The 54,592-nt window shown below is 70.2% G+C and carries 51 protein-coding genes and 1 pseudogene (1 of these 52 cut by a window edge); 23 read left to right on the top strand and 29 right to left on the bottom strand.

The window, feature by feature from the left end; genetic code table 11:
* Together AC1DTW_RS15705 and AC1DTW_RS15700 are read right to left on the bottom strand one after the other, a co-directional pair.
* Positions 1–108, bottom strand: the beginning of a protein-coding gene (locus tag AC1DTW_RS15705) for a guanyl-specific ribonuclease (protein ID WP_477982263.1). The gene continues 261 nt to the left of window position 1, outside the view; the window shows 108 of its 369 coding nt (coding positions 1–108); it begins with the start codon at positions 106–108; its stop codon lies beyond the left edge, outside the window.
* A gap of 272 nt (positions 109–380) precedes the next feature.
* Positions 381–2,678, bottom strand: a complete 2,298-nt coding sequence (locus tag AC1DTW_RS15700) for an NADP-dependent malic enzyme (protein ID WP_477982169.1) — start codon at positions 2,676–2,678, stop codon at positions 381–383.
* A gap of 202 nt (positions 2,679–2,880) precedes the next feature.
* Between AC1DTW_RS15700 and thiL the strand changes: the two genes are divergently transcribed.
* Genes thiL through AC1DTW_RS15680 form a run of 4 tightly spaced genes read left to right on the top strand, consistent with a single transcriptional unit; the run spans position 2,881 to position 5,820 of the window.
* Positions 2,881–3,840: a thiamine-phosphate kinase gene (gene thiL, locus AC1DTW_RS15695; protein ID WP_477982168.1), complete on the top strand. Its 960-nt coding sequence runs from the start codon at positions 2,881–2,883 to the stop codon at positions 3,838–3,840.
* On the top strand, positions 3,837–4,388 hold the full coding sequence (locus tag AC1DTW_RS15690) for a phosphatidylglycerophosphatase A family protein (RefSeq protein WP_477982167.1): 552 nt from the start codon (positions 3,837–3,839) through the stop codon (positions 4,386–4,388). Before thiL ends, AC1DTW_RS15690 begins: the two co-directional genes overlap by 4 nt.
* Entirely contained in the window at positions 4,385–4,876 is a 492-nt protein-coding gene (locus AC1DTW_RS15685) for a CinA family protein (protein ID WP_477982165.1), read from the top strand. Before AC1DTW_RS15690 ends, AC1DTW_RS15685 begins: the two co-directional genes overlap by 4 nt.
* Before the next feature lie 2 nt (positions 4,877–4,878).
* Positions 4,879–5,820, top strand: a complete 942-nt coding sequence (locus tag AC1DTW_RS15680; RefSeq protein ID WP_477982164.1) for a 2-hydroxyacid dehydrogenase — start codon at positions 4,879–4,881, stop codon at positions 5,818–5,820.
* Between the two features lie 85 nt (positions 5,821–5,905).
* On the opposite strand, the gene holA is transcribed toward AC1DTW_RS15680, so the two are convergent.
* Genes holA through leuS form a run of 3 tightly spaced genes read right to left on the bottom strand, consistent with a single transcriptional unit; the run spans position 5,906 to position 10,228 of the window.
* A complete protein-coding gene (gene holA, locus AC1DTW_RS15675) occupies positions 5,906–7,003 on the bottom strand; it encodes a DNA polymerase III subunit delta (RefSeq protein WP_477982162.1) in 1,098 nt (365 codons plus the stop codon).
* A 10-nt stretch (positions 7,004–7,013) separates the two neighbouring features.
* Positions 7,014–7,517 (bottom strand): LPS-assembly lipoprotein LptE, encoded by a 504-nt coding sequence (locus tag AC1DTW_RS15670; RefSeq protein WP_477982160.1) that lies wholly within the window; start codon positions 7,515–7,517, stop codon positions 7,014–7,016.
* Between the two features lie 11 nt (positions 7,518–7,528).
* Positions 7,529–10,228: a leucine--tRNA ligase gene (gene leuS / locus AC1DTW_RS15665; RefSeq protein WP_477982159.1), complete on the bottom strand. Its 2,700-nt coding sequence runs from the start codon at positions 10,226–10,228 to the stop codon at positions 7,529–7,531.
* Between the two features lie 203 nt (positions 10,229–10,431).
* On the opposite strand from leuS, the gene AC1DTW_RS15660 reads away from it, so the two are divergent.
* Complete coding sequence (locus tag AC1DTW_RS15660) at positions 10,432–11,280, top strand: DNA ligase (protein WP_477982158.1); 849 nt, start codon at positions 10,432–10,434, stop codon at positions 11,278–11,280.
* On the opposite strand, the gene AC1DTW_RS15655 is transcribed toward AC1DTW_RS15660, so the two are convergent.
* Positions 11,281–11,634, bottom strand: a complete 354-nt coding sequence (locus tag AC1DTW_RS15655; protein ID WP_477982157.1) for a darcynin family protein — start codon at positions 11,632–11,634, stop codon at positions 11,281–11,283.
* A gap of 115 nt (positions 11,635–11,749) precedes the next feature.
* On the opposite strand from AC1DTW_RS15655, the gene AC1DTW_RS15650 reads away from it, so the two are divergent.
* Both AC1DTW_RS15650 and AC1DTW_RS15645 read left to right on the top strand, forming a co-directional pair.
* On the top strand, positions 11,750–12,385 hold the full coding sequence (locus AC1DTW_RS15650; RefSeq protein WP_477982156.1) for a TetR/AcrR family transcriptional regulator: 636 nt from the start codon (positions 11,750–11,752) through the stop codon (positions 12,383–12,385).
* A complete protein-coding gene (locus tag AC1DTW_RS15645) occupies positions 12,382–12,978 on the top strand; it encodes a DUF1415 domain-containing protein (protein WP_477982155.1) in 597 nt (198 codons plus the stop codon). The genes AC1DTW_RS15650 and AC1DTW_RS15645 overlap by 4 nt, the downstream gene beginning before the upstream one ends.
* A 2-nt stretch (positions 12,979–12,980) precedes the next feature.
* Here the strand turns inward: AC1DTW_RS15645 and AC1DTW_RS15640 are convergent, their stop codons facing one another.
* Complete coding sequence (locus tag AC1DTW_RS15640) at positions 12,981–13,298, bottom strand: GYD domain-containing protein (RefSeq protein ID WP_477982154.1); 318 nt, start codon at positions 13,296–13,298, stop codon at positions 12,981–12,983.
* A gap of 106 nt (positions 13,299–13,404) precedes the next feature.
* On the bottom strand, positions 13,405–14,850 hold the full coding sequence (locus AC1DTW_RS15635; protein WP_477982153.1) for an aminotransferase-like domain-containing protein: 1,446 nt from the start codon (positions 14,848–14,850) through the stop codon (positions 13,405–13,407).
* A gap of 175 nt (positions 14,851–15,025) precedes the next feature.
* On the opposite strand from AC1DTW_RS15635, the gene AC1DTW_RS15630 reads away from it, so the two are divergent.
* Together AC1DTW_RS15630 and AC1DTW_RS15625 are read left to right on the top strand one after the other, a co-directional pair.
* The gene (locus AC1DTW_RS15630) at positions 15,026–15,364 is read left to right on the top strand and encodes a hypothetical protein (RefSeq protein WP_477982151.1); all 339 of its coding nucleotides are present in this window, start codon (positions 15,026–15,028) and stop codon (positions 15,362–15,364) included.
* Between the two features lie 22 nt (positions 15,365–15,386).
* Entirely contained in the window at positions 15,387–16,355 is a 969-nt protein-coding gene (locus AC1DTW_RS15625; protein WP_477982150.1) for a threo-3-hydroxy-L-aspartate ammonia-lyase, read from the top strand.
* Between the two features lie 12 nt (positions 16,356–16,367).
* Here AC1DTW_RS15625 and AC1DTW_RS15620 read toward each other — a convergent pair whose 3' ends face one another.
* The 5 genes from AC1DTW_RS15620 to AC1DTW_RS15600 all read right to left on the bottom strand — a co-directional run bounded on the left by AC1DTW_RS15620 (position 16,368) and on the right by AC1DTW_RS15600 (position 20,267).
* Positions 16,368–17,420: a histone deacetylase family protein gene (locus tag AC1DTW_RS15620; protein WP_477982149.1), complete on the bottom strand. Its 1,053-nt coding sequence runs from the start codon at positions 17,418–17,420 to the stop codon at positions 16,368–16,370.
* A 305-nt stretch (positions 17,421–17,725) separates the two neighbouring features.
* On the bottom strand, positions 17,726–18,154 hold the full coding sequence (locus AC1DTW_RS15615) for an ExbD/TolR family protein (RefSeq protein WP_477982148.1): 429 nt from the start codon (positions 18,152–18,154) through the stop codon (positions 17,726–17,728).
* A gap of 68 nt (positions 18,155–18,222) precedes the next feature.
* Entirely contained in the window at positions 18,223–18,882 is a 660-nt protein-coding gene (locus AC1DTW_RS15610) for a MotA/TolQ/ExbB proton channel family protein (protein WP_477982147.1), read from the bottom strand.
* 18 nt (positions 18,883–18,900) lie between these two features.
* Positions 18,901–19,710 (bottom strand): 4-hydroxy-tetrahydrodipicolinate reductase, encoded by an 810-nt coding sequence (gene dapB, locus AC1DTW_RS15605; RefSeq protein ID WP_477982146.1) that lies wholly within the window; start codon positions 19,708–19,710, stop codon positions 18,901–18,903.
* Complete coding sequence (locus AC1DTW_RS15600) at positions 19,707–20,267, bottom strand: outer membrane protein assembly factor BamE (RefSeq protein ID WP_477982145.1); 561 nt, start codon at positions 20,265–20,267, stop codon at positions 19,707–19,709. The genes dapB and AC1DTW_RS15600 overlap by 4 nt, the downstream gene beginning before the upstream one ends.
* A gap of 131 nt (positions 20,268–20,398) precedes the next feature.
* Between AC1DTW_RS15600 and fur the strand changes: the two genes are divergently transcribed.
* Positions 20,399–20,827, top strand: a complete 429-nt coding sequence (fur, locus tag AC1DTW_RS15595) for a ferric iron uptake transcriptional regulator (RefSeq protein WP_477982144.1) — start codon at positions 20,399–20,401, stop codon at positions 20,825–20,827.
* 94 nt (positions 20,828–20,921) lie between these two features.
* On the opposite strand, the gene hprK is transcribed toward fur, so the two are convergent.
* The 3 genes from hprK to hpf all read right to left on the bottom strand — a co-directional run bounded on the left by hprK (position 20,922) and on the right by hpf (position 22,948).
* Entirely contained in the window at positions 20,922–21,872 is a 951-nt protein-coding gene (hprK, locus tag AC1DTW_RS15590; protein ID WP_477982143.1) for an HPr(Ser) kinase/phosphatase, read from the bottom strand.
* Between the two features lie 19 nt (positions 21,873–21,891).
* Positions 21,892–22,362: a PTS sugar transporter subunit IIA gene (locus AC1DTW_RS15585; protein WP_477982142.1), complete on the bottom strand. Its 471-nt coding sequence runs from the start codon at positions 22,360–22,362 to the stop codon at positions 21,892–21,894.
* Positions 22,363–22,606: 244 nt separating this feature from the next.
* Positions 22,607–22,948, bottom strand: coding sequence for a ribosome hibernation-promoting factor, HPF/YfiA family (gene hpf, locus AC1DTW_RS15580; protein ID WP_477982141.1), 342 nt, complete (start codon positions 22,946–22,948; stop codon positions 22,607–22,609).
* Between the two features lie 261 nt (positions 22,949–23,209).
* Between hpf and corA the strand changes: the two genes are divergently transcribed.
* The 3 genes from corA to rfaE2 all read left to right on the top strand — a co-directional run bounded on the left by corA (position 23,210) and on the right by rfaE2 (position 25,890).
* A complete protein-coding gene (corA, locus tag AC1DTW_RS15575; RefSeq protein WP_477982140.1) occupies positions 23,210–24,193 on the top strand; it encodes a magnesium/cobalt transporter CorA in 984 nt (327 codons plus the stop codon).
* A 348-nt stretch (positions 24,194–24,541) separates the two neighbouring features.
* Complete coding sequence (locus AC1DTW_RS15570; protein WP_477982139.1) at positions 24,542–25,414, top strand: ferritin family protein; 873 nt, start codon at positions 24,542–24,544, stop codon at positions 25,412–25,414.
* On the top strand, positions 25,414–25,890 hold the full coding sequence (rfaE2, locus tag AC1DTW_RS15565; RefSeq protein ID WP_477982138.1) for a D-glycero-beta-D-manno-heptose 1-phosphate adenylyltransferase: 477 nt from the start codon (positions 25,414–25,416) through the stop codon (positions 25,888–25,890). Before AC1DTW_RS15570 ends, rfaE2 begins: the two co-directional genes overlap by 1 nt.
* Positions 25,891–25,902: 12 nt before the next feature.
* Here the strand turns inward: rfaE2 and AC1DTW_RS15560 are convergent, their stop codons facing one another.
* From AC1DTW_RS15560 to glnE, 3 genes are read right to left on the bottom strand one after another with little or no spacing between them, the layout of a single operon-like run.
* Positions 25,903–26,439, bottom strand: a complete 537-nt coding sequence (locus AC1DTW_RS15560) for a hypothetical protein (RefSeq protein ID WP_477982137.1) — start codon at positions 26,437–26,439, stop codon at positions 25,903–25,905.
* Positions 26,436–27,062, bottom strand: a complete 627-nt coding sequence (gene rrtA / locus AC1DTW_RS15555; protein ID WP_477982136.1) for a rhombosortase — start codon at positions 27,060–27,062, stop codon at positions 26,436–26,438. The genes AC1DTW_RS15560 and rrtA overlap by 4 nt, the downstream gene beginning before the upstream one ends.
* Complete coding sequence (glnE, locus tag AC1DTW_RS15550) at positions 27,043–29,832, bottom strand: bifunctional [glutamate--ammonia ligase]-adenylyl-L-tyrosine phosphorylase/[glutamate--ammonia-ligase] adenylyltransferase (protein ID WP_477982134.1); 2,790 nt, start codon at positions 29,830–29,832, stop codon at positions 27,043–27,045. Before glnE ends, rrtA begins: the two co-directional genes overlap by 20 nt.
* A gap of 132 nt (positions 29,833–29,964) precedes the next feature.
* Between glnE and AC1DTW_RS15545 the strand changes: the two genes are divergently transcribed.
* Complete coding sequence (locus tag AC1DTW_RS15545; RefSeq protein ID WP_477982132.1) at positions 29,965–34,125, top strand: YhdP family protein; 4,161 nt, start codon at positions 29,965–29,967, stop codon at positions 34,123–34,125.
* A gap of 31 nt (positions 34,126–34,156) precedes the next feature.
* Positions 34,157–34,957: a carbon-nitrogen hydrolase family protein gene (locus tag AC1DTW_RS15540; protein WP_477982131.1), complete on the top strand. Its 801-nt coding sequence runs from the start codon at positions 34,157–34,159 to the stop codon at positions 34,955–34,957.
* Positions 34,958–34,967: 10 nt separating this feature from the next.
* Here AC1DTW_RS15540 and AC1DTW_RS15535 read toward each other — a convergent pair whose 3' ends face one another.
* The 3 genes from AC1DTW_RS15535 to AC1DTW_RS15525 all read right to left on the bottom strand — a co-directional run bounded on the left by AC1DTW_RS15535 (position 34,968) and on the right by AC1DTW_RS15525 (position 40,304).
* A complete protein-coding gene (locus AC1DTW_RS15535) occupies positions 34,968–36,023 on the bottom strand; it encodes a 2-oxoacid:ferredoxin oxidoreductase subunit beta (protein WP_477982130.1) in 1,056 nt (351 codons plus the stop codon).
* Complete coding sequence (locus AC1DTW_RS15530; protein ID WP_477982128.1) at positions 36,020–37,873, bottom strand: 2-oxoacid:acceptor oxidoreductase subunit alpha; 1,854 nt, start codon at positions 37,871–37,873, stop codon at positions 36,020–36,022. The genes AC1DTW_RS15535 and AC1DTW_RS15530 overlap by 4 nt, the downstream gene beginning before the upstream one ends.
* Before the next feature lie 592 nt (positions 37,874–38,465).
* A complete protein-coding gene (locus tag AC1DTW_RS15525; protein ID WP_477982127.1) occupies positions 38,466–40,304 on the bottom strand; it encodes an FAD-dependent oxidoreductase in 1,839 nt (612 codons plus the stop codon).
* 247 nt (positions 40,305–40,551) lie between these two features.
* On the opposite strand from AC1DTW_RS15525, the gene AC1DTW_RS15520 reads away from it, so the two are divergent.
* The 6 genes from AC1DTW_RS15520 to AC1DTW_RS15495 all read left to right on the top strand — a co-directional run bounded on the left by AC1DTW_RS15520 (position 40,552) and on the right by AC1DTW_RS15495 (position 47,562).
* Positions 40,552–41,757 carry an ROK family protein gene (locus AC1DTW_RS15520; RefSeq protein ID WP_477982126.1) on the top strand — a complete coding sequence of 402 codons (1,206 nt, stop codon included), beginning with the start codon at positions 40,552–40,554 and terminating at the stop codon, positions 41,755–41,757.
* Positions 41,754–43,310, top strand: a complete 1,557-nt coding sequence (locus AC1DTW_RS15515) for a sugar ABC transporter ATP-binding protein (protein WP_477982125.1) — start codon at positions 41,754–41,756, stop codon at positions 43,308–43,310. The genes AC1DTW_RS15520 and AC1DTW_RS15515 overlap by 4 nt, the downstream gene beginning before the upstream one ends.
* Entirely contained in the window at positions 43,291–44,310 is a 1,020-nt protein-coding gene (locus AC1DTW_RS15510) for an ABC transporter permease (protein ID WP_477982124.1), read from the top strand. Before AC1DTW_RS15515 ends, AC1DTW_RS15510 begins: the two co-directional genes overlap by 20 nt.
* A 68-nt stretch (positions 44,311–44,378) precedes the next feature.
* Positions 44,379–45,335, top strand: coding sequence for a substrate-binding domain-containing protein (locus AC1DTW_RS15505; RefSeq protein ID WP_477982123.1), 957 nt, complete (start codon positions 44,379–44,381; stop codon positions 45,333–45,335).
* 23 nt (positions 45,336–45,358) lie between these two features.
* Entirely contained in the window at positions 45,359–46,378 is a 1,020-nt protein-coding gene (locus AC1DTW_RS15500) for a sugar phosphate isomerase/epimerase family protein (protein ID WP_477982121.1), read from the top strand.
* Positions 46,375–47,562, top strand: coding sequence for a Gfo/Idh/MocA family protein (locus tag AC1DTW_RS15495; protein WP_477982120.1), 1,188 nt, complete (start codon positions 46,375–46,377; stop codon positions 47,560–47,562). Before AC1DTW_RS15500 ends, AC1DTW_RS15495 begins: the two co-directional genes overlap by 4 nt.
* A gap of 13 nt (positions 47,563–47,575) precedes the next feature.
* Here the strand turns inward: AC1DTW_RS15495 and AC1DTW_RS15490 are convergent, their stop codons facing one another.
* From AC1DTW_RS15490 to AC1DTW_RS15475, 4 genes are read right to left on the bottom strand one after another with little or no spacing between them, the layout of a single operon-like run.
* Entirely contained in the window at positions 47,576–48,871 is a 1,296-nt protein-coding gene (locus AC1DTW_RS15490) for an FCSD flavin-binding domain-containing protein (RefSeq protein ID WP_477982119.1), read from the bottom strand.
* Positions 48,868–49,197, bottom strand: a complete 330-nt coding sequence (locus AC1DTW_RS15485) for a c-type cytochrome (RefSeq protein ID WP_477982118.1) — start codon at positions 49,195–49,197, stop codon at positions 48,868–48,870. The genes AC1DTW_RS15490 and AC1DTW_RS15485 overlap by 4 nt, the downstream gene beginning before the upstream one ends.
* Positions 49,194–50,024 carry a hypothetical protein gene (locus tag AC1DTW_RS15480; protein WP_477982117.1) on the bottom strand — a complete coding sequence of 277 codons (831 nt, stop codon included), beginning with the start codon at positions 50,022–50,024 and terminating at the stop codon, positions 49,194–49,196. Before AC1DTW_RS15480 ends, AC1DTW_RS15485 begins: the two co-directional genes overlap by 4 nt.
* Before the next feature lie 33 nt (positions 50,025–50,057).
* Positions 50,058–50,582 (bottom strand): LemA family protein, encoded by a 525-nt coding sequence (locus AC1DTW_RS15475; protein ID WP_477982115.1) that lies wholly within the window; start codon positions 50,580–50,582, stop codon positions 50,058–50,060.
* Positions 50,583–50,692: 110 nt separating this feature from the next.
* Between AC1DTW_RS15475 and AC1DTW_RS15470 the strand changes: the two genes are divergently transcribed.
* Together AC1DTW_RS15470 and AC1DTW_RS15465 are read left to right on the top strand one after the other, a co-directional pair.
* Positions 50,693–51,451 carry a sulfite exporter TauE/SafE family protein gene (locus AC1DTW_RS15470; RefSeq protein WP_477982114.1) on the top strand — a complete coding sequence of 253 codons (759 nt, stop codon included), beginning with the start codon at positions 50,693–50,695 and terminating at the stop codon, positions 51,449–51,451.
* 6 nt (positions 51,452–51,457) lie between these two features.
* Positions 51,458–52,141, top strand: a complete 684-nt coding sequence (locus AC1DTW_RS15465; RefSeq protein ID WP_477982112.1) for an ArsR/SmtB family transcription factor — start codon at positions 51,458–51,460, stop codon at positions 52,139–52,141.
* On the opposite strand, the gene queC is transcribed toward AC1DTW_RS15465, so the two are convergent.
* The 3 genes and pseudogenes from queC to AC1DTW_RS15450 all read right to left on the bottom strand — a co-directional run.
* Positions 52,131–52,835 (bottom strand): 7-cyano-7-deazaguanine synthase QueC, encoded by a 705-nt coding sequence (gene queC, locus AC1DTW_RS15460; protein WP_477982262.1) that lies wholly within the window; start codon positions 52,833–52,835, stop codon positions 52,131–52,133. The genes AC1DTW_RS15465 and queC overlap by 11 nt on opposite strands.
* Before the next feature lies 1 nt (position 52,836).
* On the bottom strand, positions 52,837–54,120 hold the full coding sequence (locus tag AC1DTW_RS15455; RefSeq protein WP_477982111.1) for a glutamate-5-semialdehyde dehydrogenase: 1,284 nt from the start codon (positions 54,118–54,120) through the stop codon (positions 52,837–52,839).
* Between the two features lie 50 nt (positions 54,121–54,170).
* Positions 54,171–54,592: pseudogene (locus AC1DTW_RS15450) on the bottom strand (hypothetical protein); the annotation flags it as partial.

Below are 54,592 nucleotides of genomic sequence, written 5' to 3'. Positions count from 1 at the left end.
CGGCAACTGCGCCAATGGCACCGATCCGCCCGCTTCCGGGGGGAGGCCTCTGGCCTGGGCGGTACCGGCCGTCAAGACCGCACCCGCCACTGTGACAACCAGCCCCATCTTGCGCAGGGCTTGCCACCACGGTGGCCGACCGGAGAAAAACACGGGGAAATCCCTGAATTCGGAAGCCGCGATGTTACCGAATCGCGCCAAAAACCTCAAGCCTTTGCCTCAAAATGGGGCAATCCGAAGGCCGAATCAGTGAGCGCATACTCCCGCAGCGCCCGTTTCTCCGCAAGGGAGGCCGAGCCTATTCGGGCGCGTGATGCGAAGACTTCCCGGGCGGGAACGGGCTTTGCCCATGCCCTTCGGGTTTCCTTGGGATTGGCGCGTCAGCGCGCCGCGTTGGCGTCGGCCACTGTCAGCGCGGTCATGTTGACGATGCGGCGCACCGTCGCCGACGGCGTCAGGATGTGCACCGGTTGCGCCGCGCCGAGCAGCACCGGGCCGATCGCGATGCCGCCGCCGGCGGCGGTCTTCAGCAGGTTGTAGCTGATGTTCGCGGCGTCGATGTTCGGCAGCACCAGCAGGTTGGCCTCGCCGGTCAGCGCGCTGTGCGGCATCAGTGTCTGGCGATACGTGGCGTCGAGCGCGGTGTCGCCGTGCATCTCGCCGTCGACCTCGAGCCACGGCGCCTGCTGCTGCAACAGCGCCAGCGTGTCGCGCATCTTGACCGCCGAGGGCTGGTTGCTCGAGCCGAAATTGCTGTGCGACAGCAACGCCGCCTTCGGTTGCAGCCCGAAGCGCATCATTTCCTCGGCCGCCATGATGGTGATCTCGGCGAGCTGCTCGGCACTCGGGTCGTAGTTGACGTGGGTGTCGACGAGCATCACCTGGCGTCCGGGCAGCACCAGCCCGTTCATGCAGGCGTAGGTCTTGGTGCCCTCGCGCTTGCCGATCACCTGGTCGATGTAGTGCAGGTGCAGCGCGGTCGTGCCCCAGGTACCGCAGAGCATGCCGTCGACCTCGCCGGTCTTCAGCAGCATCGAGCCGATCAAGGTCAGGCGACGGCGCATCTCGATCTTCGCGAGCTGGGCGGTCACGCCCTTGCGCTCGGTCATGCGGTGGTAGGTCTGCCAGTAGTCGCGGAAGCGGTGATCGTTCTCGGTGTTGACGAGGTCGTAGTCGGTGCCGGCGGCCAGGCGCAGGCCGAACTTCTCGACCCGCTGCGCGATGACCTCGGGCCGCCCGATCAGCGTCGGCCGCGCCAGGCCCTCGTCGACGATGACCTGCACCGCGCGCAGCACGCGCTCCTCTTCGCCCTCGGCGAACGCGACGCGCTTGTTCACGGCGCGCTTGGCCATCGTGAAGATCGGCTTCATCGTCGTGCCCGACGCGTAGACGAAGGTCTGCAGCTTCTCGCGGTAGGCGTCCATGTCGGCGATCGGCCGCGCCGCGACGCCCGAGTCGGCCGCCGCCTTCGCGACGGCCGGCGCGATGCGCATCATCAACCGCGGGTCGAACGGCTTCGGGATCAGGTTGTCGGGGCCGAAGCTCAGCGACTCGCCGGCGTACGCGGCCGCGACGACCTCGTTCTGCTCGGCCTGCGCGAGTTCCGCGATCGCGTGCACCGCAGCGATCTCCATCTCGATCGTGATCGTCGTGGCGCCGGAATCGAGCGCGCCGCGAAAGATGTAGGGGAAGCACAGGACGTTGTTGACCTGATTCGGATAGTCGCTCCGGCCGGTCGCGATGAGCGCGTCGCTGCGCACCTCGAGCACCTCTTCGGGCAGGATCTCCGGGGTCGGGTTCGCGAGCGCGAAGATCATCGGGTTCGGCGCCATCGTCGCGACCATCTGCGGCTTCAGCACGCCGCCGGCCGAGAGTCCGAGGAAGATGTCGGCGCCCTTGATCACGTCGCTCAGCGTGCGGTGTTCGGTCTTCTGCGCGAAGCCGATCTTGTCTTCGTCCATCAGTTCGGTGCGGCCCTCGTAGACGACGCCGGCCAGGTCGGTGACCCAGATGTTCTCGCGCGGCAGGCCGAGCTTCATCAGCAGGCCCAGGCACGCGAGCGCGGCGGCGCCGGCGCCCGAGGTCACGAGCTTGACCTCCTTGATGTGCTTGCCCGAGACCTTCAGGCCGTTCAGCAGCCCGGCGCCGACGACGATCGCGGTGCCGTGCTGGTCATCGTGGAACACCGGGATCTTCATGCGCGCGCGCAGCGCGCGTTCGACATAGAAGCAATCGGGTGCCTTGATGTCCTCGAGGTTGATGCCGCCGAAGGTCGGCTCCAGCGCGGCGATATGGTCGACCAGCTTGTCGAGGTCGTTCTCGGCGATCTCGATGTCGAACACGTCGATGCCGGCGAACTTCTTGAACAGCACGCCCTTGCCTTCCATCACCGGCTTCGACGCGAGCGGGCCGATGTTGCCGAGGCCGAGCACCGCGGTGCCGTTCGTGATCACCGCGACCAGGTTGCCGCGCGCGGTGTAGCGGAACGCATTCGCCGGGTCGGCGACGATCTCTTCGCAGGCATGCGCGACACCGGGCGAATACGCCAGCGCCAGATCGCGCTGGTTCACCATCTGCTTGGTCGCATGGATCGCGATCTTGCCGGGCGTCGGGAACTCGTGATAGTCGAGCGCGTCGCGGCGGAGTTCGGAGGCCTTCTGGTCGGCAGCGGTGGACATGCGGCAGTCTCTGTGTTGGTTGTCGGGGCCGCCCGATCCGCGCGATGGGCGCGCGGCGGTGGGCGCACGATTGTAGAAGTCGGCTGCGCCCAACGACCAGCCGGCGCGAACCCGATAATGCCGATGCCGCATCGCCGCAGGTTCGCGTCGCATGTGCCCCGGCGGTTCACGCCTTCACAACCCCTTCATCGGCCACGACGCCATGCCCCTCGGCGAGTTCGACCTGATCGCGAAGTACTTCACCCGCGCCGTGACCCGTGCGGCACTGGGTGTCGGCGACGACTGCGCGCTGTTCGCGCCGGCGCCGGGCATGCAGCTCGCCGTGTCGAGCGACATGCTGGTCGAGGGCCGGCACTTCCTGCCGACGGTCGCGCCGGATCGGCTCGGGCACAAGGCGCTCGCGGTCAACCTGAGCGATCTCGCGGCCTGCGGCGCGAAGCCGGTCGCGTTCACGCTCGCGCTGGCAATGCCGCGGGTCGACGAGGGCTTTCTCGAAGGCTTCGCGCGCGGCCTGCTCGCGCTCGCCGACGCCCATGCGTGCGAGCTGATCGGCGGCGATACGACCCAGGGGCCGCTGAACCTGTGCATCACGGTGTTCGGCGAGGTGCCGCAGGGCCAGGCGCTGCTGCGCTCGGGTGCGCGGGCCGGCGACGACCTGTATGTCAGCGGCGCGCTCGGCGATGCGCGGCTTGCGCTCGAAGCGTTCCGCGGCACGGTCGTGCTGGCCGGCGACGCGTTCGAGCGCGTGCGCCTCGCGATGGAGCAGCCGCAGCCGCGGGTCGCGCTGGGCCTCGCGCTGCGCGGCATTGCGACGAGCGCGATCGACGTCTCCGACGGCTTGCTCGGCGACCTCGCGCATGTGCTGCGGCGCTCGAATGTCGGCGCCGAGGTGCAGGTCGATGCGCTGCCGCGCAGCGCGGCGCTGCGCGCGTTGCCCGAGGCGCTGCAGCGCACCTGCACGCTGGCCGGCGGCGACGACTACGAACTGGTGTTCACCGCGCCGCCGCGGCATGCGGCGCAGGTCGCGGCGGCCGCGCAGGCGGCGCAGGTGCCCGTCACGCGCATCGGCCGCGTCGACGCCGAGGCCGGCCTGCGGCTCGTCGATCGCGATGGCCGGGCCGTGGCGAACACCTTCGGTGCGTTCGATCACTTCAAGCCATGAGCCCGCCGCCTTCGCTGAACCCGCCCGTCGCGACGGCCGCGCGCAAGCCGGGCTGGCGCTTTCTGCTGTCGCACCCGGCGCACCTGATCGCGCTCGGCTTCGGCAGCGGGCTGTCGCCGGTCGCGCCGGGCACCGTCGGCACGCTGTGGGCCTGGGTCGCGTTCGCGGTGTTGCGGCCGTACCTGAGCGATCCGCAGTGGGCGCTGCTGCTGGCCGGCAGTGCGCTGGTCGGCTGGTGGGCGTGCACGGTCTCGGCACGGGATCTGGCGATCGCCGATCCCGGCGCGATCGTCTGGGACGAGATCCTCGCGTTCTGGCTCGTGCTGTGGCTGGTCACGCCGGCGAGCTTCTGGGCGCAGGCCTGGGCCTTCGGGCTGTTCCGCCTCTTCGACGCCGCCAAGCCCGGCCCGGTCGCCTGGGCCGACCAGTTGTTCAAGCTGCGGCGCGGCATGCCGATCGGTTGGGCGCAGGGTTTCGGCATCCTGTTCGACGATCTCGTCGCGGCGCTGTGCGCGCTGCTCGTGATCGCGTTGTGGAGGTTCTTGTGACGCAGTTCGAATCCCTGGTTCTGGCGCTCGCGCAGGCCTTGCGCGATGCCGACCTGAAGATCGCGACGGCCGAGTCCTGCACCGGCGGCCTGATCGCCGCCGCCTGCACCGCGGTGGCGGGGTCGAGCGACTGGTTCGAGCGCGGCTTCGTGACCTACTCGAACGACGCGAAGACCGAGTCGCTCGGCGTCGATGCACGGCTGCTCGCGGCGCATGGCGCGGTCAGCCGCGAGGCCGCGCTCGCGATGGCGGACGGCGCGCTCGCGCACTCGCGGGCGCAGCTCGTCGTCGCGGTCACCGGCATCGCCGGGCCGGGCGGCGGATCGAGAGACAAGCCGGTCGGCACGGTCTGGCTGGCGCTGGCACGCCGCGGCGGCAGCGCGCAGGCCGAGCTGCTGCAGCTGAGCGGCGACCGCGCGTCGATCCGCGAGCAGACAGTGCGGCACGCGCTCCAGCGCCTGATCGAACGCGTGACGAAGGGACCCTGACGGTGGCGATCCTCGTCGCGGCCGATTTCAGTGCCGAGGATTGGGCCCTCTGGTGGCCGCTGCTGCAGGCGGCGCTGCCGCGAGAACGACTCGTGCGCGAGCGCGATGCCGTGCCGCCCCACGAAATCGAGTTCGCGCTCGTCGCGAACCCACCGGCCGGCAGCCTGCGCGACCTGCCGAAGCTGCGGCTGATCCAGTCGCTGTGGGCCGGCGTCGATCGCCTGCTCGCCGATCCGACGCTGCCGACGCACGTGCCGCTGGCGCGCATGGTCGACCCCGCGATGAACGAGACGATGGCGCAGACCGCGCTGTGGGCCGTGCTGAGCCTGCAGCGCGGCTTCTTCGGCTACGCGGCGCAGCAGCGCGCCGGCCTGTGGCGGCAGCAGCCGCTGCGCCGCGCCGACGAGACGACGGTCGCGGTGCTCGGCCTGGGCCAGATGGGCCGCGCCGTCGCGCAGCGCCTGGCGCAGCAGCGCTATCCGGTGTGCGGTTGGAGCCGCGGCGCGGCTGCGGCGATCGGCAACGGCATCGAGGTTCTGGCCGGCATCACGGCGCTGCCTCGGGCGCTGGCGCAGGCGCACATCGTCGTGAACCTGCTGCCGTTGACGCCCGAGACGCAAGGCCTGTTCGACGCCGCGCGTTTCGCGCACATGCCGCGCGGCGCGTGCCTCGTGAACCTGGCGCGCGGCGCGCATGTCGTCGAAGCGGATCTGCTCGCGGCGCTGGCCAGCGGCCAGCTGCGGCACGCGGTGCTCGATGTGTTCGCGACCGAACCGCTGCCGAGCGCGCACCCGTTCTGGTCGCATCCCGCGGTCACCGTGCTGCCGCATGTCGCGGCGCCGACCGACCCGCGCAGCGCAGCGCCGATCGCGGCGCGCAACCTCATCGCGTGCCGCGCGGGACGGCCGATCGAGCACCTCGTCGATCGGGCGCGCGGCTACTGAGCGCCCCCAGGAAATGTCTTCGACATTCCCGCCCCCAGGGGTCAAGCAAAGTGGCGAAGCCACATTTGCTTGAGAACCGGCCCGATCAGGCCTCCAGCGCGAGCCGCTGCACCACGACCCGCCCGCGCCCGGCTGCCGGCGCCGCCGACGTGTGCTGAACCAGCATCAGCACCAGGCGCCGCAGGCCGTCCCACGGGTCGGTCGGCCAATCCGGGTGCTTCAGGCCCTTGACCAGCCCATCGCAGACCTGCGCGGCCTCGAGCAGGTGCGCGACCGTGTGCTCGGTCAGCAGCGGCACGACGCGCTCGAACAGCCGCTCCTTCGCGCCCCAGACACGGCCCTCGCGCAGCGCCACCGGCATCGGCTTGCCCCCCGCCACCGCGTCCTTCACGCGTTTCAGCGCGCGGATGTCTTCGGTCAGCGTCCAGTGCACCAGCACCGCCGCCTCGCCTTCGGCCTGCAGCCCGTCGAGCATGCGCAGCGCGCGCGCAACCTGGCCGGCGAGCACTGCCTCGCCGAGCTTGAAGACGTCGTAGCGTGCAACGTTCAGCACCGCCGCCTCGATCTGCTCGAAGCCGAGCTCGCCGGCCGGGTAGAGGAGCCCGAGCTTCTGGATCTCCTGGTGCGCGGCGAGCAGGTTGCCCTCGATGCGATCGGCGAAGAACCCGAGCGTGCGCTGGCCCGCCTCGCCGCCCTCGGCGCGCTGGCCCTGCTGCGCGAGGCGCTGGGCGATCCACTGGGGCAGCGCTTTGCGATCGATCGGGTCCACACGCACGGTCACGCCGGCACCATCGAGTGCGCTGAACCACGCGCTGCTCTGCTGCGTGCGATCGAGCTTCGGCAGCTGCACCAGCGTGATCACGTCGTCGCCGAGGCTGTCGCAGTAACGTTGCAGCGCTTCCGAGCCGTCCTTGCCGGGCTTGCCCGACGGGATGCGGATCTCGATCAGCTGCCGCTCGGAGAACAGGCTCAGCGCCATCGACGCGCCGAGCAACCCGCTCCAGTCGAAGTGCGCGCCGGCGACGGTGTGGACCTGGCGCTCGCTGCAGCCACTGGCGCGGGCCGCGGCGCGGATCGCGTCGCCGGCCTCCTGCGCGAGCAGCGGCTCGTCGCCCCACACGGTGTAGATCGGACGCAGGCCGTTGCGCAGGTGGGCGGCGAGCTGGTCGGCGCGGAGTTGCATCGTCGCGGGCTCAGAAGGTCTGGACCGAGGCGAGCCGGCGCATCACCTGCGAGACGATGTCGCTCTGCATCGTGCGGTACAGGAAGTTCTCTTCCTGCTCCTTCGCGAGCGCGGCGCTCTCGGTGTAGCTCAGGTCGCGGTTCTGCAGGATCTCGGTGCGCGGGATCAGCTCGCGCCCGCTGCTGCTGCGCAGCCGGAAGCTGAAGCGTTCGCGCAGCTGGAACTCGGTGACCTGCCCGACCGAGTTGCTCGCGACGACGACCTTCTCGCGCACGTCCTCGAGCGCCTCGAGCACGACCTGCGCCTGCGCGACGCCCTCGACGACCTGCGTCGTCGTGCTCGCGTTGATGTTCATGCGCAGTTCGTCGGCCAGCGGCGAGCGCGGCTTGAAGTTCGCCAGCTGGATCGCGCGGAACTTCATCTCGGGTGCGCGGCGCAGCTCGAAGCCGCAGCCGGGCAGGGCAGCGACCAGCGGCAGCACCGCCGCGGTCAGAAGGTGGCGGCGGGTCCGCATCGTTCGCACGCTCAGACCACGATGTTGACGAGCCGGCCCGGCACGATGATCACCTTCTTCGCGCGCTTGCCCTCGGCGAACTTGATGAACTCCGGGCTCTTCAGCGCGACCGCCTCGATCGTGTGCTTGCCGGCGTCGGCCGCGACGCGGATGCTGCCACGCAGCTTGCCGTTGACCTGCAGCACGAGCTCGATCTCGTCCTGCACCAGCGCGGCCTCGTCGACCTGCGGCCAAGGCGCATCGAGCAGGTCGCCGAGCACGGCCTCGAAACCGAGTTCGGTCCACAGCGCGTGCGTGATGTGCGGCGCGGCCGGGTACAGCGCACGCAGCAGGATGCCGACGCCTTCGCGCAATGCCGCGGCATCTGCCGGCGAGGCCGCGAGTTTCGCGGCCTCGAGCGCATTCAGCAGCTTCATCGCGCCGGAGACGACGGTGTTGTACTGCAGCCGGTCGTAGTCGTGGCTGATCTGGCGCAGCAGCAGGTGCACCTCGCGGCGCAGTGCCTGCGCGGCGTCGCTGACACCTTCGAAGTCGCCGCCCGCGCTGCGGATCGCTTCGGCGTGCTTGAACGCGAAGTTCCACACGCGCCGCAGATAGCGGTACGCGCCCTCGGCCCCCGAATCGGACCAGTTCGCGCTCTGGTCCGGCGGGGCGGCGAACATCGTGAACAGCCGCGCGGTGTCGGCGCCGAATTTCGCGATGATGTCGCGCGGCTCGACGACGTTGTTCTTCGACTTCGACATCTTCTCGATGCCGCCCAGCATCACGGGCTGGCCATCTTCGATCAGCGTCGCGCCGGTCGGATGGCCCTTGTCGTCGTAGCTGACGCTGACCTCGCTCGGGTAGAACCACTGCAGCTTGCCGTCGCCGTTGCCGGAGGCGTCGCGGTAGAACGACTCGTTCAGCAGCATGCCCTGCGTGAACAGCTTCTTGAACGGCTCGCCGTGATCGACCAGGCCGAGGTCGCGCATGGCCTTGGTCCAGAAGCGCGCGTACAGCAGGTGCAGCACCGCGTGCTCGATGCCGCCGATGTACTGGTCCATCGGCGTCCAGTAGGCGTTGCGGGCGTCGACCATCGCATCGGCACTGTCGGGGCAGGTGTAGCGCATGAAGTACCAGGCCGAATCGACGAAGGTGTCCATCGTGTCGGTCTCGCGCCGCGCCGGCTGGCCACAGCTCGGGCAGGCGACGTTCAGGAACGCCTCGCTCTTGTTCAGCGGGTTGCCCGAACCGTCGGGGATCAGGTCTTCGGGCAGCACGACCGGAAGGTCCTTCTCGGGCACCGGCACGACGCCGCACCCCGGGGTAGGGCCCCCGGGACCCATGGACCCTGCGCAGTGGATGATCGGGATCGGCGTGCCCCAGTAGCGTTGGCGGCTGATGCCCCAGTCGCGCAGCCGCCAGGTCGTCTTCTTGCCGCCCAGGCCCTTGTGCTCGAGCGCCGCCGCGATCGTGTCGATCGCGACCTGGTAGGCCAGGCCGCTGTAGATGTCGGAGTTGATGGTCACGGCGCGCTCGCCGCCGGTGTCCTTCAGCGCGTACCAGTCCTGCCAGTGGTCGTAGGTGAAGTGCGGCTCGCCGTCGACGTGGATGACCTGCAGGATGTCGATGCCGTATTTCTTCGCGAACGCGAAATCGCGCTCGTCGTGCCCCGGCACGCCCATCACCGCGCCGTCGCCGTAGCCCATCAGCACGTAGTTGCCGATCCAGACCGGGATCGGCTCGTGCGTCAGCGGGTGCTCGACGACCAGGCCGGTCGCGATGCCCTTCTTCTCCTGCGTCGCGATCTCGGCTTCGGTCGTGCCGCCGGTCTTGCACTCGGCAATGAACGCCGCGATCTCGGGGTGGCCCTGGGCAGCGTGCAGCGCGATCGGGTGCTCGGGCGCGACGGCGCAGAAGGTCACGCCCATGATCGTGTCGGCGCGGGTCGTGAAGACCCACAGCTTGCCGTCGTCGATCAACGCGCCGTCATGGCCGGCGATGCGGTGCGTGAACGCGAAGCGCACGCCTTCGCTCTTGCCGATCCAGTGCTCCTGCATCAGGCGCACGCGCTCGGGCCAGCCGTGCAGGTAGTCGGGGTCGGTCGGGTCGGCGACGTTGGCGAGCAGCTCGTCGGCGTAGTGCGTGATCGCCAGGTAGTAGCCCGGGATCTCGCGCTTCTCGACCAACGCGCCGCTGCGCCAGCCGCGCCCGTTCTCGACCTGCTCGTTGGCCAGCACGGTCTGGTCGACCGGGTCCCAGTTGACGACCTGCGTCTTGCGGTACGCGATGCCCTTCTCGAGCATCTTCAGGAAGAACCACTGGTTCCATCGGTAGTAGCCGGGGTCGCAGGTCGCGATCTCGCGCGACCAGTCGAACGCCAGGCCGAGCGGCTGCATCTGCGCCTTCATCTCGGCGATGTTGCTGCGCGTCCAGGTGGCGGGCGCGATGTTCTTGTCGATCGCCGCGTTCTCGGCCGGCAGCCCGAAGGCGTCCCAGCCCATCGGCATCAGCACGTTCATGCCCTTCATGCGCAGCTGGCGCGTGAGCATGTCATTGATCGTGTAGTTGCGCACATGGCCCATGTGCAGCTTGCCGCTCGGGTACGGCAGCATCGAGCAGGCGTAGTACTTCGGGCGGCTCGTGTCCTCGACGACACGGTAGGCGTCCGCAGCGCTCCAGGCCGCCTGCGCGGAACGCTCGATCTCGTCGGGTTTGAAGTCGGGAGTCATGGAGTCGCGCAGAGGGCGCTTGAAACGATTGGTGTCGATTATAGGAAGCGGGTATCGCTTCGATGCGCGCGGCGCGGCGCTGTGACGTTTGGCAACGAAGCCGGGCCCCCGTTTGGGCGCCCCCGCGATCGGCCCTTCGGACGGATGGCGGTCCAGTGTCGGCCGCACGACCATCGTCGCACCCCACCACGAGGACCGCCACCATGCCTGCATCGCGCCGTCACCTGCTCGTCACCCTGCTTGCTGCGACGCTGCCGTGGCCCCGCGCCGCGGTCGCGGCCGCGCCGGCGTTGCCGCTGCTCGGCGTCTGGTCCGATGCGCTCGAGCCCGCCGGCTACCTGGTCAGCGAGAAGTACGACGGCGTGCGTGGCGTGTGGGACGGCAACACGCTGCGTCATCGCAGCGGCCGCGCCATCCCGGCACCGGCCTGGTTCGTCGCGCAGCTGCCGCCCGAGCCGCTCGACGGCGAACTGTGGCTGGCCCGCGGGCGCTTCGACGAACTCTCGGGCATCGTGCGGCGCGAGCAGCCGGTCGATGCCGAGTGGCGCCGGCTGCGCTACATGGTGTTCGAGCTGCCGGGCGCACCGGGCAGTTTCGCCGAGCGCGCACGGCGCATCGGAGAGATCTGCCGACAGCGCGCGGCGCCGCAGATCGTCGCGGTCGATCAGGCGCCCGTCGCCGATCGCGATGCGCTGCGCGTGCGCCTGCGGCAGACCGTCGCCGGGCACGGTGAAGGGCTGGTGCTGCACCGCGCCGACGCGCCATACCGCGTCGGCCGCAGCGATGTGATCCTGAAACTGAAGCCGGCGCTCGACAGCGAGGCGACCGTCATTGCGCACCACGCCGGCCGCGGCAAGCACGAGGGCCTGCTCGGCGCGCTCGAGGTGCGTGCGCCCGATGGTCGCCGGTTCCTGGTCGGCAGCGGCCTGAGCGACGCGCAACGCCGCATGCCGCCACCGATCGGCAGCGTGGTCACCTACCGGTACCGCGATCTGACGAGCAGCGGGCTGCCGCGCTTCGCGAGCTTTCTGCGCGTGTACACGGCGCTGTGATCACAGCATCAGCGCCGCGTAGGGCAACTGCTCGGCGGCGGAATCGATCGCGTCGTCCGCGACGCCGGTGATGACCTCGACGATCTCGAACAACGGCGCGCTGAAGAACGGCAGCCCGTGCAGCGCCTCGATGGCAGCGCGGTATTGCTCGGGGTCGCGGGCCTCCCAGACGACCACGTCGCTGCATCGCCCATCGGCGGCGCCGGTCTCGTAGTGGCTCATGCGCAGGTCGGGGTAGCCATTGAAGATCATGCTCAGGACCTCGTCGAACACCTCGCGACGGGCGGCGGCATCGAGCTCGCGCCAGCGTCGGGTGGCGGCGAGCAGCATGAAGAATGTGCAGGGCTGGGTCATGCGAATGTCCACAGGTTCGGGTCGGGGTGGTTGACGGGCATGCCGTCGTGACCGAGACTATGCGAGCTTTTGCTCGCATTGAATACTCGCATTCGAATCAACCCTTCGGCCAACGATGAACACTGCACTTTCCCCGCGCAAGTCGCCGCGCCAGTCGCGCTCGGCCGTGACGGTGACCGCGATCCTCGACGCCACGGCTCGCATTCTGGTCGAGCGCGGTTACGCAGCGACCAGCACGAACGCGGTCGCCGAGCGCGCCGGTGTCAGTGTCGGCTCGCTGTACCAGTACTTCCCGAACAAGGATGCGCTGATCGCCGCGCTGCACACCCGCCACGTCGAGCAGATGAGGGCCGTGATCGAGGGCGCGCTGGCGCGCGCGATGGACGTGGGCATCGATGACGGCCTCGCCGAGATCGTCGAGGCGGCCGTCGAGGCGCACCGCATCGACGCCGACCTGCATCGCGTGCTCGAACAGCAGCTCTCGGGGCTCGGCGTCGTCGACGCGCACGACAAGTTCGACGCGGTGTTGCAGGATCGCGTCGTCGCGCTGCTGGCGCGCCACCGCGCGGTGCTGGCCGTGAGCGACCTGCGCCTCGCCGCATTCATGCTGGTGCACAGCATGCATGGGCTGGTTCACACCATCGTCGCGACGCGCCCGCGAGGCGTGTCGTTGAAGACTGCGACCGCCGAGATCGTGCAGATGGCGCGCGCCTATCTGACGACGCCTTGCGCAGCGAAGGCGCTCGCGTGACAACGGCCGCCGATCGCGGGGCCGGGCAGACGCGCGCAGAGCGCGCGGTGGCCGAAACCCGTGCCTGGGTGCAGCGCGCAGTCGTCGGCCTCAACCTGTGCCCGTTCGCGAAGGCACCGCTCGTGAAGGGCCAGATCCGCTTCGCCATCTGCGAGGCCGACGACCCGCGCACGTTGCTCGACGCGCTGTGCGCCGAGATGAACGCGCTGGCGCGGGCCGACCCGGCAGAGCGCGAGACGACGCTGCTGGTCCACCCGAACGTGCTGGTCGAGTTCGACGCGTTCAACGACTTCCTCGATGCCGCCGAGGCCACGCTCGACGACCTCGGCCTCGATGGCGTGCTGCAGATCGCGAGCTTCCACCCGCGCTACCGCTTCGCCGGCACCGACACCGACGACCTCGGCAACGCGACGAACCGTTCGCCATACCCGACGCTGCACTTGCTGCGCGAGGCCAGCATCGAGCGCGCGGTCGATTCGTTCCCCGAGACCCAGACGATCTACGAGAACAACATCGCGACGCTCGAGAAGCTCGGCGCCGAGGGCTGGTCGGCGCTGCAGGCGCAGTGTCGGCGGGATGCGGCGGGTGGGTAGGCTCAGCTCAGTCCGCTGACCAGCTTGCGCATCTCGGTGGCCGTGAAGCCGCGCAAGGTCTGCGTGCGCACGTTGCCCAGCGCGGCTATTTTCATGTTCAACGTCGCGACGGCCTCTTCGTTGCCTTCGACGACCAGCACCAGGTCGTACGCGCCGAGCGTCCAGTGCACGCTCTTGACCGAGACGCCGGCGCTCTCCGCGAGGGACTTGAACGCCTCGAAGCGCTCGGGCGAGTTCTTGATGGCGCGCGCGCCCTGTTCGGTGAAATTCGCGAGTGTGATGTAGCTGGCCATGATGATCGTCTCCAGAGCGACGGTCATCTTCTCGGGGCTAGCGGCAGTGTCGAGGATGGCCGTCAGTGCCTCGAACCGTCGACCGTGCAGCATGCGCCGGCGTCGAAAAAGTGTAGGCGGCGAGCCGTGAATATCAAGCCGCGGCGATGATCGTCGCGAGTTCCTTCAGGCCTTGATCGGTCGCGTGCGTGAACGGCGTGCCGCAGCTGATCCGCATGAAGTCGTCGAAGCGCGTCGAATTCGAGAACAGGCTGCCGGGCGCGATGCGGATGCCGCGCGCGAGCGCGGCTTCGAACACGCGTTGCGACGAGCGCCGCTCCGGCAGCTCGACCCACAGCAGCATGCTGCCGCTCGGCACGCTCAGGCGCGTGCCGGCGGGGAAGTGCGTCGCGATCGCGTCGGCCATCTGCTCGCGCTGGCGCTTCAGCAGCCGGCGCAGCCGCGCGAGGTGCCGGTCGTGCGCGCTCGATGCGATGAACTCGGCCATCGCGATCTGCGACAACGCCTCGTTCGCGCGGCTCTGCGCGTACTTCAGCATCTCGACGCGCGCCTGCCAGCGCCCGCCGGTCATCCAGCCCAGGCGCATGCCGGGCGCGAGCGTCTTGCGCAGCGACGCGCAGTGGATCACGTTGCCGGTCTGGTCCCAGCTTTTCAGTGCCTTCAGCGGCACATCGTCGGCCGCGAACGCGCTGTAGGTGTCGTCCTCGATCAGCGGCACCGCGTGCTGCTCGCACAGCGCGACCAGGCGCGCCTTGGCGTCGTCCGGCATCGTGCAGCTCAGCGGGTTCTGCAGGTTCGGCACGACGACGAGGGCCTTGATGCCCGAGTGCGTCCGCAGCGCGAACTCGAGCGCGTCGATCGACAGGCCGCTGCTCGGGCTGGTCGGGATCTCGAGTGCGCGCAGGCCCAGGCTTTCGAGGACCTGCAGCAGCCCGTAGTAGGTCGGCGACTCGACCGCGACCGTGTCGCCGGGTTGTGTGACCGCACGCAGCGCGATGTTCAGCGCCTCGATGCAGCCGTGCGTCACGACGATCTGGTCCGGCGCGAGCTGCATGCCGGCATCGAGCGCCCGGCGCGCGATCGCGGCGCGCAGCCCGGCCTCGCCGTTCGGCGCGACCGGGCGCACCAGCAGGCCAGGGTCGCGGCGCAACGCGCGGATCGCGGCGCGCTGCAGCTCGGCGCCCGGGTAGGCCTCGGGCGCCGCGTAGGTCGCCGCGAAGTCGACGCGCACCGGGTGGCGCTCGCTCATCGCGACGAACTGCGAGACGCGGTCGTGGACGCCGACGTACTGCGCCGGGTCGAGTGCGCGCTTCGGATCGGGCTCGCCGACCGGCGGAATCAGCGCGCGGCGCGGCGTCAGCACGAAGTAGCCCGAGCGCGGCCGTGCTTCGAGCAGGCCTTCGTCCTCGAGGCTGCGGCAGGCCTGCAGCGCCGTCGACAGGCTGACCTGGTGCAGCCGCGTCAACGCGCGCACCGAGGGCATCGCCGCGCCCGGCGCCAGCGCGCCCGACTGGATCGCGCCGCGGTAGTGACGGGCAATGCGGGCGTAGAGCGGGGGCGACGGTGCTTGCGTTTCCATGGGCTTTGTGAGGCGGCGAGGGCCGCTGGCGGATCGGAACAGATGCCGGCACATCGAACCGGAACAGCGGCTCGCGGCGGCCGCTGATCGCCTGCGCCGCGCGGCTGGTTGTGCCTGTCGCGCGACCGGCTCGCTGCGTATTCTCGTTGCACATCGACGCTTCGAGAGACCGAACATGGATTCTGACCACGGCTTGACCTTGGCGCGCGGCGCCTGCCGGATGTGGTGCGCCGCCGCAGGGACCGAATTGACCGCTGTGCGCGGCTCGGCGCGCATCACGGAAGCCTGCCGACCGGTGGCCGACCACACGGTGAGCCGCAGCACCCCGCTCGATCCGGGCCGGCCGCATCGAATCGAAGACCCGGGCTGGATCACGGTGAGCGCGATGACCGACTGCGAGCTGCGGGTGCGCGCCATGACGCCGGTCGCGCCCACACGTACCTGGCACGCATGGCGGCGCATGATGGCGGCGCTGCGCTCCACGCTGGCCGTGGCACCCGGCCGAACTCTCTGAAACCTCTATCGCTTCCGACGCCATGCTTCAATTCACCGACATCGAACTCGCTGCCGCCCGCATCCGCGGCGTGGCCCATCGCACCCCGGTGCTGAGCTCGCGCACGCTCGATGCGATCCTCGGCACGCAGGTCTTCATGAAGGCCGAGAACCTGCAACGCATGGGCGCGTTCAAGTTCCGCGGCGGCTACAACGCGGTGAACGCCCTCGGCGATGCGCAGCGCGCCCGCGGCGTGGTCGCGTTCTCGTCGGGCAACCACGCGCAGGCAGTCGCGCTCGCGGCGCAGCTGCACGGCTGCCGCGCGACGATCGTGATGCCGCACGACGCGCCGGCACTGAAGCTCGCCGCGACGCGCGGCTATGGCGCCGAGGTGGTGCTGTACGACCGCTACCAGGAAGATCGCGCGGTGATTGCGAAACGGCTCGTCGACGAGCGCGACGCGACGCTGATCCCGCCGTTCGACGACCTCGCGGTGATGGCCGGGCAGGGCACCGCCGCGCAGGAGCTGATCGAGGAGGTCGGCGCGCTCGACGCGCTGATCGTCCCGGCCGGCGGCGGCGGCTTTCTGTCGGGCTGCACGGTCGCGGCCAAGCACCTGCTGCCGCAGGTCCGCGTCTTCGGTGCCGAGCCGACGCGTGGCAACGACATGCAGCAGTCGCTGCGCAGCGGCCGCATCGTCAGCATCGACGTGCCGCGCACGATCTGCGACGGGCAGCAGACGCAGTCGGTCGGCCGGCATCCGTTCGAGGTCATCCAGGTGCTCGTGACCGATGTGCTGACGGTCTCCGACCCGGCCGTGGTCGATGCGATGCGCTTCGCGTTCGAGCGCATGAAGATCGTGCTCGAACCGTCGGGTGCCTGCGCGCTCGCGGCGCTGATGACGCACGCCGCGCAGTTCGAAGGTCAGCGCGTCGGCATCATGCTGTCGGGTGGCAACATCGGGCTCGATCGCTTCGTCGCGCTGGTTTCGGGTGCCGAGAAGGTCGACTGAGGAGGTTGAGGATCAACTCGCGGAGAAGCCTTCCAGCACGTTGACGGTGTTGACGCCGACCTCGGCGACCGCGTACCCGCCCTCGAACACGAACACCGTCGGCAGCTTCGCGCCGGCGATGTCGCGGCCGACGTGCAGGTAGTCGGCGCTGCGCAGACGGAAACCCGAGATCGGGTCGCCCTCGAAGGTGTCGACGCCGAGGGAGACGACGAGCGCGTCGGCGCCGAACAACGCGATCGCGTCGAGCCCGGCGCGCAGCGCTGCGCGCCAGCGCGCGAAGTCGGTGCCGCGCGGCAGTGGCAGGTTCAGGTTGAAGTCGGCGCCGGAACCGGCGCCGTGCTCGTCGGCGTGGCCGAGAAAGAACGGGTACTCGGTGCGCGGGTCGCCGTGGATCGACACGGTCAGCACATCGCGGCGCGCATAGAAGATCGATTGCGTGCCGTTGCCGTGGTGGTAGTCGACATCCAGCACCGCGACACGCTCGGCCCCGGCGTCGCGCAGCGCCTGCGCCGCGAGCGCGGCGTTGTTCAGGAAGCAGTAGCCGCCGAAAAAACCCGCGCCCGCGTGGTGGCCCGGCGGACGGGTCAGCGCGAATGCAGCGCGATGCGCGCCGCTGCCGATCGCGCGCGCCGCCGCGATCGCGCAGGCCGCGCCGGCGCGCGCCGCGACCCAGCTGCCGGCCGTCAGCGGCGTGCCGGCGTCGAACGAGAACAGACCCATGCGTGCCGCGAAGTTGTCGGGCAGCAGATCGAAGCGCATGCCCGGCGCCGGCCAGACCGACGGCAGCGCGTCGCGCCCGGCGTTGTCGGGATCGAGCGCGACCCAGTCGCGCCACGCGTGCGCCAGGAAGTGCAGGTAGCGCGCATCGTGGATGCGCGCCAGCGCGGCATCCAGCGCGGCGTCGTCGTCGCCCGGCACAGCCAGCGGACCGAGCGCGCGGCGCTGCAGCTCGACGAGCACATGATCGAGCCGCGCGGCGGTCTCATGGCAGGGCACGAGCCGGCCGCGGAACATCTCGTGGCGCCCCTGATGCAGGCGGTGGTGCGGGTTGTGGATCGTCAGCATCGTGCCAGTGTGCGTTGTGAAGGGCGGACTCGACCGGAACTCGCTTAAGATTTTGGTTTCAACTCTTGCATCAGCTCCATGACGTCCAGACTTTCCGCCGCAATGCTGTCGGCCGGCGTGCTCATGGCCGGTTGCGCTGCTCCGACGAGCAACACCGTACAGGCCACGCGCGATGAGCCCGTATACCGTACCGGCTCGAACATCCCAGTCCGCAACGCGACGCCACTGACGGCGGAAGAGAAAGAAAGGCAGGCCGAAGCGGCGCGCAGTGCGCTGAAGTCTTCGCCGGCCCCCGCAGTGAACCGCTAGGGTCGGTTCGTGCCGGCGGGCTCGGTGACGAAGCCGATCCGGTTCAGGCCGGCCTTCTGCACGATGCCGATCAGCTCGGCGACGCGCCCGTAGGGCACGCCCTTGTCGGCGCGCAGCTGCACCTCGGTCTTCGGGTTCTTGCGCGCGGTGTCGAGCACCCGCGCCGCGAAGGCCGCAGGGTCGAGCACCTCGTCGCCGAAGAAGAGCTGACCCTGCGGGTCGAGCGCGACGCTGATGAACTGCGGCGCGTCGTTCGGCTGCGCCGCATCGGCCTTCGGCAGCTCGAGCTTCAGGCTCGAGCTCATCAACGGCGCGGTGATCATGAAGATCACCAACAGCACCAGCATCACGTCGATCAGCGGCGTCATGTTGATGTCGCTCATCGGCGACGGCCGGTTGCTGCGCTCGAGGCGACCGAAGGCCATACTCGACAGGCCTCAGCCGGCGCGTGGCCCTTGGGGGCAGGAGCGAAGCGACGCGGGGGCTGCTGACATCAGCTGCGGCTCGCGTCGAGCACCATCTCGCGCAGGTCGTGTGCGAAGCCTTCGAGTTCGGCCTCGCTGCTCGCGACCATCTTGCCGAAGATGTTGTAGGCGAGCACCGCGGGAATCGCGACCGCGAGACCGGCGGCCGTCATCACCAGCGCCTCGCCGACCGGGCCGGACACGCGTTCGATCGACATCGAGCCGGCGACCGAGATGCCGACCAGCGCATGGTAGATGCCCCACACCGTGCCGAACAGCCCGATGAACGGCGCGGTGCTGCCGATCGACGCGAGCAGCACCTGGCCGAACTGCAGCTGCGCGAGCACGCCGTGCAGGGCATCGCGCAGGCGCCGCGTGAGTTGCGAGTCGGCATGACCCTTCGCCTCGAGCGTGCCGTCGGGCGGTGTCGCGACGGCGGCGGCGAGCAACGGAGACAGCGCGCTTTCGCGATCGAAGGCGAGCAGCGCTTCGCGCCCGGCCTCGATCGCCGGCGCGGCCCAGAATGCCGGCACGGCGCGTTCGATGTCACGGCGCACGCGCCGCAGCAGCCAGCCCTTCCAGAAGATCACGACCCAGGCGCTGACCGACATCAGCAGCAGCAGCGCTGCAACGCTGCGCGTCACCGCGTCGCCCTGGGTCCAGAAATTCGCCATGCCACCTGGGTCCATCACGTCATCATCGCGCCGTCACCGAGTACCGAGCACGTCGTCCATGCCGAACAACCCGCTCGCGCGATCGGCGAGGAAGCGCGCTGCGCGCAGCGCACCCTGGGCGTAGGTCGAGCGGCTGCCGGAGCGGTGCGTGATCTCGATGCGCTCGCCAATGCCGGCGAACAGCACGGTGTGATCGCCGACGATGTCGCCGCCGCGCACGGTCGCGAAGCCGATCGTCGACGGGTCGCGCGCGCCGGTGATGCCTTCGCGGGCGTAGACGGCGCAGGCCTTCAGGTCGCGGCCGAGCGCGGCGGCGACGACCTCGCCCATCTTCAGCGCCGTGCCGCTGGGCGCATCGACCTTGTGGCGGTGGTGCGCCTCGACGATCTCGATGTCATAGCCTTCGTTCAGCGCGCGCGCCGCGATGTCGAGCAGCTTCAGCATCACGTTGACGCCGACGCTCATGTTCGGCGCCATCATGATCGCGGTGTGCGTCGCGTGCTCGGCGATCCGCGCCTTCTGCGCATCGTTGAAGCCGGTCGTGCCGATCACGCACTTGACGCCGAGCTCGCGGCAGACCGCGAGGTGCGCGAGCGTACCTTCCGGCCGCGTGAAATCGATCAGCACCTGTGCATTCGCCAGGCCGGTACGCAGGTCGGCGGTGATCGGCACGCCGCTGGCGCGGCCGAGGAAGGCGGCGGCGTCCTGGCCGAGCGCCGCGCCGCCGGCAACATCGAGCGCGCCGGCGAGTTGCATGTCGTCGGCCGCGGCGATCGACTCGATCAACATCCGGCCCATGCGGCCCGAAGCGCCGGCCACCGCGACGCGGATCAATCCGCTCATGAGTTCGGTTCGAGCGGGGGGTACGCGCGTGTCGGACCGACCGGTTCGACCGCGGCGGCAGCAGCGGCCGGCTTGGCGGGCGCCGGCAGCGCCTTCATCTGCTCCGGCGTCAGTTCCAGCGCCGGCGCGTTGCGCGAGGTCTTGAAGGTGTCGATCGACGCGACGAACTCGCGCTCGGACGGCAGCGCGCCGCCGGTGTCGATGCTTTTGAAGGTGTCGCCCGCGAACAGCACGACGACGCGGCGCGCCTGCGGCTCGGCGCCCTGGCGGCGGATCGTGAAGACGTAATCCCAGCGGTCGACATGGAACACGTCGGCGACCAGTGGCGAGCCGAGCACATCGCGTACCTGCGCGCGGTTCATGCCCGGCTTGATCGCCGCGGCCTGCTCGCTGGTGATGACGTTGCCCTGCACGACCTCGACCTTGTACGGCGTGACGACCCCGAGGAAGCGGTCGGTCGACCCGTTCAGCGACGGCAGTGACGGCAGGTGCTGGCAGCCCGTCAGGCCGATGGCGCCCACCAGGGTGACGGCGCGAAAAAACGATGACAGGGACATGGTGCGGACCGGGCGCCCCGGGGATGAGCGCCAACCTCGATATGATGGGCCGATTCTAGCGGCTGGCCTCCGGCCGCCGACCCGCTCGCCCCGCTCGATCCGATTGCCCGACCTCCGCCAAGCCGCCCGCCATGACGCACGCCGATGAACTGAAGAACAGCGGCCTGAAGGCCACGCTGCCGCGCATCAAGGTGCTCGAGATGTTCCAGAAGACGACGCAGCGCCACATGAGCGCCGAAGACGTCTTCAAGATGCTGCTCGCCGAGGGCGCCGACGTGGGCCTCGCGACCGTCTACCGCGTGCTGATGCAGTTCGAGCAGGCGGGCATCCTGTCGCGCAACCACTTCGAGACCGGCAAGGCGGTGTTCGAGCTCAACGAGGGCAAGCACCACGACCACCTCGTGTGCATGGATTGCGGCCGGGTCGAGGAATTCTTCGACGCCGAGATCGAGAAGCGCCAGCGCGCCGTGGCCCATGCGCGCGGATTCGAGCTGCAGGAGCATGCGCTCGCGCTGTATGCGAGCTGCACGAAGAAGAACTGCCCGTACAAGGCCAAATAGCCTCGCTGTGGTATCGAGCGGGCCGAGCGCCGGGCCCCCAAGCCGGCCGGACCCACTCGGGGGGTGGTGCGGTATCCCGCGCCAAGGGCTCCACTCACTCGGGTTTCAGCATCGCCTTGGCGTGACGCTCGATGAACTCTTTGTAGGTGTCGATCCCACGCAGTTGCAGGATCGTGTTGCGCACCGCGGCCTCGACCAGCACCGCGAGGTTGCGCCCGGCGTCGACCGCGATCACGGTCTTGCGCACCGGCACGTCGAGGATTTCTTCGTTCAGCGGCTCGTACGGCAGGCGCTCGAACTCGCGGTCCATCGTCTCCTTGCGGACCAGGTGCACGATCAGCTTCAAGCGCATCTTGCGGCGCACCGCGGTCTCGCCGAAGATCGCCTTGATGTCGAGCAGACCGATGCCGCGCACCTCGAGCAGGTTCAGCAGCAGTTCCGGGCAGCGGCCTTCGAGGCCGGTCTGCGAGACGCGGTACAGATCGACCGCGTCGTCGGCGACCAGGCCGTGGCCGCGCGAGATCAGCTCGAGGCCGAGTTCGCTCTTGCCCAGCCCCGATTCGCCGGTGATCAGCACGCCGACGCCCAGGATGTCCATGAACACGCCGTGCCGCGTCGTGCGCTCGGCGAAGTGCTGGCCGAGGTAGGCGCGCACGACGTCGATCACATGGCCCGCCGATTCGCCGGTCGCGAACAGCGGGATGTCGGCGCGGTCGCACATCGCGACCAGCTTGTCGGGCGGCGTTTCGGCGTCGGCAACGATCAGCACCGGCGGCTCGAGCGTGACGATGCGCGAGATGCGGCGCTCCGCGACTTCCGGCGTGCTGGTGTTCAGGTACGCGACCTCACGCCGGCCCACGATCTGCACGCGGTACGGGTGGATGTAGTTCAGGTAGCCGACCAGGTCGGCCGCCGACTGCGCGTTGCGCACCGCCGCTTCGTCGAAACGGCGCTCGGGGTGCGCGTGACCGGCGATCCATTCCCAGTGCAGGATCGGCCGGTGCTCTTCAAAGAGCGCCTCGGCGCTGATGACGCTCGGCTTCATGCCGACACGACCCGCTGCATCAAGCGACCGACTTCAACGGTTCCCAATTGGCGATCAGTTGGTGCACCACGGCCGCATCGGGCTCGGTCTTCAGGCGTTCGCGCAGTTCGCGGTCGGACAGCATCTCGGCGATCTCGGACAGGATCTCGAGATGCCGCTGCGTCGCCGCTTCGGGCACGAGCAGGAAGATCAGCAGGCCGACCGGCGCGTCGTCGGGAGCATCGAACGGGATCGGCTGCTGCACGCGCAGCACCGCGGCGAGCGGGTTCTTCAGGCCCTTGATGCGGCCATGCGGGATCGCCACGCCATGCCCGAGGCCGGTCGAGCCGAGGCGTTCGCGGGCGAACAGGTTGTCGGTCACGGTGGCGCGCGCGATCGCGTGCTGATTCTCGAACACCAAGCCGGCATGCTCGAAAGCGCGCTTCTTGCTGGTGGCGTCGACATCGACCAGCACGTTGCTGGCAGGCAGGATGGCAGCGAGGCGATTCATCAGTGGCACGGGCCTACTTGGGTGTCGGCTCCTGGTCGGTGGTTGGCGGCCGCGGAGTGGACGGGTCTCGAATTATGAAGCGCATGCCGGCGTCAGGGGCAAGTCCGGCGTCGCCGCGAGGCCGGATTGTGCATGGGGTGCTGCATCGCAGCAACGGCCCCGGCGCGCCGCCGGGGCCGTTCAGCGGCTGCAAACGTGAAAAAAGGGCGGCTCCGCGGCCGCCCTGTATGTGGAGAGGGTTAGCTCAGACGGGCGCGGCATCGATCCGCTTCGGCGCGGCGTGATGGTGGTCCTGCACCTTGTCCTTGTGCCGGCAGACCTGGCGGTCGAGCTTGTCCATCAGTTGATCGATGGCCGCGTACAGATCCTCGCTCGAGTGCTCGATGAAAATGTCCTTACCCTTCACATGGAGAGTGACCTCGGCCTTTTGCCGGCGTTCCTTTTCCTTCAGCTTCTCCACCGACAGCAGCACGTTGATGTCGACGACCTGGTCGAAGTGGCGCGTGACCCGGTCCAGCTTCGTGAGCACATACTCTCTGAGAGCCGGAGTGACATCGAGGTGGTGACCGCTGATCGTCAGGTTCATGGAGGTTCCTTTCGCGGGGGTGGGGCGGGGGGAGATGGCCGAATGCCACGGGTGAGGAGGAGCAGCGCTTCCGGAGGCTGTCAAACCCAGTGTGCACACGTTCCGGCTGCGTGACAAGCGGATGACACCGATCCTCACAAGCTCACTGGCCGAGCACCGCCGAGGCGGAAAATCGGCCGCACCGGGTGCGATAATTCAAGGCTGTAGCCCGGAGATTTGGCTTGGACCTCCCTTCCGCCAGAGCGCTGCGCTGGAGTCCCCATGCTCAATGTCTTCACGCTGGCCAGCGGCCGGCTCGCCCAACAAGAAATCGAGAGCCTGGCCGAACTGGGCGAAGCGCTGACCCGTGTGCAGCCGATCTGGGTCGATCTCGATGCGCCGACCGAGGAAGAAAAGGGCTGGATCACACAGCACTTCGGCGTGACGATCCCGGCCGACGCGGTCGATGACGATCTCGAGGAATCCGCGCGCTTCTACGAGGAAGACAACGGCGAGCTGCACATCCGCTCCGACTTCCTGATCGACGCCGACATCGAGGACGGCGGCCCGCGCAACGTGCGCGTCGCGTTCATCCTGTTCCGCAACGTCCTGTTCTCGATCCACAGCGAGGAGCTGCCGGTGTTCCGGCTGCTTCGGCTGCGCGCGCGGCGCATCCCGGCACTGATCGAGGACGCGAAGGACGTGCTGCTCAAGCTCTACGACGCCGACGCCGAATACAGCGCCGACGTGCTCGAGGGCATCTATGACAGCCTCGAGCGGGTCAGCGCCCGCGTGCTGACGCAGGACGTGAACGACCAGGCCGCCGGCGAAGCGCTGAACGCGATCGCGCGCGAGGAAGACCTGAACGGCCGCATTCGCCGCAACGTGATGGACACGCGCCGCGCGGTCAGCTTCATGATGCGCTCGCGCATGCTGAACGCCGAGCAGTTCGAGGAGGCGCGCCAGATCCTGCGCGATATCGACTCGCTCGACAGCCACAGCACCTTCCTGTTCGACAAGATCAACTTCCTGATGAACGCGACGGTCGGCTTCGTCAACATCAACCAGAACAAGATCATCAAGATCTTCTCGGTCGCGAGCGTCGCGCTGCTACCGCCGACGCTGATCGCGAGCATCTACGGCATGAACTTCCGTGCCATGCCCGAGCTCGACTGGCGTTACGGCTACCCGTTCGCGCTGGTGCTGATGCTGGCGTCGGTCGCGGCGCCGTTCATCTACTTCCGGCGCAAGGGCTGGCTGCGCTGAATGGCCAGGCGTGCGCGCCGAGGGCCGCGCTGGGCCCTCGGCGAACGAACGGAAGAAGAGAGTTGCGAAGCGCCCCCGGGCGAATCAGGGAGGGAGGAGGGAGGAGATATGCCGCCCGGAGATTGCGACCGGTCTGGACCGGTGGCTTCGCAACGGAAATGGGTGTGCTACGTCATCCGGCCAGGACCAAACCGCCGGAATTTCGAATTCGACGGCGCGGTGCCTGGCGAGTTCCGTGCCCGGACGTAAAGAAATGAAGCCGACCCGGCCGACCGACGCGGCGCCACCTGCCGCGTGTCCGTCATCGGTCGCGGACTAGAATCCCGCCGACTACGAGGCCCCGACGCGATGATCTACCCCGAACTTTTCAAGCAGCTCGAAGCCGTGCGATGGAACATGGACCAGGACATCCCCTGGGACCAGTTCGACGCCAGCAAACTGAGCGAAGAGCAGGCTCAGACGATCAAGATGAACGCGATCACCGAGTGGGCGGCGCTGCCGGCCACCGAGATGTTCCTGCGCGACAACAAGGACGATGCCGACTTCTGCGGCTTCATGAGCGTCTGGTTCTTCGAGGAGCAGAAGCACTCCTTGGTGCTGATGGAATACCTGCGCAAGTTCCGCCCTGATCTCGTGCCGACCGAGGCCGAACTGCAGGCGGTGCGCTTCGAGTTCGACCCGGCGCCGGCGCTCGAGACGCTGATGCTGCACTTCTGCGGCGAGATCCGCCTGAACCACTGGTACCGTCGCGCCGCCGAATGGCACAGCGAGCCGGTGATCCAGGCGATCTACGAGACCCTCGCACGCGACGAGGCGCGCCACGGCGGGGCCTACCTGCGCTACATGAAGCGCGCGCTGCAGAACTTCGGCGACGAGGCGCGGGCCGCGTTCTCGAAGGTCGGCGTCCTGATGGCCAGCGCGCGCCGCACCGCGCAGGCGCTGCACCCGACGAACCTGCACGTCAACGTCAAGCTGTTCCCGCGCGACACCGTGCAAAGCCGGCTGCCGAACCCCGACTGGCTCGAGAAGTGGCTCGACAAGCAGATCCAGTTCGACGCGGTCTGGGAGACCCGGGTCGTCGAGCGCATCCTGCACAACATGAGCCTGTTGATGGAACGCAGCTTCGCGAGCGTCCAGGAGCTGAACCGCTTCCGCAAGGAAGTGACGGCCCGGCTCGCGGTTGCCGCGACCCGCCAGGCAGCGGGCGCGCAGCCCGTCTGATGACGCCGGGCTTTCTCGACAAACTCTGCCCCCGGGCGGAACTCTCCGCGCGGGTCGCCGCGCTGGCGCGACCGGTGGTCTTCACGAACGGCGTGTTCGACATCCTGCATCGCGGCCACGTCAGCTACCTCGCGCAGGCGCGGGCGCTCGGCGCGAGCCTGGTGATCGGCCTGAACAGCGACGCTTCGGCGCGCATGCTCGGCAAGGGGCCGGATCGCCCGCTGAATATCGAACTCGACCGCGCCTGCGTGCTCGCCGCGCTCGAAAGCGTCAGCCTCGTGACCCTGTTCGACGAGGCCACGCCGGTCGAGCTGCTGAAGCTCGTGCGCCCGCAGCTCTACGTGAAGGGCGGCGACTACGACATCGAAACGCTCGAAGAAACGAAGTGGGTGCGCGGCTGGGGCGGCGACGCGCGCGCGCTGTCGTTCGTCGACGGCTATTCGACGAGCGCGCTGGTGCGACGCATCCGCGCCTGAGCCTCACGGCCCTCAATCGCCGGGGCGGGATTCCGCCGGCTCCGGCCGGATGCCGAGCCGCTCGCGCTGGCGCCGCGCCGGGAACGCGATCACGCGATCGGCCCAGCGGCGAAAGCGCAGTGCCTCGGCGGTGCTCGCCTTCGCCAGATGGGCCATCAGCGCGTCGTCGCTGAAGTGCGGCTCGGGCGGCCGCCCGTAATGGCGCCAGCCGTTCGGGTAGCTGCGCGCGAGCACGCCGTCCGACGCGCCGCGGCCGAGAATCCGGCGCACGTCGGCGGCCCGCACCCAGCGCCGATGCGAATCGTCCTCGAGCACCTGCAGCGGCGTGCCGCGGTAGACGAAGTGCCGGCCCTCGAGCGGGCGCCAGACCGCGGCGCGCGTCTGGTGACGCAGCTCACTCGCCAGGTCGAGCAACGGGCGCGCGAGCGCGATGCCGTAGAGCGGCGCCGAAGCGACGGCGGTGGCGAGCCCGAGGTAATGCCACAGCACCCACGAGACCGCGGCGCAGAGCGCGATTCGCACGCCGATGCGCAGCACGACCGCCATCATCCGGGATCGCCTTCGTTCCCGGCCCCGCGCCGCGGCAGCCAGCTCGCGAGCGCCGCACAGAGCGCGCCGGCGATCGCGCCGGTGGTGTGCGCGAGCGGCGCGATCGCGATGTCCCAGCCCGCCGGGTGGCGCAGCGTCTCGCCCCACGGCGCTTCGTTCAGCAGCTTCGCGACCAGGCCGATCAGCACCGCGGCGCCGACCCTGCGCTGCGCCCGCGTGCCGGCGAGCAACAGAAACGTCACAACGACCGCGACGCCCGCGTGCAGCACGCCCGACAGCCCGCCGTAGTGGGCCAGCTCAGGCCTGACCAGCAGGCCGAACTGCGTCAGCGGCCAGGCCGCGAGCCAGGCCCACGCGAGCCGCGAGGGCAGGCGCGCAACGACGCCAAACAGTGCCGCGAGCGCCACCCCGGCAAGGTTCAGTCCGAGGTGCTGCACGCTGTAGTGCACGCCGACCGCGCTGACCGCGCGCCACGGTTCGGCGCGCGCGAGTGCCGGTTGCCAGTCGATCGATTCATGCGGCATCGGCCAGCCGGCCAGCGCGCCAGCCGCGAGCAGCAACGCGATGGCGCACCACGCGCGGCCGCCGCGCGCCGCGAGCGACTCAGGCCGGTGCGGGCGCATCGAACACGACACGCCACAGCGCCCGCACCGCATCGCGCTGCACCGCCATCGCATCGGGTTCGAGCTGTGTCGGCTGCTCGTCGAGCCGTGCCCGGTGCTGCGCGCGGCGCAGCTCGCGGTACGCGTCGGCCGCGTGCGTGCCGACATGATCGGGCAGCAACCCGTACGCCTGCGCGCGCTGCAGCAGCGCGATGTTGCCGACGTCGTCCATCAGCCCCGGCTGCGCCGCGCCGTGCGCAAGCACCAGGTACTGCACCGCGAACTCGACATCCATCATGCCGCCGGCGCTGTGCTTGACATCGAATCGGCCGCCCTTGACCGGGTGCGCATGCCGCACTTTCTCGCGCATGGCGTGCACCTCGGCGCGCAGCGCGTCGGCATCGCGCGGCGCGCGCAGCACGGCACGGCGCACGGCATCGAACGTCGCCTCGAGCGGGCGCCAGCCGGCGCACCAGCGTGCGCGGGTCAGCGCCTGGTGCTCCCAGGTCCACGCGGTGTTGCTGCCGCGGCCGGTCTGGTAGCGCTCGAACGACGCGAGCGAGGTGACGAGCAGGCCGGAGTTGCCGTTCGGTCGCAGCGCGGTGTCGATGTCGAACAGCTCGCCGGACGCGGTGCGCAAGGTCAGCCAGCCGATGACCTTGCGCACGAACGCGCCGTAGACCTCGGCCGCCTGGTCGTCGTCTCCGCCATTGCCATCGTCGTACAGGAAGACGAGGTCGAGGTCGCTGCCATAGCCGAGCTCCTTGCCGCCGAGCTTGCCGTAGGCGATCACCGCCAGGCGCGGCTCGGCCACATGCGCCTGTTTCAGGTGCTGCCAGGCCCAGCGCAGCACCAGGCTCAGCGTCGCATCGGCGAGTGCCGAGAGGTCGTCGGCGACCTGCTCGACCGTGATGTGCGCTTCGACATCGCGCACCAGCGTCCGGAAGACCTCGGCATGGTGCGCACGGCGCAGCGTGTCGAGCAGCGATTCCTCGTCGGCCTGGCCCGATCGCTCCCAGGCCTTGTGGCGCTCTTCGAGTTCGGCGGTGAAGGCCGCCGCATCGAAGCGGTTGTGCAGCAGGCGCTGGTCGGCGAGCTCGTCGATCACGCCCGGGTGCAGCATCAAGTAGCGCATCGGCCAACGCGCGAGGCCGAGCAGCCGCAGCAGGCGCGTCTGCACCTCGGGCCGCTCGACCAGCATCGCCAGGTAGCTCTCGCGCCGCAGCAGCGGTTCGAGCCAGTCGACGAAGCGCGTCGCGGCGGCCATCGTGCAGGCGTCGTCGCGCACCGCGTGCGCGGCACGCTTGATCAGGCGCGCCAGGCGCAGCTTGCTGTCGTCGCGCAGCATCTGGACCTTCGGCTGCGCGCGCAGCGGGCGCACGCGCGCGGCGAGCTCGGGCGGCAGCTGCTCGAGGAACGCGTCGCTGTCGACCGGCAGCGCCGGCCCGCCGCAGCCGCCGGTGCGGCACGCGCCGGGCTTGGCGCTCGGCGCGCGGCCGTCGTGCAGCAGCGCATCGAACTCGGTCGCGACGAACTCGCGCGTCGCGCCGAGCAGGTCGAGCAGGTCGCAGGCGTCGTTGCCATCTTCGCGGCAAACGAAGCCCAGGCTGCGCGCGATCCAGCCGAGGTCGGCGTCGACCGTCGGCAGCAGGTGCGTCTGCTGGTCGTCGAGATACTGGATGCGGTGTTCGATGCGGCGCAGGAACTCGTAGGCCTCGGCGAGCCGGCTCGCGCTCGCCGGCTTCATCAGGCCGTCGGCGGCCAGCTTGGTCAGCGCCTTCAGCGTCGAGCGCGTGCGGATCTCGGGGTACTGCCCGCCGCGTGCGACCAGCAGCAGCTGCACGATGAACTCGATCTCGCGGATGCCGCCGCGTGACAGCTTCACGTCGTTCGCGCGCTGCGGCCGGCCGGCGGCGCGGCGCTGGGCTTCCTCGCGCACCTTCGCGTGCAGCTGGCGCAGCCCTTCGAACACGCCGTAGTCGAGGTAGCGCCGGTAGACGAACGCCGTGACCAGGCCGCGCAGCGCGAGCGCACGGCCGCTCTTCACGCTCGCAGTCGGGGCGACGACGCGGCTCTTCAGCCACGCGAAGCGCTCCCATTCGCGGCCCTGGACCTGCAGGTACTCCTCGAGCATCGCCAGGCTGACGCAGGGCGGGCCCGAGTTGCCGTTCGGCCGCAGCGCGAGATCGACGCGGAACACGAAGCCGTCTTCGGTGGTCTCGCCGATCAGCGTGTACAGGCTCTTGCAGACCTGCGAGAAGTACTCGTGCGCGCTGACGATCTGTGCGCCGTCGGTCTGGCCGTCTTCCTCGTAGACGTAGATCAGGTCGATGTCGGACGACACGTTCAGCTCGCGCGCGCCGAGCTTGCCCATGCCGACGACCCAGAACTCGATGCGCTCGCCGCTCGGGTTGCGCGGCACGCCGTAGCGTGCGTCGTGGTCGGCCTGCGCCTGTGCCAGCGCGCGGTCGAGCGTGGTCTCGGCCAGCTCGGTCATCGCGCGGGTCACGTCGCCCATCGGCGCGCCAAGCTCGACATCGAGCACCGCGATCCGCTCGAGCACGAGCTGGCGTGCGACGCGCAATGCGCTGCCGAGCGGGCGGGCGTCGGCCTGCAGGCGCTCGATCAGCGCATCGATGGTCGCGCGCGTCGGCAGGCCCGGTGCCAGCAGCGGCAACTCGGCGGCGTAGCGGCGGCGGATGCGCTGCACGAAACGGCTGTGGTCGGCACGCGCCGGCAGCAGCGCGGAGGCGGCAATGTCAGTGCTCGTAAAGGAGGCGCTGGAACCCATCGGAGGCGCGGGCGTCTGTGCTAGATTGCCGCGTCAGTGGCGGGGGCGCGAACGGTCTCGCTGGCAGCCTGAACGACCTCACGCTGCTCACCCCTGCATTGCCCAACCCGTGGCTGGCGCACCATTGTCTTCATGTCTTTGATCCCGCCTGCCACGACCCGCCCCGATGCCGCCGCTGCTCCCTTGCAGCGGGTGGAACCAGGGCCGCGCCGGACCGCTCCTGTGCGTTGGGTCGCGCGCGCCTTGCTTGGCCTGTTCGGCCTCGTTCTTACCGCGTGGAGCTTAGTGCTGATCGCCTGGCTGACACTCCATTGGGGGATTCTGCCGCACATCCAGCAATGGCGTGAGCCGATCGAACAGCGGGCCAGCCAGGCGCTCGGGGTTCCGGTGCGCATCGGCGCGATCGAGGTGCGCTCGAGCGGCTGGGTGCCGAGTTTCGAGCTGCGCGAGGTCGTTCTGCTCGACGCGAACCAGCGCCCGGCGCTGCGCCTGCCGCGCGTGTTCGCGGCGATCTCGCCGCGCTCGCTGCTCTCGCTCGAGCTGCGCTTCGAGCAGCTGCTGATCGACGGCGCCGAGCTCGAGGTGCGACGCGACGCCACCGGCCGCATCTTCGTCGCCGGGCTCGATTTCAGCGGCGCCGAGGTCGGCGGAGGCAGCGGCGCGTCCGACTGGTTCTTCGCGCAGCACGAGTTCGTGATTCGCGGCGGCGCGCTGCGCTGGACCGACGAGCAGCGCGGCGCCGCGCCGCTCGCGCTGACCAACCTGCAGCTGGTCGTGCGCAACGGCCTGCGCGAGCACCAGTTCCGGCTCGACGCGACGCCGCCCGTCGAGTGGGGCGACCGCTTCAACGCGACCGGCCGCTTCACGCAGCCGCTGCTCGCGAGCCGCGGCGACTGGCGGCGCTGGAGCGGCACCGCCTACGCCAACCTGCCGCGCGCCGATGTGCGCGAGCTGCGCCAGCACGTCTCGCTGCCGTTCGAGATCAGCGAGGGCGTCGGCGCGCTGCGCGGTTGGGTCGAGCTGCAGCGCGGCGAAGCGATCGGCGCCACCGTCGACATGGCGCTGCGCGCCGTCAACCTGCGGCTCGCCGCGAACGTCGACCCGCTGCGCGTCGAAGAGGTCGAGGGCCGCCTGATCGCGCAACGCCATGACGACGGCGTGAACCTCGCGCTGCAGCGCTTCACGTTCGAGACCGGCGACAGCGTGCGCTGGCCGCAGGGCGACATGAAGCTCGCGTGGCGCCAGCGTCCCGGCCGCCCCGTGACCGGCGGCGAGTTCAGCGCGCAGCGCCTCGACATCGGGCTGATGGCGCAGGTCGCGACCCGCGTGCCGCTCGGCGAGCCGCTGCGCAAGCTGCTCGCCGATGTCGCGCCGAAGGGCCGGATCACCGAGCTGGCGACCTCGTGGGAGGGCCCGCTCGACGCGCCGACCCGCTATCGCGCGACCGGCACGCTCGCCGGCCTGTCGCTCGCGTCGCACGCGTCGGCCGAGCCGCGCGGCATCGGCCGCCCCGGCCTGCGCGGCGCGACCGTCCAGCTCGACGCGAACGAGGCCGGCGGCCAGGCCCGCCTCTTGATCAACGGCGGCGCGCTCGAGCTGCCCGGCGTGTTCGAGGATCCGCTGCTCGTCCTCGACCAGATGAACGCGCAGCTGCTGTGGAAGATCGAGCCCGCGGCGGTCGCGAACACGCCGCCGAAGCTCACGGTGCAGGTCAACGGCGCGCGCTTCTCGAACGCCGATGCGAGCGGCGAGCTGAGCGCGCAGTGGAACACCGGCCCGGGCAGCGGCGTCGCGCGCGGCGGCCGGTTGCCGGGCCGGCTCGAGCTCGATGCGCGGCTCACCGGTGGCACGGCGAAGCGCACCTACCGCTACCTGCCGCTCGGGCTGTCGAAGGACACGCGCGACTACCTCGAGCATGCGGTGCAGGGCGGCCGGCTCGCGAACGCGAGTTTTCACGTCAAGGGCGACCTGGCCGAGTTCCCGTTCTTCAACGCGAAGACGCCGAAGGATGGCGAGTTCCGCATCGCCGCGAAGATCGAGGACGCGAGCTTCGCATTCGTGCCGGGCCGGCCGGCGCAGGGCAGCGAGCCGGCGCGCGTGTCGACCTGGCCGGTGCTGACGAACGCGAACGTCGACCTCGCGATCGATCGCGGCACGCTCGAACTGCGCAACGGCCGCACCCAGCTCGGCGGCGTCGACTTCCCGAAGGTGCAGGCGACGATCCGCAGTCTCGAGGCCGATCCGGTGCTGACGCTCGACGCGACGGGCCACGGGCCGCTGACCGAGATGCTGCGCACCGTCAACACCTCGCCGATCGGCGGCTGGATCGACAAGGCGCTCGAAACGACCAGCGCGAGCGGTGCCGCCGATCTGAAGCTGGACCTTGCGATCCCGCTGCTGCGCGTCGACGCGACGACCGCGAAGGGCAGCGTCACGCTCGCCGGCAACGATGTGCGCATCACGCCGGCCGCGCCGCTGCTGGCCGGCGCGAAGGGGCGCGTCGATTTCACGCACAAGGGTTTCGCGGTCGTCGGCGCGAGCGCGAAACTGTATGGCGGTGACGCGAGCTTCGACGGCGGCACCCAGCCGGACGGCAGCGTGCGCTTCACCGGCCAGGGCAACGTCAGCGCCGACGGCCTGCGCCGCGCGAGCGAGCTCGGCCAGCTCGCGCGCGCCGGCGCCGCGCTGAACGGGCAGACGAGCTACCGCGCGAGCCTGGCCTTCGTGCGCGGCCGGCCGGAGCTGAACGTCACCAGCAACCTCGTCGGCCTCGCGATCAACCTGCCGGCGCCGCTCGCGAAGGCCGCCGATACGCCACTCGCGCTGCGCTTCGCGAGCAGCGTCGACCCGGCGAGCAGCGCGCCGGCGCTGCGCGACACGCTGCGCTTCGAGCTCGGCAACGTGATCCAGGCGAGCTACCTGCGCGACCTCGCCTTTGATCCGCCGCGCGTGCTGCGCGGCGGCATCGGCGTGATGGAGCCGGCGCCGCAGCCGGCCAGCGGCGTCGCCGCGAGCATCAACCTCGCCCGGCTCGCGACCGACGAGTGGGAGGCGGCGGCCGACAAGCTCTTCGGCCCCGCCGAGACGCGCGAATCGGGCGGCCCGTCGGGCTACGCGCCCGATGCGATCGGCTTGCGCGTGCAGCAGCTGATCGCGGGTCAGCGGCGCCTGACGCAGGTCTCGGCCGGGCTGTCGCAGGACGCCGGCGTCTGGCGCGCGAACGTCGATGCCGAGCAGCTCAACGGCTACGTCGAGTACCGCGTGCCGACGCGGCGCGGCGGCGCGGCGTCGGCCGGCGGGCGCGTCTACGCCCGGCTCTCGCGCCTGTCGCTGCCGAAGGGAGACGACGAGCAGGTCGAGCGCCTGCTCGATCAGCAGCCCGCGACGATGCCGGCGCTCGATGTGGTCGTCGACAACTTCGAGCTGCACGGCAAGAAGCTCGGGCGGGTCGAGATCGAGGCGCTGAACCGCTCGGCCGGGCAGGACCTGGACTGGCAGCTCTCGAAGTTCAACGTCACCACGCCCGAAGCGCAGCTGACCGCGACCGGCCACTGGACCGCGATCGGCAGCGCGCCGGCGCGCGGCACGCCGGCTTCGACGCCGACGGCGCGCCGCGCGGTGATGGACTTCAAGCTGCAGATCGCCGACAGCGGCGCGCTGCTCGACCGCCTCGGCACCGCGAAGGCGATCCGCGGCGGCAAGGGCCAGCTCGCCGGGCAGATCGCGTGGCTGGGGTCGCCGTTCACGCTCGACTACGCGAGCCTGGCGGGCCAGATCAACGTCGCGGTCGACGCCGGTCAGTTCCTGAAGGCCGAGCCCGGCGCGGCGCGCCTGCTGGGCGTGCTGAGCCTGCAGTCGCTGCCGCGCCGCCTGTCGCTGGACTTTCGCGACCTGTTCCAGGAAGGCTTCGCGTTCGACAACATCACCGGCGACGCGACGATCACGCAAGGCGTCGCGAAGACCAACAACCTGCGCATGCGCGGCGTGCAGGCGCTGGTGCTGATGGAGGGCAGCGCCGACATCGCGCACGAGACGCAAGACCTGCGCGTCGTCGTCGTCCCCGAGATCAACGCCGGCACCGCCGCGCTCGCGTACGCGGTGATCAACCCCGCGATCGGCCTCGGTGCGTTTCTCGCGCAGGCGCTGCTGAAGAAGCCGCTGACGGCGGCCGGCACGCGCGAGTTTCATGTGTCGGGACCGTGGGCCGATCCGAAGGTCGAGCGCGTCGAGCGCAAGTTGGGCGAAGATGTGCCGTCGACCGCCGAGGCCGCCTCGGCGCCGGCAAGGAAGTAAGAGGCTGAGCCCAGCCTCCAAGGAGCTCCGCATGAAGATCGCCGCTGTGCAGATGGTCTCGACGCCACGCGTCGAGACCAACCTCGAAGCCGCGCGCGCGCTGATCGCGAAGGCCGCGCGCGGCGGCGCCGAGCTGGTCGTGCTGCCCGAGTACTTCTGCGTGATGGGCCGCGCCGATCGCGACAAGCTCGCGGTCGCCGAGGCGCCGGGCGAGGGCCCGATCCAGGCGATGCTCGCGCAGGCCGCGCGCGAGCACCGCGTCTGGTTGATCGGCGGCACCGTGCCGCTGCGTTCGACCGACCCCGACCGCGTGCTGAACTCGAATGGCGTCTACGCGCCCGACGGCACGCGCGTGGCGCGCTACGACAAGATCCACCTGTTCCGCTACGACAACGGCCGCGAACGCTACGACGAGGGCAGCACGATCCTGGCAGGCGACCAGTCGACCGCGTTCCAGGCAGGGCCGATCCGCGTCGGCCTGAGCGTCTGCTACGACCTGCGTTTTCCCGAGCTGTACCGCCGCCTGATGGCGCCGCCCTGCGACCTGCTCTCGGTGCCCGCGGCCTTCACCTACCCGACCGGCCTCGCGCACTGGGAACTGCTGCTGCGTGCGCGCGCGGTCGAGAACCAGTGCTACGTGATCGCTGCCGCACAGGGCGGCACGCACGAGAACGGGCGCCGCACCTTCGGCCACAGCATGATCGTCGATCCGTGGGGCGAGGTGCTCGGCGTGCTGCCCGAAGGCGAGGGCGTCGTGATCGCCGAGCTCGATGCCGCGCGCATCGCGTCGGTGCGGCAGCAGCTGCCGGCGCTGACGCATCGGCGGCTCTGATCGTCGTCTGTCAGGCCAGCTCCGTGTTGATGGCCGCGAGCGCCGCGCTGCCGGGGCACAGCTGTGCGTCGGTCAGGCGGTTCAGCGGTGTCTCGACGGTGTTCAGGTGCTCGTGCAGATCGCGCGCGTCGCCGTCGACATACAGCAGCCCGGTCAGGATCTCGCCGCGCGCCTCGTGCGCGGCAATGTGCGCCATCGCGGCGAGCCGGTCGCCGGCATCGTAGCCGGCGCTCAGCTTGCGCAGCCGCAGCACGCTGCCGTCGTGCTGCGTGATCTCGATCACTTCGCCGGGCGCATACATCGCGGTGATCGCGTCGCGGTGCGGCATGAAGTCGAGCCGGTTCACGGCCTCGTTGTGGGCGCGCACGTAGTCGTAGCTCTTCGTGCTGCCGGCATGGTTGTTGAACGCGACGCACGGGCTGATCACGTCGATCAGCGCGGCGCCGTGGTGCCGCAGCGCGCCTTTCAGCAGCGGCACGAGCTGCTCCTTGTCGCCCGAGAAGCTGCGCCCGACATAGCTCGCGCCCATCTGCAGCGCGAGCGCGACCAGGTCGATCGCGGTGTCGGTGTTGACGACGCCCTTCTTGCTCTTGCTGCCGGCGTCGGCGGTGGCCGAGAACTGGCCCTTCGTCAGGCCATAGACGCCGTTGTTCTCGACGATGTAGGTCATGTTCACGCCGCGCCGCATCGCATGCGCGAACTGGCCCAGCCCGATGCTCGCGGAATCGCCGTCGCCGCTGACGCCGAGGTACAGGAGCTCGCGGTTCGCCAGGTTCGCGCCGGTCGCGACCGAGGGCATGCGGCCGTGCACGGTGTTGAAGCCGTGCGAGGCGCCGAGAAAGTAGTCGGGCGTCTTGCTCGAGCAGCCGATGCCCGAGAGCTTGGCGACGCGGTGCGGCTCGATCTCGAGCTCCCAGCAGGCCTGCACCAGCGCGGCCGAGATCGAGTCGTGCCCGCAGCCGGCGCACAGCGTGCTGATCTTGCCTTCGTAGTCGCGGCGCATGAAGCCGAGCGCGTTCTTCGGCAAGGTTGGATGGTGCAGCCTGGGCTTCGCGAGGTAGGTCATGCGGCTTGCCCCTTCTTCAGAATCGGCGCGACGTTGTTCGCGCGCACGTGCGCCGCGATCGCGTCGGTGATGAAGCGCGCGGTGATCGGCGTGCCGTCGTAGTGCAGCACCGGCGTCAGCCGCGCCGGGTCGACCTGCTGCTCGGTGACGATCAAGGTGCGCAGCTGCGCATCGCGATTCTGTTCGACGACGAAGACCGTGTCGTGCGCCGCGATGAACGCGTCGACCGCGGCGCTGAACGGGAACGCCCGGATGCGCAGCACGTCGACATGCACGCCCTGCGCCTGCAGCGCGTCGAAGGCCTCGCTCATCGCCGGGCTGGTCGAGCCGAAGTGGATCACGCCGGCGCGCGTCGGCCGCGCCGCCTGGCGCACGACCGGCTGCGGCACCAGCTCCTTCGCGGTCTCGAACTTGGTCAGCAGGCGCTGCACGTTGTAGAGATAGTCGGGGCCGGCTTCGGAGTAGCGCGCGTAGGCGTCGCGCGTCGTGCCGCGCGTGAAGTAGGCGCCTTTCTCGGGATGCGTGCCGGGGTAGGTGCGGTACGGGATGCCGTCGCCGTCGACATCGAGGTATCGGCCGAAGTCACGACCGGCGTCGAGCTCGGCGGCGCTCATCACCTTGCCGCGGTCCATCGGCACCGCGTCGTTCCACTCGAGCGGGTCGCACAGGCGGTGGTTCATGCCGATGTCGAGGTCGGTCATCAGGAACACCGGCGTCTGCAGCCGGTCGGCAAGGTCGAGGCACTTCGCGGCGAACTCGAAGCATTCCTTCGGGTCTTCCGGGAACAGCAGCACATGCTTGGTGTCGCCGTGCGAGGCATACGCGCAACTGATGATGTCGGCCTGCTGCGTGCGCGTGGGCATGCCGGTGCTCGGGCCGCCGCGCTGCACGTCGATGATCGTCACCGGGATCTCGGCGAAGTAGGCCAGGCCGATGAACTCGGTCATCAGCGAGACGCCCGGTCCCGAGGTGCAGGTGAACGCGCGCGCCCCGTTCCAGCCGGCGCCGGTGACGATGCCGATCGAGGCGATCTCGTCCTCGGCCTGCACGATCGCGAACTTGTTCCTGCCGGTGGCCTTGTCGACGCGCAGCCGGCCGCAGTACTTCTGGAACGCCTCGGCGACCGACGACGACGGCGTGATCGGGTACCAGGCGCAGACCGTCGCGCCGCCGTACACGCAGCCCAGCGCCGCGGCCGCGTTGCCCTCGACGAAGATGCGCTTGCCCACTGCGTCGCGGCGTTCGATCTTCAGCCCGAGCGCATCGTCGAAATACTCGCTGCCGTGGTGCAGCCCCATCATGAACGCGTCGAGGTTGGGCTGGATCAGTTTCGCCTTGCCCTTGTACTGCTCGCCGAGCAGCGTGGCGATCACCTCGGGCTCGATCCCGAGCATCGCCGCGAGCACGCCGACGTAGACGATGTTCTTCAGCAGCTGGCGCTCGCGCGGGTCGGCGTAGCGGGTCGCGCAGAGGTCGGCGAGCGGCACGCCGAGCAGGTGGATATCGTCGCGCAGCCTGGCCGGCGGCAGCGGCTTGCTGCTGTCGTACAGCAGGTAGCCGCCCGGCTCGATCTCGGCAACGTCCTGCGCCCAGGTCTGCGGGTTCATCGCGACCATCAGGTCGACCCCGCCGCGTCGCCCGAGGTAGCCCTTTTCGTTGACCCGCACCTCGTACCAGGTCGGCAGCCCCTGGATGTTGCTCGGGAAGATGTTGCGCGGACTGACCGGCACGCCCATGCGCAACAGGCTGCGTGCGAACAGCTCGTTCGCCGAGGCCGAGCCCGAGCCGTTGACGTTCGCGAACTTGACGACGAAGTCGTTGGTGGCTTCGATGCGGGGTTTGCTTTTCATCTCAGTTGCTCCGTTGGAGCGGCAAAGGCGAGAGCGGGCAGGCCGACGAGGGCTGAAGCCGCGCCCCGACTGCGTCGGGGTGCCCTGCGCTGCTCACTCCGCAGGGCAAGTCCGCAAACTCGGCCCGAGTACGGGCCTCAGACACGCGGACTTGGCGCGCAAGCGCGCCGACCCTGCTGCGCTGCGCTGCTCGGCGCTGGCTTCTTGATGCCCTCGCCAGCCTGCCCGCTCTCGCCTTTGCGGAACCGTCGAGGCGTCTCTTCCGGGAACGCCACGGCGGGTGGGCTTCGCGGCAGGCGGTACCCGGTGCGGGCGATTTCTGTGGCGACGAGCAGCGCAGGGCCGGGGTCGGCACGCGTGCAGCGCGTGCTTCGTGGTCTGACTCGCCGCGGCTGTTTGAGTGCAGTGAGCGCAGCGAACGGAGCGAGTTCTGCGGCGCGACCGTGGACCGAGCAGCGCAGTGCAGTCGGTGCGCAGCACCGACCGCCACAGCATGAGCCCGCACCGGGTACCGCCTGCCGCGACGCGTCGAGCGTCGGAAGGGGCGGGCCCTCACAAGCAGCCGCAACGACATCCAACGCCGAGATTTCATTCAGGCCGCCTTCGCGTGATGTTCGCGGCAGCCGCGGCCCGCCTGGGTCTGATCGATCATGAACTTCTGCATGTCCCACGCGCCGGTCGGGCAGCGCTCGGCGCACAGGCCGCAGTGCAGGCAGACGTCTTCGTCCTTCACCATCACGCGGCCGGTCTTCAGCTCGCTCGAGACGTACAGCGCCTGGTCGGCATGGCGCGCCGGCGCGCGCAGGCGGGTGCGCAGATCGGCCTCGTCGCCGTTGCCGGTGAAGGTGATGCAGTCGGTCGGGCAGATGTCGACACAGGCATCGCACTCGATGCACTGGCCGGTGTTGAACACCGTCTGCACATCGCAGTTCAGGCAGCGCTGCGCTTCCTTCCACGCCGCCTGCACGTCGAAGCCGAGCTCGACCTCGACCTTGATGTTGCGCAGCGCGGCGTTCACGTCGCGCCACGGCACCTTCAGCCGCGTGTCGCCGCTGACCGCGTTGTCGTAGCTCCACTCGTGGATGCCCATCTTCTGCGACACCAGCGTGACGCCCGGCGCCGGCCGCACGCTCACGTCTTCGCCGTGGAGGAACTTGTCGATCGAGATCGCCGCGGCATGGCCTTGCGCGACGGCCCAGATGATGTTCTTCGGGCCGAGCGCCGCGTCGCCGCCGAAGAACACCTCGGGGCGGCTCGACTGCAGGGTCACGTCGTTCAGCACCGGCATGCCGTGCTCGTTGAACGCGACGCCGATGTCGCGCTCGATCCACGGGAACGCGTTCTCCTGGCCGACCGCGACCAGCACCTCGTCGCACTCGAAGACCTGCGCGGGTTCGCCGGTCGAGACGAGTTGCCGGCGGCCGTTCGCGTCGCGCTGCGCGCGCACCTTGTCGAAGCTCATGCCGGTGAGCTTGCCGTGGCCGTCGTGCAGGAATGCGGTCGGCACGAGGCAATCGAGGATCGGGATCGCCTCGTGCGCGGCGTCTTCCTTCTCCCACGGCGAGGCCTTCATCTCGTCGAACGGCGAGCGCACGATGACCTTCACGTCCGCGCCGCCGAGGCGCCGCGCGCTGCGGCAGCAGTCCATCGCGGTGTTGCCGCCGCCGAGCACGATCACGCGCTTCGCGATGCGCGTCACATGGCCGAACGAGACCGACGACAGCCAGTCGATGCCGATGTGGATGTGCGCGGCGGCCTCGCCGCGGCCGGGGAGCTTCAGGTCGCGGCCGCGCGGCGCGCCGGAGCCGACGAAGACGGCATCCCAGCCGCCGTTGCTCGTGTCCTCGAGCAACGCCCGCAACGATTCGATGCGGGTGCCGGCCCGGAACTCGACGCCCAGCTTCAGCACGTAGCCGGTTTCCTCGTCGATCACCTCTTCGGGCAGGCGAAAGCGCGGGATCTGCGAGCGGATCATCCCGCCGGCCTTGGCATCGCTGTCGAACACCGTGACCGCGTAGCCGAGCGGCACCAGGTCGCGTGCGACCGTCAGTGCCGCCGGGCCCGCGCCGACGCACACGATGCGCTTGCCATTCTTGACCTGCGCCGGCCGCGGAAAGCGGTCGGAGATGTCGTCGTCCTTGAAATCGGCGGCGACGCGCTTGAGCCGGCAGATCGCGACCGGCTCGGGCTTCGCGGCCTGCGCCTCCTCGACGCGGCCGCGCCGGCAGGCCGGCTCGCAGGGCCGATCGCAGGTGCGGCCGAGGATGCCGGGGAACACGTTCGACGCCCAGTTGACCATGTAGGCGTCGGTGTAGCGGCCGGCCGCGATCAGGCGGATGTATTCGGGGACGGGGGTGTGGGCCGGGCAAGCCCACTGGCAGTCGACGACCTTGTGGAAATAGTCGGGGGCGTGGATATCGGTCGCTTGCAAGAAGACCCTTTCCGCGCGCTCGTGCCGGTGCTTGTGCCACCGGGCCAACGCGCTGTTCTGCGGTGTATTCATGCTAGGCCGGGCGCCGCCCGATGTCAGCCGGGTTTGCGCCAGTGCGCGAGCGACCATTTAGTTAAAACCGAATCAGGTCGAAGATCGCGCTTGCGCGGCTGAAGTCCGACTCCTACCATTTCCGCCACCGGGGCCGCAGAGCCCGAGCCGGAACAACCACCAGGAGACGCAATCGATGGGCCGTTGGGCGCAGCTGTCGGCGAACGAACTGAGCGTGCTCGAGGGCGTGTTCTGGTCGCATGGCCCGTCGCGCGAGGCGCTGTCGGCGCAGCTCAATTTCTCGAAGACGCGCGCCAACGCCGTGGTCGCCGGGCTGATCGAACAAGGCTGGCTCGACGAGATCGGGCTGCGCGCGTCGTCGGGCGGGCGCCGCGCCGAAACCCTGCAGCTGCATCGCGGCCTGGGCGTGCTGCTGTGCGCCGACCTCGGCGCCACCAGTGTCGAGGTCGCCGTGCTGACGCCCGACCTGCAGGTGCTCGCGCGCCACGGCGAGTCGATCGACGTGCGCGACGGCCCCGGCATCGTGCTGTCGCGCATGCGCACGCTGATGCGCGAACTGCTCGCGCGCGGCGGCATCAAGCCACGCCAGGTGATCGGGATCGGCGTCGGGGTGCCCGGGCCGGTCGATTTCGCGAGCGGCCAGCTCGTCGAGCCGCCGCTGATGCCGCGCTGGGACAGCTACTCGATCCGCGACGACCTGCGTGCCGATTACGAAGCGCCGGTCTGGGTCGACAACGACGTGAACCTGATGGCGCTCGGCGAGCTGTGGCGCCTGAAGCGCACGCTGCCGAACTTCCTCGTCATCAAGGTCGGCACCGGCATCGGCTGCGGGGTCGTCTGCCACGGCGAGGTCTATCGCGGCGCGAACGGCTCGGCCGGCGACGTCGGCCACATCTGCGTCGCACCCGACGGGCCGCGCTGCCACTGCGGCAACCTCGGCTGCGTCGAGACGATGGCGGCCGGGCCGGCGATTGCGCGCCAGGCGGCCGAGGCCGCGCAGGGCGGGCGCAGCGCGATGCTGGCCGAGCGCCTCGCCGAGCAGGGCCAGCTGACGCCCGAAGACGTCGGCCAGGCGAGCCGTGCCGGCGATGCTGCGGCCAACGCGATCGTGCAGGGCTCGGGCATGCTGATCGGCCAGATGCTCGCGTCGGTCGTGAACTTCTTCAACCCGTCGCACGTGTTCGTCGGCGGCGGCGTCACGCGCATCGGGCCGCTGTTTCTCGCGGCACTGCGGCAGAGCGTCTACCAGCGCTCGCTGGCGCTGTCGACGCGGCACCTGGAGATCCTCGGCACGCCGCTGGGCGACCAGTCCGGCCTGATCGGCGCCGGCGTGCTCGCGATGCAGGAAGCGCTGCGCGGGCGCGGGAAGGTGCTTGCATGACCGCCGTCGCGTTCGACCACATCGTCAAGTCCTTCGGCCCGGTCCAGGTGCTGCACGGCGTCAGTTTCGAGATCGCGCCGGGGCGGGTGATCGGGCTGCTCGGCGAGAACGGGGCCGGCAAGAGCACGCTGATGAAGATCCTCGCCGGCTACGAGCGCTCGAGCGGCGGCGCGTTGCGCATCGACGGCGAGGCGCTGAGTTTCGACGGCCCGCGCGCCGCCGAGGCGCGCGGCATCGTGATGATCCACCAGGAGTTCGCGCTCGCCGAGGATCTGACCATCGCGCAGAACATCTTCCTCGGCCACGAGAAGACGCGCGGTCTGATGGGGTTCCTTCGTGCTGCGCACCTCGGTACGCGCCCTTCGGGCGGCCGGGCGGGCGCGTGGCTCGACGACGCCGCGATGCGCGTCGAGACCGTGCGCGTGCTGCGGCAGGTCGGACTGAACGCGAACCCCGACACGCTGGTCAAGCGCCTGATCGTCGCCGAGAAGCAGCTGGTCGAGATCGCCAAGGCGCTGCAGCGCAAGGCGCGACTGCTGATCATGGACGAGCCGACCGCGACGCTGACGCCGGGCGAGACCGAGCGCCTGTTCGCGCTGATCGCGCAGCTGAAGGCCGACGGCGTCACGATCGTCTACATCTCGCACAAGCTCGACGAGGTCGAACGCGTGACCGACGAGATCGTCGTGATGCGCGACGGCCGCTTCGTGACCCGCGCGCCGACCCGCGACGTGACGCGCCGCCAGATGGCGAATCTGATGGTCGGCCGCGACCTCGCCGACCTGTACCCGGCCAAGGATCCGCGCCCTGACTCGTCCGCGAGCGCGCCGCCGCTGCTTTCGGTGCAGGGCCTGACGGTGCCGGGGTGGGCGCGCGACGTGAGCTTCGAGGTCGCGCCCGGGGAGATCCTCGGCTTCGCCGGGCTCGTCGGTGCCGGGCGCACCGAGTTGTTCGAGGGCCTGCTCGGGCTGCGGCCGCACACCGCGCGTCGCATCGAGATCGCCGGTCGCGCGGCGCGGTTGCGCAGTCCGCGCGAGGCCGCCGACCAGGGCTTGACCTACCTCAGCGAAGACCGCAAGGGCAAGGGGCTGCATGTCGACTTCGGGCTGCGCGAGAACCTGACCCTGATGGCGCTGCGCCGCTATGCCGCGCCCTGGCTGCGCCCCGAGGCCGAGACGGCCGCGCTGAAGGCGGCGGTCGCGGATTTCGGCATCCGCACCGGTTCCCTCGCGATCAGGGCCTCGTCGCTGTCGGGCGGCAACCAGCAGAAGCTCGCGCTCGCGAAGGTGCTGCATCCGCAGCCCAAAGTGATCGTGCTCGACGAGCCGACGCGCGGTGTCGACATCGGCGCCAAGCGCGACATCTACTTCCTGATCCAGCGCCTGGCCCGCGAAGGCCGCGCCGTCATCGTCGTCTCGAGCGAGCTGATGGAGCTGATCGGCATCTGCCACCGCATCGTCGTGATGCGCGGCGGCGTGCAGCAGGCCACGCTGGGGGTCGACGAGCAACTCACCGAAGAGGTCTTGATCGCTCATGCCACCGGAACACACTGAAGCACAACCGGACCGCGGCGGCGCCGCGCTGCGCGAGGGCGCGCGCGCGTGGTGGTCGCGCGTGCACGGCATCGGGCCGATCCTCGGGTTGGTGCTGCTGTGCCTCGCCGGCGGGCTGCTGAACGCCGATTTCGCGACGCTCGACAACGCCATGAACGTGCTCACGCGCACCGCCTTCATCGGCATCATCGCGGTCGGCATGTGCTTCGTGATCATCAGCGGCGGCATCGACCTGTCGGTCGGTTCGATGGCCGCGCTGATCGCCGGCGGCGTGATCCTGATGATGAACGCGCTGGGTGACAAGGGGCTCGCGCCGGTCCTCGTCGTCGCGCTCGGCGCCGGCTTCGCGCTGCTGCTCGGCGCGGTCTTCGGCCTCGCGCACGGCCTGCTGATCACGCGGGGCCGGATCGAGCCGTTCATCGTCACGCTCGGCACGCTCGGCATCTTCCGCGCGGTGCTGACGTATCTGTCGAACGGCGGCGCGATCACGCTCGACAACACGCTCGCCGATGCCTATGCGCCGGTCTACTACGGCGCGCTGCTCGGCGTGCCGGTGCCGGTGTGGGTCTTTCTCGTCGTCGCGCTGCTCGGTGCGCTGGTGCTGAACCGCACCGCGTACGGGCGCTACGTGCAGGCGATCGGCTCGAACGAGCAGGTCGCGCGCTACGCCGCGGTCGATGTCGACCGCATCAAGCTGCTGACGTATGCGCTGCTCGGCGTCTGCGTCGGCATCGCGACGCTGCTCTACGTGCCGCGCCTGGGCTCGGCCTCGCCGACGACCGGGCTGCTCTGGGAGCTCGAGGCGATCGCCGCGGTGATCGTCGGCGGCACCGCGCTGAAGGGCGGCGCCGGCAGCATCACCGGCACCGTGATCGGCGCGGTGCTGCTCTCGGTGATCAGCAACATCCTGAACCTCACCAGCATCATCAGCGTCTACCTGAACGCGGCCGTGCAGGGGGTCGTGATCATCGTCGTCGCGTTCATGCAGCGGCGGCACTAGGCGCTCCTTTCGAGTTTCTTCCCGCAGCCCGGTGCTGCACTTTCATCAGCCACAGACGGAGACAAGAAATGAAATTCATCACCCGCAGAACCGTTCTCGCGTTGGCGCTCGCCGCGAGCAGTGCCGGCGCGCTGGCGCAGAACAAGGTCAACCTCGGCGTCGCGATTCCCGCGGCGACGCACAGCTTCACCGCCGGCATCGTCTGGTGGGCCAACGAAGCGAAGAAGGAGCTCGAGAAGAAGTACCCGGATCTGAAGGTCACGGTCAAGACCGCCGCGAACGCGGGCGAACAGGCGAACCAGCTGCAGGACCTGCTGACGGTCACGAAGATCAATGCGCTGGTCGTGTTCCCGTTCGAATCCGCGGCGCTGACCAAGCCCGTCGCGCAGGTCAAGAGCAAGGGCGTGTACGTCACCGTCGTCGACCGCGGCCTGACCGACGAGTCGGCGCAGGACGCCTACGTCGCCGGCGACAACACCGCGTTCGGCCGCATCCCGGCCGAGTTCATCGCGAAGCAGCTGAACGGCAAGGGCAACATCGTCGCGCTGCGCGGCATCGCGACGACGCTCGACAACGAGCGCATGGACGCGTTCAACGCCGTGATGAAGAACCACCCCGACATCAAGCTGCTCGACGCGAAGTACGGCAACTGGAACCGCGACGATGCGTTCAAGGTGATGCAGGACTACCTGACGCGCTTCAAGCAGATCGACGCGGTCTGGGCCGCCGACGACGACATGGCGGTCGGCGTGCTGAAGGCGATCGACCAGGCCAAGCGCACCGACATCAAACTGGTGTTCGGCGGTGCCGGCGCGAAGGGCGCGATCAAGACGCTGATGGACGGCAGCGATCCGCGCATCCAGGCGAACGTCTCGTACTCGCCGAAGTTCATGTACGACGCGATCAAGCTGACCGCCGAGGCGCGCCTGAAGGGCGAGAAGCTGCCGGCGAAGACGATCATCCCGTCGGTGCTGATCACCAAGGCGAGCGCGAAGGAGTTCTACTTCCCCGACTCGCCGTTCTGAGGACAGTTGAAGGAGAACCCGCCATGGCGCGCCCCATCACGCTCTTCACCGGCCAGTGGGCCGACCTGCCGCTCGCCGAGCTCGCACCGCTGGCCCAACGGATGGGCTACGACGGCCTCGAGCTCGCGTGCTGGGGCGACCACTTCGACGTGCGCCAAGCGCTCGCGTCGAAGCCATACCTGGACGACAAGCGCGCGCTGCTCGACGCGCACGGGCTGCGCTGTTTCGCGATCGGCAATCACCTCGTCGGCCAGGCCGTGTGTGATCCGATCGATGCGCGGCACGAGGCGATCCTGCCGGCCCATGTGTGGGGTGACGGCGATCCCGAGGGGGTGCGCCAGCGCGCTGCGCACGAGCTGAAAGACACCGCGCGCGCCGCGGCCGCGTTCGGCGTCCCGACCGTCACCGGCTTCACCGGTTCGTCGATCTGGCATTCGGTCTACGGCTTTCCGCCGACGACGCAGGCGTATTGGGACGCAGGCTTCGCCGACTTCGCGCAGCGTTTCGGGCCGATCCTCGACGCGTTCGACGAGGCCGGCGTGAACTTCGCGCTCGAGGTGCACCCGACCGAGATCGCCTTCGACATCGCGACCAGCGAGCGCGCGCTCGCCGCGGTCGGTGGCCACGCGCGCTTCGGCTTCAACTTCGATCCGAGCCACCTCGGCTACCAGGGCGTCGACTACATCCAGTTCATCCGCCGCTTCGGGCCGCGCATCTTCAACGCGCACATGAAAGACGTGTGGTGGGGCAAGGGCGACGGCAGCGTCGGCACCTTCGGCGGCCACACCAGTTTCGGCGACCCGCGCCGCGGCTGGGACTTCCGCAGCGTCGGCCGCGGCATGATCGACTTCGAGTCGCTGATCGTCGCGCTCAACGATGTCGGCTACGCGGGGCCGTTGTCGGTCGAGTGGGAAGACAGCCGCATGGACCGCGTGCACGGCGCCACCGAGAGCGCCGCGTTCTGCCGGCGGCTCGACTTCAAGCCGGCGCAGGGCGCGTTCGACGCGGTCTTCGACAAGAGCCGGCAGGCGCCAAGGACATGAGCGACGGCCTTGCGGATCGGCAGCTGCCGAATCGACGTTTGCGGTATGCCATGGTCGGCGGCGGCCGCGACGCCTTCATCGGCGCGGTGCACCGCCACGCGATGGCGCTCGACGGGCACTACGAGCTCGTCGCCGGCGCGCTGTCCGCGTCGCCCGAGAAGGCCCGCGCGTCGGGCCGTGACCTGCACCTGGCCGACGCGCGCAATCATGCGGCATGGCAGGCGCTGCTCGAAGACGAGCTGAAGCGGCCGGCCGACGAACGCATCGACCTCGTCAGCATCGTCACGCCCAATCACGTGCACTACGAGGTCGCGCGCGCCTTCGTCGATGCCGGCTTTCATGTCGTGTGCGACAAGCCGCTGGTGCACACGAGCGCGCAGGCCGACGACCTGGTCGCGCGCGTCGCGCAGCGCGGCACGCTGTTCGCGGTGACCTACAACTACACCGGCTACCCGATGGTGCGGCAGGCGCGCGAGATGGTGCGCGCGGGCGCGATCGGTGCGGTGCGCAAGGTCATCGTCGAGTACCACCAGGGCTGGCTCGCGACGCAGCTCGAGGCCGGGGCGAACAAGCAGGCCGGCTGGCGCACCGACCCGGCGCGCAGCGGCCTCGCCGGCGCGATCGGCGACATCGGCTCGCATGCCGAGCACCTCGCGCTGACCGTCACCGGCCTCGAGATCGAGAGCCTGTGCGCCGAGCTGACGAGCTTCGTGCCGGGCCGCCGGCTCGACGACGACGGCAACCTGCTGCTGCGCTTCGCGAACGGCGCGCGCGGCGTGCTGATCGCGTCGCAGATCGAGGTCGGCAACGAGAACGACATCCGCCTGCGCGTGTTCGGCGAGCGCGGCATGCTCGACTGGCGCCAGGAAGAGCCGAACCACCTGGTGCACGCGCCGATCGACGGCCCGCGGATGATCCTGACCCGCAACTCGCCGTGGCTCAGCGAGCCCGCGCGGCGTGCCTGCCGCCTGCCGGCCGGGCACCCGGAGGCGTTCATCGAGGCGTTCGCGAACCTGTATGTCGGCGTCGCGGCCGACATCCGTTCACGCCTGGCGCACGGCGTGCCGGCCTCGGCCGAAGACGCCGATTACCCGCGCATCGAAGACGGTGCGCGCGGCGTGCGCTTCATCGAGAAGACGGTCGAGTCGGCGGCGAGCGCGCAGAAGTGGACTTCGATGCGCTGAGCCCGAACCGCGTTCAGCCCAAGGTGTCGGCCCAGATCGAGCGCGCCCAGCTGAACGCGAGCGCCGCTTCGAGCTCGTTCGGCGCCGCCGACAGGCCGCCCGAGCCGGGCACCGGCACGAAGGTCTTCTCGGCCGCCGCGTACCCGTGCACGCTCGCGATGTGCACCGCGCGGGTGTCGTCGACGAAGCTGTAGCAGGTGTTGCTCAGCATCGGCGCGGGGTCGGGCTCCCAGTCGTTCAGCTCGGCGACGATCGCTGCCGCGACGACCTTCGCGTGGCTGTTCGCCATGTGCCCGCTCTTCGGCATCAGCGAGGCGATCTGGATCGAGTCGCCGATCACGTGGATGTGCCGCGCCGCGGTCGATTCGAAGTTCAGCCAGTTCACGTTGCACCAGCGCGCGTTCGAGTTCGCGAGGCCGGTCGCGACCGCGATCGCGCCGGCGCGCATCGGTGGCAGCACGTTCAGCACGTCGGCGCGCACGTCGTCCTGGATCTCGAACTTGACGCTGTTCGTCGCCGCGTCGACGGCGATCGCCTTGTGCTGCGGCCGGTACTCGAGCAGGCCCTTGTACGACTCGGCCCAGACACGCTTGAACAGCGCGCCTTTGCTCGTCACGTCTTCGTTCGCGTCGAGGATCAGCACCTTCGACTTCGGCTTCGCGGTCTTGAAGTAGCTCGCGACCAGCGACGCGCGCTCGTACGGCCCGGGTGGGCAGCGGTACGGCGCCTCGGGGATCGCGATCGCGAACACGCCGCCGTCCGGCATCGCCTGCAGCTGGCGGTGCAGTGCGACCGTCTCCGCACCGGCCTTCCAGGCCTGCAGGATGCGGCCCGATTCGCTGGCGGCGCGCAGCCCGGCGACCCCGTCCCAGATCATCTCGACGCCCGGCGCGAGCACGAGCTTGTCGTAGCGCAGGCTGGCGCCGGATGCGAGCACCGCGACGCGCTGGACCGGGTCGATGCGCGCGACGCGGTCGCGCACGACGCGCACGCCGTGCAGCGCGGTCAGGCTGTCGTAGGGTCGCGTGATGTCGTTCATCGTGCGGCTGCCGCCGACGACAAGGTTCGACAGCGGGCACGAGACGAATGCCGCCTCGGGCTCGACCAGCACGACATCGAGCTTGTGCTGCGAGAGCAGGCGCAGGTACTTCGCGGCCGTCGCGCCGCCGTAGCCGCCGCCGACGACGAGCACGCGCGCGCTGTCGGGCGCGCCGATCGCGCCCACCGCGCAGCCGGCCGGGCCGAGCGCCGCCAGGCCGCCGAGTGCGGCGGCCGCGCCGGTGCGCTTCAGCAGGTCGCGGCGCTTCATGGTCGGCTCGATGCCGCGGCGGGCCACGCGAAGTAGGCCGCGAGCTGCGCGATCTGCGCGTCGCTGTAGCCCTTCGCGAGTTGCGGCATCACGCTGCCGGGCCGCACGCCGTTCTTGAAGGCCTGCATCTGCTCGGTCAGGTAGGGCGCCGGCATGCCGGCCAGCGTACGCATCGCGACGCCGGGCGGCGTGTGGCCGTCGGTGCCGTGGCATTGCGCGCAGGTCGCCGCGAGGCTGCGCGCGCGCAGTGCCGCGGCGTCTTGCGCGGCCGCAGGACCGGCGGCCGACAGCGCGGCGGCGAACAGCAGCGAACCGGGTTTGATCATGGGGGCGTCTCGTGGGCCGGGAGCGTGTAGTGTCGCGCCAGTTCGGGCGGCAGCGGCGAATCGAGCAGCGCGCAGCTCAGGCGCAGCGCATCGGCGGCGCCGTCGCCGAGGCGGTCGAGGGTGCTGTGCTGCAGCGCTGCGTCGACCCAGCCGCGGGTGAGCGCCGGCCGCTGCATCGACGGCAGCGCCTGCAGTTGCCGCAGCGCGCGCACGAGACCCTCGGCGTGCGGCGGCGTGCAGGGCGGGATCGGCCCGCGCCACCGCGCCATCGCCGCGTCGTACCAGGCGATGCCGGGCGCGGCCGCGTCCGGTGCGTCGGCGGCGTCGATCGGCACCATGCGCGACAGGAACGCGCTGTAGGTCGCGATCGCCACCACATCCCGCCGCGGCAGCTGCGCCAGATCGCTCGCCGCGGCGCCGCGCGCGCCGCTGCCGGAGGCGCTGCCCAGGCGCCGGCGCATCTCGAGCCAGTGCAGCCGGTCGATCGGCCGCACGGCGCCGCGCGCGGCCATCACGCGGCGCGTCGCTTCGAGCAGCTGCCGGCGCGCCGCGGGCGACTGGCGGCGCATGCGCGAGACCAGCGTCTCGAACCACGGCAGCCGCGCGCGGCCCGAGAGCTGACGCGCGTAGGCGAGCAGCGCGCGCGCCTCGGGCGTGTCGTCGGTCTCGATCTCCCAGGCGCGCGCGGCGCGCCGGCTGTCGGGCGGCAACAGCAGCGCGAGCACCGCAGCCTGCAGTTCGAGCGCGCCATTGACGCGCGACAGGTGGAAGATCGCGCGGCGCTCGGGGTCGACCTCGTCGGCGCTGGCGCTGGCGATGTCGGTCATCGGGTGGCCTCGCGGTTCGGGTGTCGGGCGTTGTCAGAGCGTTGCGGCGCTGCGAAAGCCGAACAGGCCGACCAGCAGCAGTGTCGGGAACTGTCGCACCGCGTGGTTGTATTCGAGCACCGCGGTGTCGAACTGGCGCCGCGCGAACGCGAGCGTCGCGTCGCTGGCCTGCAGCTGCGCCGTCAACGCCGCCAGCTCGCTGCCCGGCGCGCTCTGCACCGGCAGCCGCGCGCGCGCCTCGGCGAGGATGCCGTCGGCCAGGCGCAGGCTGGTGATCGCGCCGGTCGCGCCGGGGCGCAGCTTCGCGTGCGCGCAGGCCGCGTCGACCTGCCCACAGGCCGCGCGCAAGGCCTCGATGCGCGGCGCGGCGTGGGTCAGCAGCGGCGCGAGCGCGTCGAGCAGCTGAAGCAGCAACGCATGGCGCGCGCGAAACTCCGCGTCGACCGGCGCAAACTGGCGCACGATCGCGCCGCGCAGCCGAACCAGCCGGTTGTAGGCGCCGACGCTCCAGAACAGCAGCACCGCTGCGACGCCGACGATGACTTGGGTGGTGGTCATGGGGCCGCACTCTACGACAACGCACGCGCGATGCTTCGATGCAGAGCGAAGCATTTGTGAGCGGCTGCATTCGATCATCCGGGCATCGACAACAATCCGGCTTTGGCACCATGTCCGATGCTCCCGCTCCGATCTTTTTCGCACTCGTCGCCGGCGTGTTCGCGCTCGGCGGCTTCGTCAAGGGCGTCGTCGGCCTGGGCCTGCCGACGATCGCGATGGGCCTGCTCAGCGTGCTGATGCTGCCGGCGCAGGCCGCGGCGCTGCTGGTCGTGCCGTCGCTGATCACGAACCTGTGGCAGATCGGCGGGCCGGGGCTGGCCGCGCTGTTGAAGCGGCTCGCGCCGATGCTGCTCGGCGTCTGCGCCGGGGCCTGGGCGGGCGCCGGCTGGTTGACCGGCCAGGGTGCGTCGCTCGCGAGCCTGGGCCTGGGTCTGGCGCTGCTCGCCTACGCCGCGCTCGGGCTGCTGCACTGGCGTCCGCGCGTGGCGCCGGCGCACGAGGCCTGGCTCGCACCGCTGGTCGGCCTCGCGACCGGCCTGGTCACCGCCGCGACCGGCGTGTTCGTGATCCCGGCCGTGCCCTACCTGCAGGCGCTCGGCATGGAGAAGGAAGAGCTGGTGCGTGCGCTCGGCATCTCGTTCCTCGTCTCGACGATCGCGCTCGGCATCACGCTCGGCAGCAGCGGTGCGCTGCAGACCGGCGCGCTCGCCGGTTCGGCGCTCGCGCTGCTGCCGGCGCTGGCCGGCATGGGCGCGGGCCAGTGGCTGCGGCTGCGCGTGCAACCCGAGACCTTCAAGACGATCTTCTTCTGCGGCCTGCTCGCGCTCGGCGCGTACCTCGCGGTGCGCAGCGCGCTGCACCTGGGCTGACCCGACATGACCTCACCCGAACCGCGTTTCGCGAAAGTCGCCGCGATGATCGGCGACCCGACCCGCGCGCGCATGCTGGCGGTGCTGATGGGCGGCGAGTTCCTCGCGGCCGGCGAGCTCGCGAGCGCTGCCGGCGTCAGCGCACAGACCGCGAGCGCGCACATCGCGAAGCTGCTCGACGCCGAACTGGTGGTGCTGCGCACGCAGGGGCGGCACCGCTACGTGCGGCTCGCCGGCGAAGAGGTTGCGCATGTGCTGGAGGCGCTGTCCTTCGTCGCCGAGCGCAGTGTGAACGCCGACAAGTGGCAGCGCGGCGCCTACAGGCCGCTGAAGGCAGCGCGCACCTGCTACCGGCACATCGCCGGCGAACTCGGCGTCGCGCTGTTCGAAGGGCTGCTCGCGCGCGGCACGCTCGCGGCGCGCGACGGCCACTACGCGCTCAGCGCGGCGGGGCGCGACGAGCTGGGCGCGCTGGGCATCGAGCTGCCGGGCGAGGCCACCGACGCGCGCCGCTTCGCGCACGCGTGCTTCGACTGGTCGGAGCGGCGCGATCACCTTGCCGGCAGCCTGGCGGTCACGCTGCTCGATCACAGCCTTGAACAAGGTTGGCTGCGGCGCACGAAGGACTCGCGCGCCTTGCTGCTCACGCCACCCGGTGCGCAGGCACTCGCGCCGTGGCTCAGGCCGTGAGCCAGCGCTCGTAGCCGGCGCGCCGCAGCGCGCAGGCCGGGCACGCGCCGCAGCCGTAGCCCCAGGCATGGCGCTGCGTGCGCTGGCCGAGGTAGCAGGTGTGGGTGTGCTCGATGACCAGCTCGACCAGCGGCGTGCCGCCGAGCTGCTCGGTCAGCGCCCAGGTCTGCGCCTTGTCGAGCCACATCAGCGGCGTGTCGATCGTCATCGGCGCGTCGAGCCCGAGGCTGATCGCGACCTGCAGCGCGCGCAGCGTGTTGTCGCGGCAGTCGGGGTAGCCGGAGAAGTCGGTCTCGCACATGCCGCCGACCAGCACGCTCGCGCCACGGCGGTACGCGAGCGCGGCGGCGAAGTTGAAGAACATCAGGTTGCGGCCCGGCACGAAGGTGTTCGGCAGACCTTGCGCGCTGATCTCGATCGCGCGCGCGTCGGTCAGCGCGGTGTCGGAGATCTGGCCGAGCAGCGCGAGGTCGAGCAGGTGATCGTCGCCGAGCCTGCGCGCCCAGTGCGGGAACTGCGCCTGCAGCGCGGCGCGCACCCGTGGCCGGCATTCGAGCTCGACCGCGTGGCGCTGACCGTAGTCGAAGCCGATCGTCTCGACATGTGCGTAGCGTTCCAGCGCCCAGGCGAGGCAGGCGGTCGAATCCTGCCCGCCGGAGAACAGGACCAGCGCATGGCGCGGGTCGCTTGCCACATCAAGCACCGCGAATTTCGCCTTGGCCGAGGACGATCCACTTCATCGACGTCAGGCCTTCGAGACCGACCGGGCCGCGCGCGTGGAACTTGTCGGTGCTGATGCCGATCTCGGCGCCGAGGCCGTACTCGAAGCCGTCGGCGAAGCGGGTCGACGCGTTGACCATCACGCTGGCCGAATCGACCTCGCGCAGGAAGCGCATCGCGTGCGAGTGGGTCTCGGTCAGGATCGCGTCGGTGTGGTGCGAGCCGTAGCGGTTGATATGGGCGATCGCCGCATCGAGGCCGGCGACGATCTTCACGCTGATGACCGGCGCGAGGTATTCGTCGGACCAGTCCTGCTCGGTCGCCGCGGCGAGCGCCAGGCCCGGCACCGGGCGCAGCAGCGCGAGCGAGGCCGCATCGCCGCGCATCTCGACGCCCTTCGCAGCGAACAGCGCGCCGAGCGGCGGCAGGAACGCGGGCGCGATCGCCGCGTGCACCAGCAGCGATTCGGCCGCGTTGCACGGGCTGTACTTCTGCGTCTTCGCGTTGTCGGTCACGCGCAGCGCGAGTTCGAGTTCGGCGCTCGCGTCGACATACACGTGGCAGTTGCCGTCGAGGTGCTTGATCACCGGCACCTTCGCTTCGCGCGCGACGCGCTCGATCAGGCCCTTGCCGCCGCGCGGGATGATCACGTCGACCGCCTCGGGCGAGCCGATCAGGTAGCCGACCGCGGCGCGGTCGGTCGTCTGCACCAGCTGCACCGCGTCGGGCGGCAGGCCGGCGTCGACCAGCGCCGCCTGCACCAGCTGCCACAGCGCGAGGTTCGAGTGGATCGCCTCCGAGCCGCCGCGCAGGATCGCCGCGTTGCCGCTCTTGATCGCCAGCGACGCGGCCTCGATCGTGACGTTCGGCCGGCTCTCGTAGATCATCCCGAACACGCCCAGCGGCACGCGCATCTGGCCGACCTGGATGCCGCTCGGGCGCCGGCGCAGGTTCGTGATCTCGCCGATCGGATCGGGCATCGCGGCGATCTGCTCGCAGCCCTGCGCGACGGTCTCGATGATCGCGTCGCTCAGCTTCAGCCGATCGACCAGCGGCGCGGCCAGGCCGGCCTGGACGGCGGCATCGACATCGAGCGCGTTGGCGCGGCGCAGCACCTCGGGCGCGGCGCGCAGCCGGTGCGCGAGGGCGAGCAGCGCGGCGTTCTTCGCGGCGGTCGGCGCCGCGGCCATGCGTGCGCTCGCGGCGCGCGCGGCCGCGCCCATGTGGGCGATCACGGCTTGCAGGTCGGTCGAGGTCATCGCGCGATTGTCGCAAACCGGGGCTGATCCTGCCCGGCGCAGCCCGCCGGTCAGTTCACGCGGTCGGTCTGGCGCAGCAGCACGCACTGCGGGTGCAGCGACCAGCGTTTCGACTGGCACTGCTGCAGCATGCAGCGGTACAGCGCGAACTCGGTCCGGCCTTCGCAGGCGCTGCGCGGATTGGCGGCGACCGGCGTCGCGGCGGCGGTGCGTGTCGACCGCGTCGGTGCTGCGGGGGTCTGGCGCCGGCCGGCGGCGGGGGACTCGCCGGCGAGCAGGCGCGCCGGGTCGGGTGCGGCGGCCGAAGCGGGTTCCGGCGTGGGCGGCGTGGCCGCTGCGACGGTTGTCGGCGGTGGCGCCGCCGGCTCGGTTGGCGCCCGGGCGGGGGCGGGCTCCGGCGCCTGGGCCTGAGCCCGCGTCGGGGGCGGTACCGATGCGGCCGGCGTCGGTGTCGCTGGCGTCGGTGCCGACG

The sequence above is a fragment of the Rhizobacter sp. P5_A1 genome (assembly GCF_056400745.1).
The sequence above is the reverse complement of the archived record's forward strand: the minus strand, read 5'-3'. Positions and strand labels throughout refer to the sequence as shown.

Bases quoted from the DNA above. Each gene is read 5' to 3' on its own strand.
- AC1DTW_RS15505 (WP_477982123.1), top strand. From the start codon at position 44,379: ATGAAATTCATCACCCGCAGAACCGTTCTCGCGTTGGCGCTCGCCGCG.
- rfaE2 (WP_477982138.1), top strand. From the start codon at position 25,414: ATGACGCCGGGCTTTCTCGACAAACTCTGCCCCCGGGCGGAACTCTCC.
- AC1DTW_RS15625 (WP_477982150.1), top strand. From the start codon at position 15,387: ATGCTTCAATTCACCGACATCGAACTCGCTGCCGCCCGCATCCGCGGC.
- glnE (WP_477982134.1), bottom strand. From the start codon at position 29,832: ATGGGTTCCAGCGCCTCCTTTACGAGCACTGACATTGCCGCCTCCGCG.
- AC1DTW_RS15500 (WP_477982121.1), top strand. From the start codon at position 45,359: ATGGCGCGCCCCATCACGCTCTTCACCGGCCAGTGGGCCGACCTGCCG.
- AC1DTW_RS15570 (WP_477982139.1), top strand. From the start codon at position 24,542: ATGATCTACCCCGAACTTTTCAAGCAGCTCGAAGCCGTGCGATGGAAC.
- AC1DTW_RS15700 (WP_477982169.1), bottom strand. From the start codon at position 2,678: ATGTCCACCGCTGCCGACCAGAAGGCCTCCGAACTCCGCCGCGACGCG.
- holA (WP_477982162.1), bottom strand. From the start codon at position 7,003: ATGCAACTCCGCGCCGACCAGCTCGCCGCCCACCTGCGCAACGGCCTG.
- AC1DTW_RS15470 (WP_477982114.1), top strand. From the start codon at position 50,693: ATGTCCGATGCTCCCGCTCCGATCTTTTTCGCACTCGTCGCCGGCGTG.
- AC1DTW_RS15530 (WP_477982128.1), bottom strand. From the start codon at position 37,873: ATGAAAAGCAAACCCCGCATCGAAGCCACCAACGACTTCGTCGTCAAG.
- AC1DTW_RS15630 (WP_477982151.1), top strand. From the start codon at position 15,026: ATGGATTCTGACCACGGCTTGACCTTGGCGCGCGGCGCCTGCCGGATG.
- AC1DTW_RS15490 (WP_477982119.1), bottom strand. From the start codon at position 48,871: ATGAAGCGCCGCGACCTGCTGAAGCGCACCGGCGCGGCCGCCGCACTC.
- rrtA (WP_477982136.1), bottom strand. From the start codon at position 27,062: ATGCGCCCGCACCGGCCTGAGTCGCTCGCGGCGCGCGGCGGCCGCGCG.
- AC1DTW_RS15485 (WP_477982118.1), bottom strand. From the start codon at position 49,197: ATGATCAAACCCGGTTCGCTGCTGTTCGCCGCCGCGCTGTCGGCCGCC.
- AC1DTW_RS15615 (WP_477982148.1), bottom strand. From the start codon at position 18,154: ATGGCCTTCGGTCGCCTCGAGCGCAGCAACCGGCCGTCGCCGATGAGC.
- AC1DTW_RS15670 (WP_477982160.1), bottom strand. From the start codon at position 7,517: ATGCGGACCCGCCGCCACCTTCTGACCGCGGCGGTGCTGCCGCTGGTC.
- AC1DTW_RS15640 (WP_477982154.1), bottom strand. From the start codon at position 13,298: ATGACCGTCGCTCTGGAGACGATCATCATGGCCAGCTACATCACACTC.
- AC1DTW_RS15520 (WP_477982126.1), top strand. From the start codon at position 40,552: ATGGGCCGTTGGGCGCAGCTGTCGGCGAACGAACTGAGCGTGCTCGAG.
- AC1DTW_RS15610 (WP_477982147.1), bottom strand. From the start codon at position 18,882: ATGGACCCAGGTGGCATGGCGAATTTCTGGACCCAGGGCGACGCGGTG.
- fur (WP_477982144.1), top strand. From the start codon at position 20,399: ATGACGCACGCCGATGAACTGAAGAACAGCGGCCTGAAGGCCACGCTG.
- AC1DTW_RS15535 (WP_477982130.1), bottom strand. From the start codon at position 36,023: ATGACCTACCTCGCGAAGCCCAGGCTGCACCATCCAACCTTGCCGAAG.
- AC1DTW_RS15545 (WP_477982132.1), top strand. From the start codon at position 29,965: ATGTCTTTGATCCCGCCTGCCACGACCCGCCCCGATGCCGCCGCTGCT.
- AC1DTW_RS15540 (WP_477982131.1), top strand. From the start codon at position 34,157: ATGAAGATCGCCGCTGTGCAGATGGTCTCGACGCCACGCGTCGAGACC.
- AC1DTW_RS15560 (WP_477982137.1), bottom strand. From the start codon at position 26,439: ATGATGGCGGTCGTGCTGCGCATCGGCGTGCGAATCGCGCTCTGCGCC.
- leuS (WP_477982159.1), bottom strand. From the start codon at position 10,228: ATGACTCCCGACTTCAAACCCGACGAGATCGAGCGTTCCGCGCAGGCG.
- AC1DTW_RS15510 (WP_477982124.1), top strand. From the start codon at position 43,291: ATGCCACCGGAACACACTGAAGCACAACCGGACCGCGGCGGCGCCGCG.
- AC1DTW_RS15515 (WP_477982125.1), top strand. From the start codon at position 41,754: ATGACCGCCGTCGCGTTCGACCACATCGTCAAGTCCTTCGGCCCGGTC.
- hpf (WP_477982141.1), bottom strand. From the start codon at position 22,948: ATGAACCTGACGATCAGCGGTCACCACCTCGATGTCACTCCGGCTCTC.
- AC1DTW_RS15635 (WP_477982153.1), bottom strand. From the start codon at position 14,850: ATGGAAACGCAAGCACCGTCGCCCCCGCTCTACGCCCGCATTGCCCGT.
- AC1DTW_RS15480 (WP_477982117.1), bottom strand. From the start codon at position 50,024: ATGACCGACATCGCCAGCGCCAGCGCCGACGAGGTCGACCCCGAGCGC.
- AC1DTW_RS15495 (WP_477982120.1), top strand. From the start codon at position 46,375: ATGAGCGACGGCCTTGCGGATCGGCAGCTGCCGAATCGACGTTTGCGG.
- AC1DTW_RS15455 (WP_477982111.1), bottom strand. From the start codon at position 54,120: ATGACCTCGACCGACCTGCAAGCCGTGATCGCCCACATGGGCGCGGCC.
- hprK (WP_477982143.1), bottom strand. From the start codon at position 21,872: ATGAAGCCGAGCGTCATCAGCGCCGAGGCGCTCTTTGAAGAGCACCGG.
- AC1DTW_RS15690 (WP_477982167.1), top strand. From the start codon at position 3,837: ATGAGCCCGCCGCCTTCGCTGAACCCGCCCGTCGCGACGGCCGCGCGC.
- AC1DTW_RS15655 (WP_477982157.1), bottom strand. From the start codon at position 11,634: ATGACCCAGCCCTGCACATTCTTCATGCTGCTCGCCGCCACCCGACGC.
- AC1DTW_RS15600 (WP_477982145.1), bottom strand. From the start codon at position 20,267: ATGTCCCTGTCATCGTTTTTTCGCGCCGTCACCCTGGTGGGCGCCATC.
- AC1DTW_RS15660 (WP_477982158.1), top strand. From the start codon at position 10,432: ATGCCTGCATCGCGCCGTCACCTGCTCGTCACCCTGCTTGCTGCGACG.
- dapB (WP_477982146.1), bottom strand. From the start codon at position 19,710: ATGAGCGGATTGATCCGCGTCGCGGTGGCCGGCGCTTCGGGCCGCATG.
- thiL (WP_477982168.1), top strand. From the start codon at position 2,881: ATGCCCCTCGGCGAGTTCGACCTGATCGCGAAGTACTTCACCCGCGCC.
- AC1DTW_RS15620 (WP_477982149.1), bottom strand. From the start codon at position 17,420: ATGCTGACGATCCACAACCCGCACCACCGCCTGCATCAGGGGCGCCAC.
- AC1DTW_RS15465 (WP_477982112.1), top strand. From the start codon at position 51,458: ATGACCTCACCCGAACCGCGTTTCGCGAAAGTCGCCGCGATGATCGGC.
- corA (WP_477982140.1), top strand. From the start codon at position 23,210: ATGCTCAATGTCTTCACGCTGGCCAGCGGCCGGCTCGCCCAACAAGAA.
- AC1DTW_RS15475 (WP_477982115.1), bottom strand. From the start codon at position 50,582: ATGACCACCACCCAAGTCATCGTCGGCGTCGCAGCGGTGCTGCTGTTC.
- AC1DTW_RS15585 (WP_477982142.1), bottom strand. From the start codon at position 22,362: ATGAATCGCCTCGCTGCCATCCTGCCTGCCAGCAACGTGCTGGTCGAT.
- AC1DTW_RS15650 (WP_477982156.1), top strand. From the start codon at position 11,750: ATGAACACTGCACTTTCCCCGCGCAAGTCGCCGCGCCAGTCGCGCTCG.